This window comes from Dactylosporangium sucinum (genome assembly GCF_014647515.1).
GTDB classification, from domain to species: domain Bacteria; phylum Actinomycetota; class Actinomycetes; order Mycobacteriales; family Micromonosporaceae; genus Dactylosporangium; species Dactylosporangium sucinum.
The window spans coordinates 59087-116757 of the sequence record NZ_BMPI01000019.1 but is presented as its reverse complement, the minus strand read 5'-3'; the positions used below and the strand labels follow the sequence as shown (position 1 = coordinate 116757).

Annotated in this window: 50 protein-coding genes (2 of these 50 running past the window's edge); 33 read left to right on the top strand and 17 right to left on the bottom strand. The window is 73.0% G+C overall.

Annotation, left to right across the window (positions count from 1 at the left end; all coding sequences use genetic code 11):
• From nhaA to IEZ31_RS20835, 8 genes are all read right to left on the bottom strand, one after another.
• Window positions 1-1711: the 5' portion of a Na+/H+ antiporter NhaA gene (gene nhaA, locus IEZ31_RS20870; RefSeq protein ID WP_190251592.1), read on the bottom strand. It extends 146 nt beyond the left edge of the window; 1711 of the gene's 1857 nt are visible here — the first part of the coding sequence; the start codon lies at window positions 1709-1711; its stop codon lies beyond the left edge, outside the window.
• Window positions 1708-2478, bottom strand: coding sequence for an SDR family oxidoreductase (locus IEZ31_RS20865; RefSeq protein WP_190251591.1), 771 nt, complete (start codon window positions 2476-2478; stop codon window positions 1708-1710). The genes nhaA and IEZ31_RS20865 overlap by 4 nt, the downstream gene beginning before the upstream one ends.
• Window positions 2475-3305 (bottom strand): SDR family NAD(P)-dependent oxidoreductase, encoded by an 831-nt coding sequence (locus IEZ31_RS20860; protein ID WP_229835655.1) that lies wholly within the window; start codon window positions 3303-3305, stop codon window positions 2475-2477. The genes IEZ31_RS20865 and IEZ31_RS20860 overlap by 4 nt, the downstream gene beginning before the upstream one ends.
• 268 nt (window positions 3306-3573) lie before the next feature.
• Window positions 3574-4608, bottom strand: a complete 1035-nt coding sequence (locus IEZ31_RS20855) for a 2-hydroxyacid dehydrogenase (protein ID WP_229835641.1) — start codon at window positions 4606-4608, stop codon at window positions 3574-3576.
• Complete coding sequence (locus IEZ31_RS20850) at window positions 4605-6020, bottom strand: FGGY family carbohydrate kinase (RefSeq protein WP_190251589.1); 1416 nt, start codon at window positions 6018-6020, stop codon at window positions 4605-4607. The genes IEZ31_RS20855 and IEZ31_RS20850 overlap by 4 nt, the downstream gene beginning before the upstream one ends.
• Entirely contained in the window at window positions 6007-6786 is a 780-nt protein-coding gene (locus IEZ31_RS20845; RefSeq protein WP_229835639.1) for a DeoR/GlpR family DNA-binding transcription regulator, read from the bottom strand. The genes IEZ31_RS20850 and IEZ31_RS20845 overlap by 14 nt, the downstream gene beginning before the upstream one ends.
• Window positions 6783-7400, bottom strand: coding sequence for a histidine phosphatase family protein (locus IEZ31_RS20840; RefSeq protein WP_190251587.1), 618 nt, complete (start codon window positions 7398-7400; stop codon window positions 6783-6785). Before IEZ31_RS20840 ends, IEZ31_RS20845 begins: the two co-directional genes overlap by 4 nt.
• Window positions 7397-8893 (bottom strand): FGGY-family carbohydrate kinase, encoded by a 1497-nt coding sequence (locus tag IEZ31_RS20835; protein WP_190251586.1) that lies wholly within the window; start codon window positions 8891-8893, stop codon window positions 7397-7399. Before IEZ31_RS20835 ends, IEZ31_RS20840 begins: the two co-directional genes overlap by 4 nt.
• Before the next feature lie 234 nt (window positions 8894-9127).
• On the opposite strand from IEZ31_RS20835, the gene IEZ31_RS20830 reads away from it, so the two are divergent.
• From IEZ31_RS20830 to IEZ31_RS20790, 9 genes are all read left to right on the top strand, one after another.
• Complete coding sequence (locus tag IEZ31_RS20830) at window positions 9128-10135, top strand: inorganic phosphate transporter (protein ID WP_190251585.1); 1008 nt, start codon at window positions 9128-9130, stop codon at window positions 10133-10135.
• Window positions 10102-10761, top strand: a complete 660-nt coding sequence (locus tag IEZ31_RS20825) for a DUF47 domain-containing protein (protein WP_190251584.1) — start codon at window positions 10102-10104, stop codon at window positions 10759-10761. Before IEZ31_RS20830 ends, IEZ31_RS20825 begins: the two co-directional genes overlap by 34 nt.
• Window positions 10762-10987: 226 nt before the next feature.
• Complete coding sequence (locus IEZ31_RS20820) at window positions 10988-12328, top strand: ABC transporter substrate-binding protein (RefSeq protein WP_190251583.1); 1341 nt, start codon at window positions 10988-10990, stop codon at window positions 12326-12328.
• Between the two features lie 11 nt (window positions 12329-12339).
• Window positions 12340-13026 carry a glycerophosphodiester phosphodiesterase gene (locus IEZ31_RS20815; protein ID WP_190251582.1) on the top strand — a complete coding sequence of 229 codons (687 nt, stop codon included), beginning with the start codon at window positions 12340-12342 and terminating at the stop codon, window positions 13024-13026.
• The gene (locus IEZ31_RS20810; protein ID WP_190251581.1) at window positions 13026-13820 is read left to right on the top strand and encodes an inositol monophosphatase family protein; all 795 of its coding nucleotides are present in this window, start codon (window positions 13026-13028) and stop codon (window positions 13818-13820) included. The genes IEZ31_RS20815 and IEZ31_RS20810 overlap by 1 nt, the downstream gene beginning before the upstream one ends.
• Window positions 13817-14782 carry a carbohydrate ABC transporter permease gene (locus tag IEZ31_RS20805; RefSeq protein ID WP_190251580.1) on the top strand — a complete coding sequence of 322 codons (966 nt, stop codon included), beginning with the start codon at window positions 13817-13819 and terminating at the stop codon, window positions 14780-14782. Before IEZ31_RS20810 ends, IEZ31_RS20805 begins: the two co-directional genes overlap by 4 nt.
• Window positions 14779-15624: a carbohydrate ABC transporter permease gene (locus IEZ31_RS20800; RefSeq protein WP_229835630.1), complete on the top strand. Its 846-nt coding sequence runs from the start codon at window positions 14779-14781 to the stop codon at window positions 15622-15624. Before IEZ31_RS20805 ends, IEZ31_RS20800 begins: the two co-directional genes overlap by 4 nt.
• On the top strand, window positions 15621-17174 hold the full coding sequence (locus tag IEZ31_RS20795; protein WP_190251579.1) for a metallophosphoesterase family protein: 1554 nt from the start codon (window positions 15621-15623) through the stop codon (window positions 17172-17174). Before IEZ31_RS20800 ends, IEZ31_RS20795 begins: the two co-directional genes overlap by 4 nt.
• A 14-nt stretch (window positions 17175-17188) precedes the next feature.
• Window positions 17189-19816: a phospholipase D-like domain-containing protein gene (locus tag IEZ31_RS20790; protein WP_190251578.1), complete on the top strand. Its 2628-nt coding sequence runs from the start codon at window positions 17189-17191 to the stop codon at window positions 19814-19816.
• Window positions 19817-19895: 79 nt separating this feature from the next.
• Here the strand turns inward: IEZ31_RS20790 and IEZ31_RS20785 are convergent, their stop codons facing one another.
• From IEZ31_RS20785 to IEZ31_RS20760, 6 genes are all read right to left on the bottom strand, one after another.
• The gene (locus tag IEZ31_RS20785) at window positions 19896-20672 is read right to left on the bottom strand and encodes an SDR family oxidoreductase (protein ID WP_190251577.1); all 777 of its coding nucleotides are present in this window, start codon (window positions 20670-20672) and stop codon (window positions 19896-19898) included.
• A complete protein-coding gene (locus IEZ31_RS20780) occupies window positions 20669-21664 on the bottom strand; it encodes a PLP-dependent lyase/thiolase (protein WP_190251576.1) in 996 nt (331 codons plus the stop codon). Before IEZ31_RS20780 ends, IEZ31_RS20785 begins: the two co-directional genes overlap by 4 nt.
• Entirely contained in the window at window positions 21664-23109 is a 1446-nt protein-coding gene (locus tag IEZ31_RS20775) for a M81 family metallopeptidase (protein WP_190251575.1), read from the bottom strand. Before IEZ31_RS20775 ends, IEZ31_RS20780 begins: the two co-directional genes overlap by 1 nt.
• Window positions 23106-24413 (bottom strand): aspartate aminotransferase family protein, encoded by a 1308-nt coding sequence (locus IEZ31_RS20770; RefSeq protein ID WP_190251574.1) that lies wholly within the window; start codon window positions 24411-24413, stop codon window positions 23106-23108. The genes IEZ31_RS20775 and IEZ31_RS20770 overlap by 4 nt, the downstream gene beginning before the upstream one ends.
• Window positions 24410-24808, bottom strand: coding sequence for a RidA family protein (locus tag IEZ31_RS20765; RefSeq protein ID WP_190251573.1), 399 nt, complete (start codon window positions 24806-24808; stop codon window positions 24410-24412). The genes IEZ31_RS20770 and IEZ31_RS20765 overlap by 4 nt, the downstream gene beginning before the upstream one ends.
• Window positions 24809-24945: 137 nt before the next feature.
• Complete coding sequence (locus tag IEZ31_RS20760) at window positions 24946-25734, bottom strand: IclR family transcriptional regulator (protein WP_190251572.1); 789 nt, start codon at window positions 25732-25734, stop codon at window positions 24946-24948.
• Window positions 25735-25937: 203 nt separating this feature from the next.
• Between IEZ31_RS20760 and IEZ31_RS20755 the strand changes: the two genes are divergently transcribed.
• The 15 genes from IEZ31_RS20755 (at window position 25938) to IEZ31_RS20685 (ending at window position 41036) form a co-directional block, all read left to right on the top strand.
• Entirely contained in the window at window positions 25938-26834 is an 897-nt protein-coding gene (locus IEZ31_RS20755) for a dihydrodipicolinate synthase family protein (protein WP_190251571.1), read from the top strand.
• Window positions 26831-27613 carry an MBL fold metallo-hydrolase gene (locus IEZ31_RS20750; RefSeq protein ID WP_190251570.1) on the top strand — a complete coding sequence of 261 codons (783 nt, stop codon included), beginning with the start codon at window positions 26831-26833 and terminating at the stop codon, window positions 27611-27613. Before IEZ31_RS20755 ends, IEZ31_RS20750 begins: the two co-directional genes overlap by 4 nt.
• Before the next feature lie 80 nt (window positions 27614-27693).
• The gene (locus IEZ31_RS20745; protein WP_190251569.1) at window positions 27694-28473 is read left to right on the top strand and encodes an SDR family NAD(P)-dependent oxidoreductase; all 780 of its coding nucleotides are present in this window, start codon (window positions 27694-27696) and stop codon (window positions 28471-28473) included.
• A gap of 25 nt (window positions 28474-28498) precedes the next feature.
• A complete protein-coding gene (locus IEZ31_RS20740) occupies window positions 28499-29476 on the top strand; it encodes a Gfo/Idh/MocA family protein (RefSeq protein ID WP_190251568.1) in 978 nt (325 codons plus the stop codon).
• A gap of 126 nt (window positions 29477-29602) precedes the next feature.
• Window positions 29603-30766 carry a sialidase family protein gene (locus tag IEZ31_RS20735; RefSeq protein ID WP_190251567.1) on the top strand — a complete coding sequence of 388 codons (1164 nt, stop codon included), beginning with the start codon at window positions 29603-29605 and terminating at the stop codon, window positions 30764-30766.
• Between the two features lie 72 nt (window positions 30767-30838).
• On the top strand, window positions 30839-32437 hold the full coding sequence (locus tag IEZ31_RS20730; protein WP_190251566.1) for an ABC transporter substrate-binding protein: 1599 nt from the start codon (window positions 30839-30841) through the stop codon (window positions 32435-32437).
• Window positions 32438-32518: 81 nt separating this feature from the next.
• Window positions 32519-33475: an ABC transporter permease gene (locus IEZ31_RS20725; RefSeq protein WP_190251565.1), complete on the top strand. Its 957-nt coding sequence runs from the start codon at window positions 32519-32521 to the stop codon at window positions 33473-33475.
• Window positions 33476-33486: 11 nt separating this feature from the next.
• Entirely contained in the window at window positions 33487-34392 is a 906-nt protein-coding gene (locus tag IEZ31_RS20720; protein WP_190251564.1) for an ABC transporter permease, read from the top strand.
• Window positions 34389-35384, top strand: coding sequence for an ABC transporter ATP-binding protein (locus tag IEZ31_RS20715; protein ID WP_190251563.1), 996 nt, complete (start codon window positions 34389-34391; stop codon window positions 35382-35384). Before IEZ31_RS20720 ends, IEZ31_RS20715 begins: the two co-directional genes overlap by 4 nt.
• The gene (locus tag IEZ31_RS20710; protein WP_190251562.1) at window positions 35381-36379 is read left to right on the top strand and encodes an ABC transporter ATP-binding protein; all 999 of its coding nucleotides are present in this window, start codon (window positions 35381-35383) and stop codon (window positions 36377-36379) included. The genes IEZ31_RS20715 and IEZ31_RS20710 overlap by 4 nt, the downstream gene beginning before the upstream one ends.
• Window positions 36380-36461: 82 nt before the next feature.
• Window positions 36462-37442: a succinylglutamate desuccinylase/aspartoacylase family protein gene (locus IEZ31_RS20705; RefSeq protein ID WP_190251561.1), complete on the top strand. Its 981-nt coding sequence runs from the start codon at window positions 36462-36464 to the stop codon at window positions 37440-37442.
• The gene (locus tag IEZ31_RS20700; protein ID WP_190251560.1) at window positions 37439-38431 is read left to right on the top strand and encodes a Gfo/Idh/MocA family protein; all 993 of its coding nucleotides are present in this window, start codon (window positions 37439-37441) and stop codon (window positions 38429-38431) included. The genes IEZ31_RS20705 and IEZ31_RS20700 overlap by 4 nt, the downstream gene beginning before the upstream one ends.
• Entirely contained in the window at window positions 38424-38957 is a 534-nt protein-coding gene (locus IEZ31_RS20695; RefSeq protein WP_190251559.1) for a Gfo/Idh/MocA family oxidoreductase, read from the top strand. The genes IEZ31_RS20700 and IEZ31_RS20695 overlap by 8 nt, the downstream gene beginning before the upstream one ends.
• Window positions 38920-39996 (top strand): alpha-hydroxy acid oxidase, encoded by a 1077-nt coding sequence (locus tag IEZ31_RS20690; RefSeq protein ID WP_190251558.1) that lies wholly within the window; start codon window positions 38920-38922, stop codon window positions 39994-39996. The genes IEZ31_RS20695 and IEZ31_RS20690 overlap by 38 nt, the downstream gene beginning before the upstream one ends.
• Complete coding sequence (locus IEZ31_RS20685) at window positions 39993-41036, top strand: Gfo/Idh/MocA family protein (protein ID WP_190251557.1); 1044 nt, start codon at window positions 39993-39995, stop codon at window positions 41034-41036. The genes IEZ31_RS20690 and IEZ31_RS20685 overlap by 4 nt, the downstream gene beginning before the upstream one ends.
• Here the strand turns inward: IEZ31_RS20685 and IEZ31_RS20680 are convergent.
• On the bottom strand, window positions 40985-41962 hold the full coding sequence (locus IEZ31_RS20680; protein WP_190251556.1) for an acetylxylan esterase: 978 nt from the start codon (window positions 41960-41962) through the stop codon (window positions 40985-40987). The genes IEZ31_RS20685 and IEZ31_RS20680 overlap by 52 nt on opposite strands.
• A gap of 519 nt (window positions 41963-42481) precedes the next feature.
• On the opposite strand from IEZ31_RS20680, the gene gdhA reads away from it, so the two are divergent.
• Window positions 42482-43828 (top strand): NADP-specific glutamate dehydrogenase, encoded by a 1347-nt coding sequence (gene gdhA, locus IEZ31_RS20675; RefSeq protein WP_190251555.1) that lies wholly within the window; start codon window positions 42482-42484, stop codon window positions 43826-43828.
• 53 nt (window positions 43829-43881) lie between these two features.
• On the opposite strand, the gene IEZ31_RS20670 is transcribed toward gdhA, so the two are convergent.
• Complete coding sequence (locus IEZ31_RS20670) at window positions 43882-46572, bottom strand: sugar-binding protein (protein ID WP_190251554.1); 2691 nt, start codon at window positions 46570-46572, stop codon at window positions 43882-43884.
• Window positions 46573-47049: 477 nt separating this feature from the next.
• Here IEZ31_RS20670 and IEZ31_RS20665 point away from each other — a divergent pair, with 477 nt between their 5' ends.
• From IEZ31_RS20665 to IEZ31_RS20630, 8 genes are all read left to right on the top strand, one after another.
• The gene (locus tag IEZ31_RS20665; RefSeq protein ID WP_190251553.1) at window positions 47050-48213 is read left to right on the top strand and encodes an ROK family protein; all 1164 of its coding nucleotides are present in this window, start codon (window positions 47050-47052) and stop codon (window positions 48211-48213) included.
• 27 nt (window positions 48214-48240) lie between these two features.
• Window positions 48241-49299: an extracellular solute-binding protein gene (locus IEZ31_RS20660; RefSeq protein ID WP_190251552.1), complete on the top strand. Its 1059-nt coding sequence runs from the start codon at window positions 48241-48243 to the stop codon at window positions 49297-49299.
• A gap of 101 nt (window positions 49300-49400) precedes the next feature.
• Window positions 49401-50483 (top strand): ABC transporter ATP-binding protein, encoded by a 1083-nt coding sequence (locus IEZ31_RS20655; RefSeq protein ID WP_190251551.1) that lies wholly within the window; start codon window positions 49401-49403, stop codon window positions 50481-50483.
• Window positions 50480-52231, top strand: coding sequence for an ABC transporter permease (locus tag IEZ31_RS20650; protein WP_190251550.1), 1752 nt, complete (start codon window positions 50480-50482; stop codon window positions 52229-52231). Before IEZ31_RS20655 ends, IEZ31_RS20650 begins: the two co-directional genes overlap by 4 nt.
• Window positions 52219-53049, top strand: a complete 831-nt coding sequence (locus tag IEZ31_RS20645) for a creatininase family protein (protein ID WP_190251549.1) — start codon at window positions 52219-52221, stop codon at window positions 53047-53049. The genes IEZ31_RS20650 and IEZ31_RS20645 overlap by 13 nt, the downstream gene beginning before the upstream one ends.
• A complete protein-coding gene (locus IEZ31_RS20640; RefSeq protein WP_190251548.1) occupies window positions 53046-54509 on the top strand; it encodes an argininosuccinate lyase in 1464 nt (487 codons plus the stop codon). The genes IEZ31_RS20645 and IEZ31_RS20640 overlap by 4 nt, the downstream gene beginning before the upstream one ends.
• On the top strand, window positions 54506-55396 hold the full coding sequence (locus tag IEZ31_RS20635; protein ID WP_229835628.1) for an ROK family protein: 891 nt from the start codon (window positions 54506-54508) through the stop codon (window positions 55394-55396). The genes IEZ31_RS20640 and IEZ31_RS20635 overlap by 4 nt, the downstream gene beginning before the upstream one ends.
• A gap of 163 nt (window positions 55397-55559) precedes the next feature.
• Window positions 55560-56501, top strand: coding sequence for a quinone oxidoreductase family protein (locus IEZ31_RS20630; protein WP_190251547.1), 942 nt, complete (start codon window positions 55560-55562; stop codon window positions 56499-56501).
• Window positions 56502-56539: 38 nt separating this feature from the next.
• Here IEZ31_RS20630 and IEZ31_RS20625 read toward each other — a convergent pair whose 3' ends face one another.
• On the bottom strand, window positions 56540-57671 hold the 3' portion of the coding sequence (locus tag IEZ31_RS20625; protein WP_190251546.1) for a hypothetical protein. 62 nt of this gene lie beyond the right edge of the window; only the last 1132 of its 1194 coding nucleotides appear in the window; its start codon lies off the right edge, out of view; its stop codon occupies window positions 56540-56542.

Genomic DNA, 57671 nt, shown 5'->3' with positions numbered 1-57671 from the left:
CGTCGGCGAGGTCCTCGTCGACCCGCTGGACACCGGTCGCGTCGCTCCAGTCGCGTTCGAATCGCCGCAGGTTCAACCCGGCGCCTGCGGCCGCTCGACGGATCTGCCGCTCGTCTTCGATCGGCGCCTCGCGGATGAGCTCGTCGCGCATCTCCCAGAATCGTCCCTGCAGCGCCGCGGCCTCGTTGGCGATGGCAGCGGAGCGACCGAGTGGCTGATCGAGCGGGAGATGGCGGAACGTGTACACGACTTCGCCGCCGAAGCGGCCCTCCATTTCGCGGCGCATCTCTCCCGCGGCGGGCGAGTACGGCGTGGCGTAGTTGCCGTACTCGACCACCGTCACCGCGGCGCTCGCCGGGTCTCCCAGCACGGGGTCGCGAGACGGGTCGAGCGTCCGCACGAGGCGGTCCCGATGCGGCGATCGCCGCCGCTCACGTGCGCTCATGACGGCGAAGGCGACGGCACCGAGAGCAGCGGCGAGCACGGTGGCCGCGATCACGCCGATCTGTCCGCGGCTGACGTCGACCGCATCGTCGAACGCCAGGTCCGTGACGAAGAGCGAGATGGTGAAGCCCATCCCGGCGAGCATGCTCACGCCGACGACGTGGGACATGCGTACCGCCGGTCCGAGCGCGCCGGGCCGGACCCGGGTGACGATCCAGGTCGACACCGAGATGGCGACGATCTTGCCGACGACCAGACCGGCGATGATGCCCCACGTGAGCCGTGAGGTGAACGCGTCGGCCAGCGACTCCCGGGTGACCGTCACGCCGGCGTTGGCCAGGGCGAAGATCGGCAGGACGAGCCAGGTGATGTACGGCGCCAGGGCACGGTGGGCGCGCTCGTTGATCGAGACGGCTCGCGCGAGCGAGTCCCCGGCCGTGCGGGCGTACCCGGCGGTCGGCGACATCTGGAAGGCGCGAACGTGGTCCTGAGCTCTGCGCAGGGCGTCGAACCGCGTGGGGAAGATCGGCAGCAGTACCGCGATCGCGACGCCGGCCAGGGTGGCGTGCACGCCCGAGAGGAAGAAGCCCGCCCAGACGACGATCGAGGGCAGGAGGTACAGCGCCCCACGCCACACCCCGAGGAAGCGCATCACTGCGATCACCGCGAGACCGCCCACGGCGATGAGCAGCGGCAGCGGGCTGAAGCGGTCGGTGTAGGCGAATGCGATGACCCCGAGGGCCCCGACGTCGTCGGCGACGGCGAGCGTGACGAGAAAGATTCGCAGCTGGGCAGGCATCCCTCGGCCGATGAGCGCGAGCATTCCCAGCACGAAGGCCGTGTCCGTGGAGACCACGATCCCCCAACCGCCGACCGCGTCGGTGCCCCAGGTGGCCCGGACGTAGATCAGTGCCGGGACGACGAGGCCGGCGACGGCCGCGATGACCGGGACGCTCGCCCGGCGCCAGTCACGCAGCTCACCGAGCTCGAGCTCGCGGCGGACCTCGAGCGTGACGTGAGCGAAGAAGACGGCCATGACCGCGTCGTTGACCCAGTGCCGCAGGTCGAGCTCGAACCTGGAGCCCGCGAGATCGAGCCCGAGCGGGAGATGCCAGACCGACTCGTAGCCGTCGCCCGGAAGATTCGCCCAGATGAGCGCGACGACGGTGCCGGCGATCAGGACGACGGCCCCGCGCAGGGCCTCTGGGCTGCGCAGCAGACGGGCGATGGGACCGCGACGAGCGGTACCCCTGGCCATGCTCGTCATGCCGTTTCGGTGGGCAGGAGGAGGACCTCGGCGAGGTTCACGCCGCGGGGCAGCGCCGCCGCGAGCGTGACCACCGCGGCGATCGTGTCCGGCTGCACCGCGGAGGCGGCCCGGGCGCGCCGCAGGTCATGCCCGGGCGCTGCCGCGTTGCGACGCTCGCCGGACTGGTCGACCGCGAACGCGGGCTCGATGATGTGGACCCGCATGCCCCGCGGCCCGTACTCGTGGCGAAGAGCGCGTGCGAGCTGCTTGATGGCCGCCGAAAGCGCGTTGAACACCGCGAAACGAGGGGCGCGGACGTCGGTGCTGACGGCCCCGATCAGCACGATGTCGGCCGGCGACCCGCTGTCCGCGCGCTGCAGGAGCGGCTCGGCGAACGTCTGGGACGCGTGCAGCAGCCCGCGAAGGTTCACGTCGATCATGTCGGCCCAATCCGCCGGGATGCCGTCGCCGAAGGCGGAGCCGGTGATCACGCCCGAGGACACGACCAGCAGGTCGACGTGGCCGAAGCGCGTGATCGCGGCCTCCCGGGCGTCGTCGACCTCGAGCTGGGAGGTGACGTCCGCGACCGTGGACAGCACCCGATCGCCCCCGCCGAGTTCGCGTTGGAGGGCGGCGAGGCGGTTCGCGTCCCGGCCGACCAGGACGATGCTCGCGTCGGCCCGGACCAGCTCGTGGCAGATGGCTCGGCCGATCCATCCGGTCGCGCCGAAGACGACTGCGACCCGCCGGCCGAGGACGCCTGCGGTCGCGCTGTGCTCGCTCATCGTCCGCGTCCCGCGGCCGCGAAGGGCAGCAGCCGCTCCCAGTAGAGGGCGGTGAGCCGCTCCCGGTTCGAGGGATCGGTGACGTCCGTGCTCGGCAGCACGACGCGGTCGTCTTCGAGGTAGGCGCCGGACGGGACGTCGGCGACCGCGGCATGGAGGACCCGGGCTGCGCCCCGCGTGGGAGGACCGCCGATCCTGCCCATCATCGCCGCGCTGAGCGGCGTGTCGTTGAGCCCGGGGCAGAGGGCGACGACCCTGACCGGCAGCGACCGGAGTTCGTCCGCGAGCAACGACGACCAGGTCACCATCGCAAGCTTGGCCCGCGCGTACGCCGCCACCGGCGAGTAGCCGTGCGCCAGGTCGATGTCGTCGAAGTGGAACCGCTCGACGCGGTGCGCGGACGAGCCCACGTTCACGATTCGTGCGCCCTCAGCCAGCGACGGAAGGAGCAGCCGAGTCAGCAGCGCCGGCGCGAGCGCGTTGACCTGCAGCGTCCGCTCGAACCCATCCGTGGTGACGATCCGCTGCGGCGCGCCGGGAACGCCGGCATTGTTGATCAACAGATCGATCGCCGGCACGAGCGACGCGATCGAGCGGGCGGCCCCGACGACGTCGCAGAGGTGGGTGAAGTCGGCGCCGACGTAGCGGACGTCGGCGGGGCCGGACCCGCGGATCTGCGTGAGCACCTGCCGTGGCGCTTCCGGCTCGGGTCCGAGCACGACGAGCGTCTCGGAGATCGCCGCCAGCCGGCGGGCTGTCGCTTCGCCGATGCCGCTCGTAGCTCCGGTGAGCACCACCGTGCCGAACCGCTCCCTGGGGGCCTTCACGGCGCGGACACCCGGTGCCGGTGGGTCCGGGGCGCGGTCATGGTGGCGTGATGGACAGGCATCGCGGTACATCTCCTGTGTCGTGGCGGCCGGCTCGATGGCCGTGTACCGCCACTGTCCGCGCCGCGCGGCCGCGGTACATCAGTCATCCGACTCCGCCGGCGGAACCTTCCGCGCGACGGTAGCGACACCTACTCTGCCGACATGCTCAGGACACTGTTGCGCACCACGTCGCCATGATCGGCACGGCCCGGCGCGTGGGAGCTGATCAGCGGCCGCCCGGCTCCAGCGCGGCAACCGGGCGTACCGGCTGCGCCGCGGTTCCGGCGAGCCACGTCGCGAGCGCGTCGGCGGCCTGCTCCGCCGCCCGGCGGGCGGTTTGCACGGTCGCGCCGGCGAGGTGCGGGGTCAGCACCGTGCCGGGTGCCGTCCGCAGCGGTGAGTCCGCCGGCAGCGGTTCGACGTCGAACACGTCGAAGGCGGCGGCCCGCAGCCGTCCCGATGCGAGGGCCTCAGCCACGGCCGGGTAGTCGAGCAGGCCACCACGGGCGGAGTTGACCAGCACCGCGCCCGGCGGCAGCTGGGCCAGCTCCTTGGCGCCGATCATGCCGCGGGTCTCGGCGGTCAGCCGGGCGTGCAGGCTGAGCACCTGGCTGCGGGACAGCAGCTCGTCCAGCGGGACCGCATCGGCGCCGTCGAGGGTGGCGGGGTCGGCGTACGGGTCGTGCACGAGCACGGTCGCGTCGAACGCGCGCAGGATGCGGGCCACCCGCCGGCCGATGGCGCCGTAGCCGACGAGCCCTGCGGTGGTGCCGCCGAGCTCGGAGCCGACGGCGTCGAGCGCGTAGAGGTCGGAGCGCCACTGGCCGGCGAGCACCGACGCGTGGGTGGCCGGGATCATGCGCAGCGCCGCGAGCATGAGTGCGACGGTGTGTTCAGCGGCGGCCACCGCGTTGCGCCCCGGTGTGCTGCGGACCTCGATGCCGCGGGCCTCGGCGGCGGCGAGGTTCACGTTGACCGGTCCGCCGCGGGTGACCACGATCAGTTTCAGTGCCGGGGCGGCGGCCAGCACCCGTTCGGTGAGCGGCGCCATCTGGGTGATCACCACGTCGACCCCGGAGAGCAGGTCGATGAGCTCGTCCTCGATGTCCGACGCCTCGTCGACCTCGTTCACCGGGCCGAACGGCGTGTGCGGCCACGGTCCGGTGTGGGTGACGATGTCGAGGCCGGTGAGCCGGCGGAGGGCGTCGACCACGAGCGAGGGGGTGACGAAGTGGTCGCCGGCGACGAGTACGCGGGTCACGGGGTGGTCCTCCAGGTCGAGCGGGCGTTGGCAACAGCGAGCAGGTAGTCGGCGTAGCGGTCGTCGTAGGACCGGCGCGGGGTGAACACGGCGGTCGGCGGTGGCGGCGGCAGCTCCGCATCGCCGACGGTGCGCAGCGCCGCCTGAGCCGCGCCGCGGGCACCGACCTCCTCCCCGAGCAGCACCCGCACGGGCCGGTCGAGAACGTCGGCGAAGATCTGTGCCCAGGCGCCGCTGCGCATGCCGCCACCGCAGGCGAACAGTTCGCCGTCGAGGCCGGCGGCGGTGAGGCAGTGCCGTGCGCTGTACGCGATCGCCTCACAGGTGGCGACCACGAGGTCGGCGGCCGTGACGCCGGTGTGCAGTCCGTCGATGCGGGCCCGGGCCGCGGGCGCCACGAACGGCGCCCGTTCGCCCGCCTCGGCGAAGAACGGCAGCACCGACAGGCCGGTGGAGTCGCCGCCGGCCAGCAGCGCCGGCAGGTCGTCGGGTGTGCCCCCGGTCAGGTTCAGCACCCAGTCCAGGCCGGCCGTGCCGACCATCGCCGGGAGCGCTCGCAGCCATCGTCCCGGTTCCCAGGTCGTGAGCGTCAGCCCGGCGGGCTCGCCGGTGCCGACCCGGTCGGCGAGCACCTGGCAGGCCAGGGTCGTGCCGACGATCAGCAGGCCGTCGCCGACCTTCGCGACGCCGGCGCCGAGCGCGGCGGCCGGCAGGTCGTACGGCGCCGCGACCACCGGTGTGCCGGCCGGTATCCCGCCGATGGCGGTGCGCAACCCCTCGACCGGGGCGGCCAGGACCGGCGGGAGCAGGTCCCGGCGGTGAGCCAGGCCCAGTGTGGCCAGCAGTGCGGGGTCGTAGTCGCGGGTGCCGGGGTCGAGGAACGGCACCGAGGACACGTCGGTCGCGCGCAGCCCGGTCAGCCGTTGCACGACGACGTCCTTGCAGTACGCCGCGGTGGCCGCCCGGTCGAGCGTGGCCGGCTCGTTGCGGTCGAGCCAGGCCAGTAGCGGCCCGGCGCTGCCTGCGAACGGCAGGTTGCCGGTGCGGTCGAACACCTGCAGCAGCGCGCCGCCTGCCGTCCATTCGGCGACGACGTCGGCGGCGCGCGCGTCGAGCCAGGAGATGGCGGCCCGGACAGGGTGCCCGGCGTCGTCCACCGCCCAGAGCCCGTCGCCCTGCCCGGTGATCCCGACCGCCGCGACCGGCCCGGGTTCGAGCTCGTCGAGAACGGCCACGACCGAGGCGGTGACCGCCGCGGCGTCCTGCTCGTACCGGCCCGGGCCCGCCCGGTGCAGCACCGTGGGGCGGGCGGCGCGGCGCAGCGCGGTGCCGTCCGGCGCGAACACGACCGCCTTGGTGACGGTGGTGCCGACGTCGACACCGACCGCGTGGGCTGCCTCAGACCGCTTCATACTTGACGCCGTTCTCGCGCATCTCCAGCAGCGCCTCGGGCGGCGCCTGCTTGTCGGTGATGACCAGGTCGATGTCGGACAGCGGGGCGAGGCGGTGCAGGGAGGCCCGGCCGAGCTTGGTGTGGTCCACCATGAGCACCGACCGCTGGGCGGCACGGATCATGGCCCGCTTGACCAGGACGATCTCCTGTTCCTGGTGGTACGCGTAGTTGCCGGAGACGGCGGAGGTGGAGGCGAAGAGCAGATCGACGCGCAGCGCCTCGATCGCGTCGATGCACGGCACGCCGAGGAAGGAGTCGTGCGTCGGGTAGTACTCCCCGCCGAGGGCCAGCAGCCGGATGCCCCGCATGGTGCTGAGCAGCTTGATGGTCTCCAGGAAGTTGGTCATCACGGTCAGCGGCGCCGCGTCCTCCAGGAGCCGGGCGAGTTCCAGGGTGGTGGTCGAGTCGTCCAGCATGACGGCCATGCCGGGCTCGATCAGCTCTCGGGCTCGCTGCGCGATCGCGAGCTTCTCGGCCTTCGCGGCGCGCAGCCGGAAGGACACGTTGCTCTCGAACACGCTCGACGGCTGGGCGCTCACCCCGCCGCGGAACTTGCGGACGACGCCCTGCCGCTCCAGCTCGTCGAGATCGCGGTGGATGGTCATCAGGCTGACATGGAACAGTTCGGCCAGCTCGTTGGCCGACACGGAACCGTGCTGCAGGACGTGCTCGACGATCTCCGCCTGCCGCTGGGCCGGCCGGCTGCGCTCCGTTGCGTCGGTCATGGCTGCCATCCTTCAGACACCGGCACGTTGTACGCCAGCAGGGCCATCGGCACGCCGTCCCCGGCCAGCCGGAGCGTGGTCACCGCGGTCGGGTCGAGCGCCGGCAGCCGGTGGCGGTACTGCGCGAGCGGCAGGCCCAGCGCCGCGCACACGACCAGGCGGATGATCGTGCTGTGGGCCACCACCAGAGCGCTGCCCTCCGGTACGCGCGCGTGCAGCGCGGCCAGCCCGGCGTGGAAGCGGTCGACGGCGCGGGCCGGGTGCTCCCCGCCGGGGAAGTGATGCGTGACGGGGTCGCGGACGAACGGCTCGGCGACGGCCGGGTCGAGGTCGGCGAGCGTGTGCCCCTCCGCGATGCCGAAGTCCAGCTCCCGCAGCCGGGGGTCGGCGGCCGGGGCGAGCCCGGTCGCCGCCGCCACGGCGGCCGCGGTGTCCACGGCCCGCCGCAGGTCCGAGCTGGCGAGGGCGGCGAACCCGCGGCCGGCGGCCCAGCGGGCGAGCGCCTCCGCCTGCCGCACGCCGACGTCGTCGAGCGCGATGTCGCTGCGCCCGGTGTACCGGTTCGGCGTGTGCCAGGCCGTACGGCCGTGCCGGGCCAGCGTCACGGTGTTCATGCCGCACCGCCGGAGGCGCCGACGAGCGGGACGTCCTTCGCGTAGCCGGCGAGCCCGGCGTCGATCCAGTCGCGCTCGACGAGAGCGTCGAGGAAGCGGGCGTAGGCATCGGCGAACCGTCCGGTCGCGCCGGGCCGGGGCGTGACGACGGTTCCGGGACGGATCATGCGGCCGGCCGCCGAGACGAGCGGGCCTTCGCCCGCGGCGGCGAGGACGGCCATGCCGAAGGCGGGCTCGGCGCTGGCCGGCAGGATCAGTTCGTGGCCGAGGATGTCGGCGCGCAACTGGCACCAGTACCGGCTGCGGGTGGCGCCCCCGGTGACGTAGTACGGCCCATCGACCCGTGCGCCGAGACGGCGCAGGTGTGCGTACGCGAGCTTCTCGACATAGGCGACGGCCTGCAGCACGGCCGCGTACCGGTCGTCGTCGTCGACGAGGTCGCCCGCCTCGAACGCCTCGGCGTCGGGCCGGACGAACGGGAACCGCTCGCCGCGGCCGGCGAGCGGGTAGACGATGCCGCCGGCCGGTTCGAACCGCGCCGCGGCCGCGTCGCGGCGGGCGCGGTCGGCGGCGGGGAAGCGCCGGTCGAGCAGTGCGGCCCCGACGCTCGACGCGCCGCCCGGCAGCCAGCCCTGATCGGGGTGGCGGTGCGAGTACACGGCGCCGGCCGGATCCTCGAGCCGATCCGCTGTGACGCCCTTGAGGACGAGCGTGGTGCCGAGCACGGCGTTCCACGAGCCGGGGACCAGCGCGCCGGCCGCGATCTGGGCGGCGCAGCCGTCGGTCATCCCGGCTCGCACGGGCGTGCCGGCGGCGAAGCCGGTGTGCGCGGCACCGTCGGCGTCGAGGTGGCCGAGGAGCGTTCCTGGCCGTACCACATCGGGAAGCACGCCGGCGGGCACCGCTGACGCCGCCGGCCAGGCGAGCGCGGCCGGGTCGTAGCCGGTCTTCAGCGCGTGGCTCCAATCGGTCGCGACCCGGTGCCCGACCAGCCGCGCGGCGAGGAAGTCAGGGCAGTGTTCGAGCCGGACCCGGCCGGCGGCGAGGCCCGCGCGAACCGGTGCGCTGCCGTGCTCGGCCAGCCAGGCGAGCTTCGCGAGCGGCCAGGAGGGCTGCCCGGGGCCGGCCCAGCCGTCCGCGGCGCGGGCGTCGTCGTACATCAGCGCCGGCGTCAGCGCCTCCGCCGGTGCGTCCGCCCCGGCCAGCAGGAACGTCCCGGACGTGCCGCAGATCGCCATCCCCCGCACGAGCCCCGCCGGCCGGGGGAGGACCCGTCCGGCGTCGGCGAGCGCCGCCCTGCCGGCATGGCCGAGGACCTGCCACCACTGCTCGGGATCCTGCTCGTGGCGGGTGCCGGACCGGTGGCTGTCCAGCCGGCCGGCGCCGCGCCCCACCACGGCTCCGTGGTCGTCCACCAGCAGGACTCGGAGGCTTTGTGTGCCGACGTCGACGCCGGCCCACAGGCCCGAGGTAGAAGTGTGCTCGATTCCCATGCGCTGTCGCAGCTTCCCGTCGTGCGAAGTGAGCGTTCGGTTGATGTTAAGATAACAGCCACTTATCGTATCGGCTAGATCCAGGCGGCCGAGTCGACGTTTTAGCAGCTCAGACCAATCCGGCCGCCGGTGCGGCCGCGGCGGGACTGGCCGGCTGCCCTCGCAGTGCTGCGAGATCTTCACATCAGCGGTTCACTACGGGCGCGCTTCAAGGCGCCGGAACGGATGGTGCGGGTGTCGACCGCTACGGCTGTCGCGCTCGGCGTCGCCGCGCTGTTCGCGGTGTTCACGGGCTTCAATGACGCGGGCGTCCTGGTCGGGATCGGCGTCGGGGCGTCGGGGCTGCGCCCGCCCGGCGCGCTCGCGCTGCTCACCACCGCCGTGCTCGCCGCGCCACTGCTGGTCGGCACCGCGGTGGCCACGACCCTCGACGGGCGGCTGGTGCCCTCGGTGGCACCGGGACCGGCGTCCAGGGCGCAGATCCTGGCGGGGATCGGCGCTGCCGTCGCGGTGACCGTCCTGCTGGCGGCTCGTCGCCTGCCCACCAGCCTCACGCTGGCGCTCATCGGCGGCATCGCGGGTGCCGGCACCGGCGGCGGTCTCGTCGGCGGCGGTGGTGACGCCGTCGACTGGGCGGTGGTGGGTGCGGTGCTCGCCGCGGCGGCCGCGGCGCCGCTGGTCGGTGCGCTGGTCGCCCTGGGTGCCGCGCGGGTCGTCGCCGCGCTGCCACCGGCGCGGGCCGGGCGCCGCGGCGGGGCCGCGAGCCGCCTGCGCCGGCTGCACCTGGGCGGATTCGCCGCGGCCTGCGTCGCGTACGGCGCGAACGACGGCCAGAAGATGCTCGCGGTCTACGCGGTGCTGCTCGGTGGCGCGCCGGACCGCTACGCCCGGTCGCCGGCCGCGCTGGCGCTGATCGCGGCCTGTTTCATGGCGGGCGGCCTGCTCGGGGTGCGCCGCCTGGGCGGCGCCGGCGGCGGGCTGGTCGCGGCCCGGCAGGACGGAGTGGTGGTGACCGAGCTGTCGAGTGCCGGTGTGGTGCTCGGCACGGCCGCCGTCGGCGCGCCGGTGAGCATGACCCAGTCGATGTCCGGCGCGCTGGTCGGCGCCGGACTCTCTCGAGGAGCGAGGAGAGTGCGATGGCGGAAGGTCCTGCGACTGAGCCAGGCGTGGCTGCTGACCCTGCCGGCGGCGTTCGTCGGTGGGGGCGCGTGCGCGGCGGTGGCGGTGTCGCTGGTGTCCTGAGCGGGCTGGCCCGGCTGGGCCGGGACCTGGCCGGCGCCAACGACCGGTCGCTGGTCGGCCTTGTCGCCGAGCAGGTGCGCTGCGCCGAGCGCGGCGTCGAGGTGGCCCGCCGGGTCACGGCGGGCATCGTGGAACCGGCCCGGGCCCGGCACCTCATCGGCGTGGTGGAGCACGACGGCGACGCGCACCGGGCGGCCCTGATCGGCCGGCTGCGGCGCACGGTGACCTCCCCGATCGACCGGGAGGACCTGTTCCGGCTCTCCCGCGGTGTCGACGACGTGCTCGACGCGACGCGCGACTTCGTGCGGGAGTTCGACCTGTTCGGCGCGGCGCCCGACCCGCTGTACGGACCGGTGCTGGACCGTCTGGCCGGCGGGCTCGCCCGGCTCGACGCCGCGGTGGGCCTGTTGCCCGACGCGCCCAGGCGGGCGGCCGAGGCCGCGGCCGAGGCGAAGAAGCCCGGCGTCCGCCCGGCCTACCAGCACGCGGTCGCGGCGCTCATGCCGGGCACCGGCGCGGCGGCCCTGGTGCCGGTGCTCCTGCTCGGCCGGCTCGATGTCGCCGGACAGCGTCTCGCCGCGGCTGCGGACGCTCTTGCCGACGGCGTCATGAAACGATTCCAGTAGCGTGCCGAGTGAAGTTCTCACGGTGATAACGCTTCCGGTTCCGGGTGGTACGTGCCTGCCTCGTCCGGTTCGGCGTGCCACGTCAGCTCGGAAGAAGCGGTCCGATCGAGGGTAGTCGTGATGATGGTCTTGTGAAAACAACACGGCTGATGTTAAATCGCTCCAACGCCGCTGACACCCCGGTCTGCGAAGCTCACCGCAGCGCCGCGGCGCATCAGGAGGAGACATGTTACGGAGACGCTTTCTTGCGGCCGCTGCGGTCGCGACGCTGCTCGCGGGGCTCACGGCCTGCGGCGACGACGCGGGTGACGACAGCGGCGGCGAGCAGACGGTGACGTTCTGGCACTCGATGGCCGGTGCCAACGGCGAGGCCGTCAACCACCTCGTCGAGGAGTTCAACAAGGCCCACGCCGGCAAGATCAAGGTCGAGGCGACGTTCCAGGGCAAGTACAACGACTCGCTCACCAAGCTCAAGGCGTCGGTGCAGTCGCGGCAGACGCCGAACCTGGTGCAGGTCTTCGAGATCGGCACCCAGCTCATGGTCGACACCAAGGCGACGGTCGCCTTCGCCGACCTCGCCGGGCCGGCCGGGATCGACACCGCCACCGTCGAACCGGGCATCGCCAAGTACTACACGGTCGGCGGCAAGCTGCAGGCCCTGCCCTTCAACGCCTCGGCGCCGATGCTGTTCTACAACAAGACCGCGTTCAAGGACGCCGGCCTCGACCCGGAGAAGCCGCCGACCACGATGGGTGAGCTGGCCGAGGCGGCCCGCAAGCTGACGGTCAGCGCCGGAGGCAAGACCACCCGCTACGGCGCGGTGGCGTCGATCGACGGCTGGCTCGTCGAGCAGATGCTCGCCGCGGGCGGCGTGCAGTACTGCAACCAGGACAACGGTCGCTCCGGCCGCACCACCGCCGTCAACTGGGACACCCCTGAGCTGCGCGGGATCGTGAACACCTGGGCGGGCCTGGTGAAGGACGGCAGCCTGCTCAACGTCGGGCGCAACAACACCGACGCGTCCGCGGCGTTCCAGGCCGGGCGTGCGGCGATCCTGCCGTTCACGTCGGCCAACCTGCGCGACATCATGAAGGGCTCGAAGTTCGAGGTCGGGGTCGCCAACTACGTCAGGCCGGACAACACCACCGCGAGCGGCGTGTTCAACGGCGGGGCGGCGGTCTGGACGATGGCCGGGCACCCGAAGGCGCAACAGGCCGCCGCGGCGGAGTTCCTCAAGTACCTCGCGTCGGCCGACGCGCAGGGCTACTGGGCCGCGCAGACCGGCTACATCCCGGTCGTCACGGCGGCAGCGGACAGCAAGGCGTTCCAGGAAACCGTCGCGACCTACCCGGACTTCGCCAAGCCCGGCGCCGAGTTGCGCACCGCCGCCACGACGGCGGCCAGCAGCGGCTGCCTCATGGGGGTCATGCCGCAGGCCCGCGACAAGATGAACGACATCGTCGAGTCGGTGATCCTCGGCAAGACCAGCGCCGACCAGGCCATCACCGCCGGGCAGACCGCCATAGCGGAGGCCATCGCCACCTACAACAAATCCGTCGGACAGTAAGGGGCGCAGCAGTGCCGATCCTCGTCGGACACCGCGGCGCGCCCCTGCGCCGCATGGAGAACACCGTCCCGTCGCTGCTGCTCGCGGCGGAGCAAGGCGCTGACGCGGTCGAGTTCGACGTCCGCGGTAGCGCCGACGGCCACCCGATCCTGCTGCACGACCGCACGCTCCAGCGGTTCTGGAACGACCCGCGGACGCCCGCAGAGGCGAGCCTCGCCGAGATCCGGGCGCTGCGGACCGAGGTGACCGGCGAGCGGATCCCCACCCTCGCCGAGGTCGCCGACGCGGTTGCGGTCCGGCTCGTCGTGGACAACAAGGATCCCGAGCTCGTACCGGCGGTGGCCGCCGAACTGCGCGCCGCGGGCGCGATCGAGCGGTCGTGCTTCATCGGCGAGCCCGCGGTGCTCACCGTCGTCCGTGCGCACCAGCCCGACGCCGAGATCGTGCTCTCCTGGGTCGGCCCGGAGCTGCCGCCGGCGAGCCTGCTCGACACGGTCCGGCCGCAGGCGCTCAACCTGCGTTGGGACAGCCTGTCCGAGGAGTCGGTCGCGCGGGCGGCCGACCTCGGGCTGCGCATGTGGACCTACTGCATCGACGACGCGCAGCAGGCGGCACGGGCACTCGCCTGGGGGGTCGACGGCTTCATCTCCAACGACCTGCCCGCCGTGACGCCGGTCCTCGCCGGGGCGGGCGCCTGATGGCCGCGGGTGCGGACGAGCTGAAGGAGCTGCACGAGTTCGCCATCGAGCTCGCCGGAGCCGCGGTCCGGACGATCGCGGCGAGCCGGCCCGACCCGGCGACCGCCGGGACCAAGGCCGACGCCGCCGATTGGGTGACGCCGTTCGACCGCGAGGTCGAGCGGCTCACCCGCGACGGGATCGCCCACAGGTTCCCGTCTCACCGGGTCGTGGGGGAGGAGTACGGCGGCGGCGCCGGCGACGGGTTCACCTGGTACGTCGACCCGATCGACGGCACCACCAACTTCGTCCACGGGCTGCCCTGGTCGTCGTACAGCCTGGCCGGCTTCGACGAGGGCGGCGTGGCCGTCGGCGTGGTCGCCGACCCGGCCCGCGGCGAGATCCTCAGCGCCGTCCGCGGTGGTGGCGCCTTCGCCGACGGCCTTCCGGTCACCTGCCGGCCGGCGGGCTCGCTCGCCGGCGAGGTGCTGCTGACCGAGTGGTCGAAGAACCGTCCCTGGCCCGGCATGTTCGCGGTGCTGACCGAGGTGTCCGACCGGTTCGCCGCGACCCGCATCATGGGCTCCTGCGCCCTGGCCCTGGCCGCCGTCGGGGCGGGGCGGGCCGCCGGCGCGCTGATTCCCGGCCGGTACAACCTGTGGGACGTCGCCGCCGGAGCGTTGATCGCCAGGGAGGGCGGCGCACTCGTGTACGGGCGCAACGGTGTCGACGACGGCGTGCCGGAGGACGGCATCCTCGCCGCCGCACCGGGCGTCGCGGGCGAGGTCTGGCAACTGTGGCGGGCGGCGGCATGACGGCCGCGCACCCCACCACGACAGCGCCGGCGCCGGCGGCGGTGCCCCCGGCGCCCGTCCCCGCGGCCCGGCGCCGGTCGCGGTACCGGCCGGCCGAGATCGCGGTGGCCCTGGCGTTCCTCGTCCCGTCCACCGTCATCTTCGTACTGTTCGTGTTCTACCCGCTGCTGCGCACCGTCTGGCTGAGCGTGCACGGCAGCGACATCTTCGGCAACGCCACGGATTTCGTGGGGCTGGACCGCTACCAGGACTTCTTCGGCGACCCGCAGCTGCGCAAGGTCCTGCTCGTCACGGTCCTGTTCGCGCTGTGCACGGTGCTGCCCACCCTCGTGCTGGGCCTCGGGCTGGCGCTGGCGCTGCAGTCCAAGGTCCGCGGCATCGGCTTCTTCCGGACGCTGATGGCCACGCCGTTCGCCTTCTCCGCCGCATCGGCGGCCGTCGTGTTCGACGTCTTCTACAGCCCCAGCATCGGCGTCTTCAACGGCATCCTGAGCACGCTGGGAGTGTCCGGCGTCGAGTGGCTCACCGACCCGGCCACGGCGTTGCCCAGCCTGGCGCTGGTCAGCGTGTGGCGTGACCTCGGCTACGCGGTCCTGGTCTTCTCGGCCGGTCTGCAGGCGATTCCGGAGGAGTACCTGGAGGCCGCCCGTCTCGACGGCGCCGGTCGCTGGCGGGTGCTGCGCGGGATCGTCCTGCCGCTGCTCACCCCGACGATCTTCTTCATGCTCGTGGTGTCGACGATCGGTTCGCTGCAGACCTTCGGCGAGATCAACATCCTGACCGGCGGCGGCCCGGACGGTGCCACCACCACCCTGGTCTACGGGCTGTACAAGTCGGCGTTCGCGTTCGGCGCGTCGGACTACGGCCTCGCCTCGGTGCAGGGTGTCGTCCTGCTGCTCCTGGTCACCGCCATCACCACGATCCAGTTCCGGGTCCTGCAGCGGAAGGTGTTCTACTCATGAGCGGTCCGGAGCGCAGCGGAGGCCGCATGAGCCGGTTGCGCAGCGCGGGCACGATCGCGGGACTGGTCGTCCTCGTCGCGATCGTGATCTTCCCGCTGTACTACGCGGTCGCCGGGTCGCTGATGAGCCGCGACGATCTGACCCGCTTCCCGCCCGCGCTGTTCCCGACCAGCATCCACATGAGCAGCTTCAGCGGGGTCCTCAACGCGGTGCCGCTGGCCCGCCAGTACGGCAACAGCATCCTGGTCTCCCTGGTCGTCGTGCTCGGCGTGCTGGTCACCTCGGTGCTGTCCGGCTACGTGTTCGCGTTCCTGCACTTCCCGTTCAAGCGGCTCGCGTTCGGCATGTTCCTGGCCACGATGATGGTGCCGGCGGAGTCGATGATCATCCCGAACTACCTCACGATGGCCGACTGGGGTCTGGTCAACACGTTCCCGGCGCTGTTCCTGCCGTTCCTCGCGGCCGGCTTCGGCACGTTCCTCATGCGGCAGTTCTTCCTCAGCTTCCCGAAGGAGGTCTACGAGGCGGCGAAGGTCGAGGGCTGCGGACACCTGCGGTTCCTGTGGCGGATCCTGGTCCCCCTGTCCCGGCCCGCGATCGGCACCCTGGCCATCCACTCCTTCATCAGCAGCTACAACCACTACTTCTGGCCGCTGCTGGTCACGAGCACGCCGAAGATGCAGACCCTGCAGATCGGCCTGGCCCAGCTCAACTCGGTCGAGGAGCGGGCACCCGACGTCATCTTCGCCGGCGTCGTGCTCGCCATCATCCCGATGCTGGTGATGATCTACGTGTTCCAGCGGCACATCGTGCGCGGCCTGACGGCGGGAGCGGTCCGATGACGCCGATGCCGGCGAGGCCCGCACCGACCCTCGTGCCCGGCGAGGTCGCCGGCGTCGGCAGCCACGGCCTGTACCACCGGCTGCGCCGGGTACCGGGCGAGGCCCACACCGTGCGCACCGACTTCGTCCCCGGTCCGGCCCCGTCCGGCGGCGAGACCGTGATCGCCACCCTCGCCCACCTGACGGACCTGCACGTCGTCGATCCCGGGTCGCCGGCCCGGCTGGACTTCGCCATGCGGACCGGCGCCGGCACCCCCAGCTGGGCCGGGCTCGTCGACTGGGTGTTCCGGCCCCAGGAGGCGCTTGCCCCGCACGCGGCCGCGGCGATGGTCCGCACGCTCGCCGCCCTCGACGTCGACGCGTGCGTGGTCACCGGCGACAACATCGACAACGCGCAGGCGAACGAGCTCGCCGCCTATCTGGCACTGCTCGACGGCGGCAAGGTCGAGGTCAGCCCGTTCGGCTACCAGGGTCCCCAGCGGCTGGACTGGGACGACCCGTGGTACTGGCGTCCCGACCCGGGCGACGACCGCTACAAGCGCCTGTGGGGGTTCCCGACCCACCCCGGCCTGCTGGAGGCCGCCGCGGCGCCGTTCACCGCCGTGGGCCTCGGCCACCCGTGGCTCGCCTGCCTCGGCAACCACGACCTGCTGATCGGTGGCACCACGGCGGCCCGGCCGGACCTCGCGGCCATCGCCACCGGGCCGCGCAAGCCGGTCGGCCTGCCGACCGGACCGGACCTGCCCGACGCCCTGGGCACGTTCCTCACCGACCCGGCGGCGCTCTTCACCGGACCCTCCCGGGCGGTGCCGGCCCTCGCCGGCCGGACCTTCATCACCCCGGCCGACTTCGTGAACGCCCACCGGCACCCGCACGCCCGTCCTGCCGGGCACGGGTTCACGGCGGCCAACCTTCGCGACGGTACCGCCCACTACGCCTACGACCCCGTGCCCGGTGTGCGGATCGTCGTGCTCAACACCGACAACCCGCACGGGCACTGGGACGGCAGCATGGACCGGGCCCAGCTCGACTGGCTCGCCGAGCAGCTCGCCGCCGACGGTCCGGACGACCCGCTCATCGTGCTCGCCTCGCACCACGCGACGAGCTCGCTGCGCAACGCCTACGGTGTCTGCCCGGACCAGCCGGGGGAGCGGGCGTACGCCGGCGAGATCCTCCGCCTCGCGCTCGGCTGCCGCAATGTGGTGCTCTGGCTCAACGGCCACCACCACGCCAACCGGGTCGTCGCGCACCACCGCGGCGACGGCGGTGGGCTGTTCGAGGTGACCACCGCGGCGATCGCCGACTGGCCGGTGCAGGCGAGGGTGCTGCGGATCGCCCGCGAACGCTCCGGTGGCATCTGCGTCACCAGCACCCTCGTCGACCACGACGCGCCCACGGTGCCGGACGCGGGGCAGGACACCACCGACCGCCTCGCCGCGCTGCACCGCGAGCTCGCCTACAACGACGCCGTCCGAGCCGGTCGCACCGGCGCGGCCGGCGGCGCGCCGGACCGCAACGTCCGGCTCCGACTCCCCGCACCTGTCCGCTGAAGGGAGCACCGCCAATGCGCCGTCCCGTTCTGGCGCTCGCGCTGGCGATCGGCATCGTTCTCGGCACGGCGGCACCAGCCGCCGCCGCGACCGTGACCGTCACCAGCGGCTCCATCAAGGTCATGTTCCTGCGCCCGAACCTCGACCCGGTTCCCGACTCCGACTACGCCACCCCCGACCCAAGCAAGACCGGACCGCAGTTCACGCAGTACCAGACCACCGGCCTGCGCGACGAGATCGACACGCTGGTCCAGGCCAGCGTGGCCGGGTCGACGCTCTACGCCTCGCTGTACACCTTCACCGACCAGGCCATCACCGACCACCTGCTCGCCGCGCACGCGCGTGGGGTCAAGGTACGCCTGATCGTCGAGGCCTGCACCGACGGCGACCCCGCCGTGTGCAACCAGTCCGCCCAGGTCAACGCGCTGGTCTCCGGCCTGCCGGCGTGGTCGTCCGGCGCCACCGGCTCGTGGGTGAAGCGGTGCTTCGCGTCCTGCGCCGGCGGCGGCGTCGGCATCGACCACAACAAGTTCTGGGTCTTCAGCGCCCTGTCGGACGGGCGCACCGACGTCACCCTCGTCGGGTCGAACAACCCCACCAACCCGCAGCAGCAGATGTTCCAGAACCTCGTGGAGGTCTCCGGCAACGCCGCACTCGCCACGGCCTACCGCGACTACGTGAACCGGAAGCTCGCCGTGACCGGCAGCAGCAAGGTCTACGAGACCGGACACGTCGACGCGGGGCCGTTCCGCCTGTGGTTCTCGCCCCGCAACTCCCCCAGTACCGCCGAGGACGCCGAGATCAGCAGCTCCTTCAACCCGCAGAGCACCCGCCACGACATCTTCGCCGCCGCCATCGACGACCTGCAGTGCTCCACGACCGGCACCGACGACGTGATCCGGCTCGCGATGTGGTCGTTCCGGGAGGCCCGGCCCGAGGTCATCGACGCGCTCGGTGACAAGCTCGACGCCGGTTGCACCGTCGAGGTCGCCACCGGTGAACACGAGGACGCGATGGACGAGCTGGCCGCGCGTGGCATCGGCGTCTACGCGATGGACCCGGGCGGCTGCCGGCAGTCGTTCTTCGCGGTCGGCTCCGCGGTCAACGCCGAGTGCTCCGACGGCAGCATCCACTCCAAGTACGTGCTGGTGCAGGGCGTGTCACGCAAGGACAACCAGACGCACCGGTACGTCTACACCGGCTCGCACAACCTGACCAACGGCGCGCTGAAGAAGAACGACGAGACGTTCATGCGCATCGACGACGCCACCGTCTACAACGGATACGTCGCCGACTTCGCCGCCATCACGGAAGCGGCCGTGAAGATCGCGCCGTCGCGGTACCCCGCCGCGACCTTCGCCACGGCGAACCAGGTCGCCACCGGCGACCAGTACGAGCCGGCGGTCGCCGCACACCGCGACGCGACCGGACACCACGTCAGCGTGGTCGCCTTCAGCTCCGGCTCGCTGACCGGCACCGGCAACGAGATCCGGCTGGGGCGCTTCGTCGACGGGGTGCGCCAGTCGGACGTCGTCGTCCGCACCGGCGGCAGCACCAACTGGAACTACCGCACACCCGACGTCGGCCTGGCCGGCAACGGCGACGCGGTGGTCGTGTGGGCCGACGACAGCAACGGCAACGGCGGCTACGAGATCCGCTCCCGCCGGGTCCACCCGGACGGGACGATGACCTCGATCGTCAACGTCAACTCCCAGGCCGACGGCGACCAGAGCGAACCATCGGTCGCGGTCCTGCCCGACGGCCGGTTCGGCGTCGCCTGGCAGGACACCGCTACAGCCGGGGCCAGCTCCATCCGCTATGCCTCGTTCAGCGCGACCGACACCCGGCTGTCGCCGGTGAGCGGCGGCTACGACGTGCCGGTGCAGGCGGTGGCCGGCGGGACCTACCGCAAGCCGGACCTCGCGATCAACGACTCCGGCACCGCCGCGGTCGCCTGGGAGGACGACGAGGACGGCAACGGCGGATACAGCATCAGGGCGAAGACCGGTACGGTCGCCGGATCGTTCGGGACCGTCGTCGCCGTGCACACCGGCGCGCTCTCCGACGGCCAGCAGCTCGAGCCGGCGGTCGCGATCGGCGCGTCCGGGACCTGGTACGTCGCATGGACCGACGACTACACGGGCCGGACCGGCGCCGACGGCAACCCGCAGTCGCTGATCTACGTGCGTGGCTTCACCGGCACGACCGCCGCGTTCGCCGCCCGAACCGTCAGCGGGCCGATCTACCGGTGGACGACCGATGCGGCCGGCGCGTACGGCGTGACGGCCCAGACGGCTTACCAGTCCGACCGGGTCGGTCGCCAGTCGCATCCGGACATCGCCGTGGACGGCGCCGGCAACGCCGTGGTGACCTGGCACGAGACGGGGCAGGCGACCGGGCTCACCAGTGCCGGCAGCGGCACCGAAGTGTGGGCCCGCGGCATCGGCCCGGCGGGTGCGACGAGCAACCTGTTCCCGGAGTACCGGCTGAGCGTGTTCACCGCCAACCGGCAGGACGACCCGGCGATCGGCGCCGACCAGGACGGCTACCTGACCGTCGTCTACGTCGACGACTGGGACGGCAACGGCGGCACCCAGCTGAAGATCCGCTACGGCCTGCGCAACTGCGCGCAGACCTGCTGATCCTGGCGGTGGCGAGGAGGACGGCACCGACCTCCTCGCCACCGCCGCAACTGAGCAGCGGCCGGCGCGCCGTCCCTCGTCAGTGGGCGGTGAAGCCGCCGTCGACGGGGAGGGTCACGCCCGTGATGTACGCGCCCGCGTCGGAGACCAGCAGCAGCAGCGCGCCCGTCACGTCGGACTCGGTGGCCAGGCGGCCCAGGGGTGTGCGGGCGCAGTAGCGCTCGACGAACGACGCCGGCTGGGTGCCGTCGGCCAGGCCGCCCGGGGCCAGGCAGTTGACCCGGATGCCGTGCGGGCCCAGCTGGACGGCCAGGTGGCGGGTCAGGCCGATCATGCCCGCCTTGTCGTACGCGTAGAACAGCGGCATCGTCATGGCGGTCCCGGTGTACAGGCCGAAGTCGGGGCCCGTGATGCCGTAGATCGAGCCGATGTTCAGGATCGCGCCGCCGGTGCCGCGCTCGATCATCGCCGCCGCGACCGCCTGCGTCACCAGGAACAGGCCGCGGGAGTTGGCCGCCGACGTCGCGTCCCAGTCGGCCGCCGACGTCGTGAACAGGTCGCCGCCCTGGCGGTGCACGGCGTTGTTGACCAGGATGTCGACGCCGGATCCCAGGCGGTCGGGCAGCCCCGCGATCGACGCGGGATCCGACAGGTCCAGCGCGACGCCCGACGCCGCGAGCCCGGACGCGCGCAGGGCCGAGGCCGCGGCCTCGGCGCGGGCGGGGGAGCGGGACGTGATGACGACGTGGGCGCCCGCCTCGGCGAGGGTGCGGGCGATCGGCGTGCCGTACAGGCCGGTGCCGCCGGTGACGACCGCCGTCCGGCCGGTGAGCGAGAACGCCTCGAAGACGGTCATGTGAGCAGCTCCGCGAGGCCGGCGGTCCACCGTGGCGGCGGTCCGGGTTCGGTCAGGGCGTGCAGGGCGCCGGCGTCCTTCCACCCGGCGCCGGTGGCGATGAGCACGGCCCGCGACCCGGCCGGCAACCGGCCGGACGAGGCGTCGGCGAGCAGCCCGGCGAGGGCGGTGGCCCCGGCCGGCTCGACGAAGATGCCGGCGTGCACCATCCGGGCGTGCGCGGCGGCGACCTCCGCGTCGGTGACCTCCGTGAGATGACCGCCGGACCCGGCGACGGCCGCCGGAACGTCGTCGTCGAACAACGTGGCCACCTGCAGGCCGGAGATGCCGGTGGTGCTCGGCGAGGTCAGGACGCCCGGCCCGCCGGCGAGCGCGTCGCGGACGGTCGGACAGCCGCTGGGCTGGACGGCCACGAGCCGGGGCACGCCGCCGCCGAGGTCGCGGTACCCGCGCCACAGCGACGCATAGAGCCCGCCCCCGCCGACGGGCGCGTACACGTGGGTGGGCGAGGCCTGCGCGGCCAGCTCGTACGCTATCGTCCGAGCCCCCGCCATGATCTCCGGCGCGTACCGGCCCCCGGTCAGGAACGCCAGGTACCCCTGCCGCGCGGCGACGTCACGCACCTCGGACGCCAGGGCGAGCGTCGTCTGCGGGTCGTGTCCGAGGCCGTCGACGAGATAGACCTCCGCCCCGGCCGCGCGGATCTGCACCAGCTTCTCCGGCGGCGTGGTGGCCAGGGCGAGCAGGACCACCCGGACCCCGGCCCGAGCCCCGTAGGCGGCGACGGCCGCACCGCCGTTGCCCGAGGACGTGCCGACGATGCCGCGCAGCGACCGCTCCCGGACCAGCGAAACGGCCACCGCCGCCACCCGGTCCTTGAACGACCCGGTCGGGTTGAGATGCTCGCACTTGACGTGCACGCTGATGCCGGAGAGGCCGAGGACGTCGGTGACGTCCAGCAGCGGCGTGTCACCCTCACCAAGGCTCACCATCAGGCCACCACCCGCGCCGGGGTGGTGGATCGCGGCAGCGACGCGACGTCGACCGGGCACACCCCGGGCGTGGCCACCTCGATGGCGAGGGCCACGTCGGGAAACGCCGACCGCCAGGCGACCGCGCCCTTGGCGACGATGACGGCCACCGAGGCGGGGTCGATGCCGACGGACGTCAGGTGCTCCCGATGAAACGGCGGGGTCGCGCGCTCGGTGACGACGACCCGCACGCCCCGCTGCCGCAGCACCGCGGTCGTGCCCATGCTGAACGACTGCCCGGTCATCCACGACCCCGCGGTCGTGTAACCGCCGTCGGTCACGGCGAGGATCTCGGCTTCCATTTCCACGGGTGTACCGTGCCGGGCGTCCGCCTTCCCCCCGACCGCGGCGACCATGCTCGCCCCGGCGCCGAGCGACGCCGCCCGCCGGGCGATCTCGGCGTCGGCGATCACGACGACGGCGTCCGGCGCGTCGGCGGCGATCAGCGCCGCCAGCAGCGCGGTCCCGTCGCCCGGGCTCCCGCCCCCGATGTTGTCGGCGACGTCGGCGAGCACGACCGGCCGGACAGCGGCGGCCAGGGCCTCCCGCACCGCGGCGTCCACGCCGGGCCGGTGCAGAGCAAATTGCGCCGCGTGTACCTCGATGTCGCCGGCGATCTCGTTGGCGACCCGGCGGGCGGCATCGGCCTGATCCGCCCCGGCGACGACGAGCACACCGATGCCGGCCCGATCGACGTCGCTGTATGCGAAGCCGGGCGTGAGCGAGACCCGGGCCAGCCCGGCCCGGGCGGTCCGCTCCCGCGCCCGCGCGATCAGCCCCCGCATCGGCTCGGCATCGGTGGACTGCGCGAGGGGACAGGTCAGCAGCGGCACCTTGGCCAGCACGGTGGTCAGCGGACGCCCGCCGATCGCCTCCGCCAGCAGGGTCGCCGCCTCGTGCCCGCGCTCGAACATGTCGACGTGCGGATAGGTGTCGTAGGCGAGCACGATGTCGCAGGCGCCCACGAACGCCGGCGACGGGTTGGCGTGCAGGTCGAGCACCGCCGCGATCGGGACGCCGCCGACGACCTCGCGGATCCGCCGCAGCAGCACGGCCTCGACGTCCGGCGTCCCGGCCGCGACCATCGCCCCGTGCAGGTTGAGCAGCACCCCGTCGAACGCGGCGGCGGCCGCCAGCGCCGCGGTGAGGCGGTCGAGCAGGGTGGCCAGGGTCTCGGCGGGAGCGGGGCCGGACGGCCAGGCGCCGGCCGAGAAGACCGGCACCGCGTCGATCCCCGGCGTGGCCAGGAAGCCACTGATGACCGACCGGTCGCCGTCGTGGTGGCGGCGGACGTCGTCGCCGGCGACGAGCTCGAACGCCTCGAACGCGGCGAGGTCGGCCGGGTTGGGCCCGTACGTGTTCGTCTCGTGCCACAGCCCCAGCACCGCGACCCGGGGCAGCGTCATGGCCGCGACTCCGCGACGTGGGCGGCGAGGGCGCGGTCGAAGCGCTCCAGGGCGTCGGCGAGCTCGGCGGGGCCGTGGGCGGCCGAGACGTACCAGATCCCCCGCCCGGCGACCCAGATGCCGTGCGTGGTGAGGGTGCGGCTGAAGCGGGTGTACCGCGCCAGGTCCAGCGACTGCAGCGAGGCGTGGTCGACCACGTCGGTCGGCGGGGCGCCCTCGGCGCGGAACGAGACGTGGAACGCGGCCGGCAGCCCCTGGACGTGCAGCGGCACGCCGTGGCGCTCGCCGATGCCGCGCAGGCCGGTCATGAGCGCGGTGCCGTGCTCCTCGACGGAGACGTACGGCGGGGTCTCCCGCAGCACGTCCATCGTCGCCGAGACCGCGGCGGCGGCCATGACGGAGGCATTGAAGGTGCCGGAGTGGTTGACCTTCCCGGTGCCGAACAGCTCCAGCAGCTCGCGGCGCCCGGCGATGGCCGCGACGGGCCAGCCTCCGGCGACGGCCTTGCCGTACAGGGCGAGGTCGGGGGTGACACCGAAGCGCTGGGCGGCGCCGCCGAAGGCGAGCCGGAAGCCGGTGACGACCTCGTCGAAGATGAGCACGGCGCCGTGGGCGGTGCACAGCTCGCGCAGGCGGGCCAGGAACCCGGGGCGCGGCGCGATCGCCCCGCTGTTGCACATCATCGGCTCGATGATGACCGCGGCGATCTCGCCCGGGTGCTCCTCGAAGCACCGCTGGACGGCCTCGGCGTCGTTGAACGGGGCGACGACCCAGTCGGCGAGGTACTGCGGCGGCTGCCCGGCGGAGCCGGGGCGGTGCCCGTCCGGGCCGTGGGCCATGAGGACGGTGTCGAGCCAGCCGTGGTACTGCCCGGCGAACCCGATCATCTTCCGGCGCCCGGTCGCGGCGCGGGCCAGGCGCAGCGCGGCATGCACGGCCTCGGTGCCGGAGACGCCGAGGCGGGCCATGTCGGCCCAGCCGACCGCGGCGAGCAGCTTCTCGACCGCCTCGACCTCCAGGGCGTGCTGCGCGCCGAAGACCATTCCGCGCCCGACGGCGGTGGTGACCGCGCCGTTGACCTGCGGGTGGGCGTGGCCGAGGAACGCGGGGCCCTGGCCGAGCAGGTAGTCGACGTACTCGTTGCCGTCGACGTCCCAAAGGCGCGGGCCACTGCCGCGCTCGAAGAAGGTCCGGGCGGTGGCGAGCCGCACGTTGGAGCTCACGCCGCCGGGGAGCACCGCGGCGGCGCGGGCGGCGAGATCGGCGGCGCCAGTGCCGGGGCGGACGGCCTGGTCGGCGGTCATCGGGCGGCGTCCTCGCTCGCGGCGTCCTCGCTCGCTGGCGGGATCCACAGCACGGCATCGACCTCGATGTCGAAGCCGGGCAGCGCGACCGGGACGGTGGTGCGGGCCGGGTGCGGCGCGCTGAGGCGCCGCTGGCAGGCCTCGTTCCACTCGGCGAAGTGCGCCAGTGTGCTCAGGTAGCAGCCGATCCGGACGGCGTGGGCCAGCGAGGTGCCCGCCTCGGCGGCGAGGGCGGCGATGTTGTCGAAGACGGCCTCGGCCTGGTCGTGGAAGGTGGGGCCGGCCTGGCTGCCGTCGGGGCGGAACGGGCCCTGCCCGGAGACGAACAGCAGGTCGCCCACGCGCACGGCGGGGCTGTAGGGGCCGGCCGCCGGACCGATGGCGGGACTTGTCACGGGGGTTGGGTTCCGCACGAAGACCACCGTTTCACTAGCTGCAATTGATGTTCCGTTTCGACACCCTAAACGCCGCGGTGCGGGAGTCGTCAACCCCCGCGCGGCGATAAATGATCACAACGGAACCCGCGGTGCGGTCAGTGCGGCACGTCCCGGGCCGCGTCCATCAGCGGGCCCATGTGCTTCTTGAGCAGGTGCGCGACCCGCTGGGCGTCCTCCGAGGCGAACCGCGAGGCGGGTGCGGACAGGCTCAGCGCCGCCGGGACCGCGAGGCCGTCGACGGGCACGGCCACGCACCGCCCGTCGGGCTGGTTCTCGCAGTCGTCGATGCCCCAGCCCCGCTCCACGGTGAGCTTGACCTCGTCCAGGAACCCGTCCACGGTGGTGATGGTGTCGGCGGTGAACTCGGGCATCCCGGCCTGCTCGAGGATGGTGCGCAGCCGGCTCTCGGGGACCTGGCCGGCCATGACCTTGCCGGTCGCGGTCGAGTGCAGGCACGCCCGCTCGCCGCGGCTGGCGGCCAGCCGCACCCGCCGCTCGCTCTCGACCACCTCGACGTGCACGACCTCGATGCCGTCGAGCACGGCGAAGTTCATCGTCTCCTCGAACCGGTCGCGCAGCTTGACCAGGTGCGGCAGCACCGCGTCGCGCAGGGCCGCGTGGTAGTCGAAGCGCTGCGGCCGGAACGCCAGGCCCAGCCGGTAGGAGCCGTCCTCGGTGTCGCGCTCCACGTAGTTGCGGGCCTCCAGCGCCGAGAGGTACCGCAGCGTGGAACTCTTCGGCAGCGACACCGCCTCGGCGAGCGCGGCGAGCGACATCCCGGTCGCGGGCTGTTGCTGCAGGGCGTCCAGCACGTCGCACACCCGGTCCACGGCGCGGATGTTGTACCCCGCGCCGCCCTGACCTGCGGCGTCGTCTTCTTGCATCGTTCCTGGCCTCCGTTCGACGGTCCGCTGTCGCCGCGCTGCCCAGTGCGTACCAACCCTGTTACGAGGATTGACATGATCCACGCGGACGACTAGAAGGTATACCACGTGCTAGAACGAGAGTTTCATTTCTGTCTCTGCGAGCATACCGACTCGCGATCGACCGCGGGACGGCCCACTCAGCCGATCTAAGGGAGCCCGATGTGACAGAGGTCGTCCCACCGCTGATCACCCCCCTCACCGACCGGGGCACGGTCGACCGGCCGTCGCTGACGCGCCTCGTCCGGCACGTCGTGTCCGAAGGGGCCGGCGGAGTGCTGGTGCTGGGCTCCACCGGCGAAGGCGGGCACCTGCTCCCCGACGAGCAGGAGGCCGTCGTGGCCACCGCCGCCGCGGCCACCGACCGCGACGTCATGGCCGGCGTCGCGGCACTCAACACCCGCCAGGCCGCCCAGCTCGCCGCCCGGTTCGCCGCCGCCGGCGCGCGCAGCCTGCTGGTGCCACCGCCGTCGATGTTTCCACTCTCTCAGACGGAGCTCGCCCGGCACTTCGCGGCCGTCGCCGAGGCTGGCGGCGTGCCCACGATCGCCTACCACGTCCCGTCCCGCGTCCCGACCCCGGTCGGCGCCGCCCTGCTCGCCGAGCTCGTCGCCAAGGGCATCCTGGCCGGCGTCAAGGACAGCTCCGGCGACCTCGGCGGCCACCGCGCCGCCGTCCTGGCCACCGGGCGGTCGCCCGCGGTGCGCCTGCTGACCGGCTCCGAGACCTGCATCGACGCCGCCCTGCAGATCGGCTTCACCGGCGCCGTGCCCGGCCTGTCCAACGTCTTCACCGCGCTGCACCGGGCCCTGGCCGACGCGGCGGACGCCGGCGACTGGCCCGCGGCCCGGGACGTGCAGGACCGGCTGACCCGCCTGCACCGCATCTACGAGGGCCCGCACGGCGAGGGCTCCTTCACCGCCGGCGCGATCGGCGCGCTCAAGGCGGCCCTGGTCGAGCTCGGCGTGATCGAGACCGCGACGCTGAGCGAGCCGTTCACTCCGCTCGGCGAGGACGCCGTCCGCCACGTCCGGGACGTCCTGCGCGAGGACCGGCAGTGACCGGTCCCTGGCCGGACCCGGTCCGGCTCACGCCGCGGGTCACGCTGGTCGGCAGCGGCACGCTCGGCTTCGGGCTCACCGACCCGCACGACTCCCACGTGTACCTCGTCGACGGCGGCACCGACGCCGTGCTCGTCGACGCCGGCTGCGGCCTGGCCGCGGACCGGATCGCCGCGAACGTGCGGTCCTGCCTCGGCGCCCGCCAGGTGTCGCGGATCCTGCTCACCCACGCGCACGCCGACCACGCCGGCGGCGCCGCCGATCTCGCCCGGCTGCTCGGCGCGACCGTCATGGCGCTGCCACCGGCCGCGGCGATCGTCGCGGCCGGCGACGAGGACGCCTCGGGCCTGCGCATCGCGCGGCGGGCCGGGGTGTACCCGCCCGAGCTGCGTCCGGCGCCGGTGCCGGTGTGCCCGCTCGAAGCGGACGAACTGGCCGTCGGCGCGCTCACGCTCGGGATCCACCCGACGCCCGGCCACGCCGCCGGTCACTGCTGCTTCAGCCTCGCCGACGCCGACGCCGACGCCGACGCCGACGCCGGGTCGCGCGCTCTGTTCAGCGGCGACCTGGTGTTCGCCCGCGGCCGGGTCGCGGTCCTCGCCACGCCCGACACCGACCTGCGGGCGCTGGGCCAGAGCCTGCGGACCGTGGCGGCGCTGCGGCCGGACGTCCTGCTGCCCGGGCACGGTGCGCCGGTACTGCGGGAGGCCCACACGCACCTGCGGACCGCGGTCGAACACCTCGACCGGGGCGCGCTGCCCCCGGGCCTGTTGCCATGACCGGTCCGGAGCGAAGCGGAGGGGCCGGGCATCGTGGGCTCAGTTTGGAGGGCAGGCGGCCGGAGCGGAGCGGAGGTCGCATGACCGGTCCGGAGCGAAGCGGAGGGCGCCTGACCGCGCGCCCCCTGGCGGAGAAGGTCGCCGTGGTGACCGGCGGCGCGACCGGGATCGGGGCCGGGATCGTGCAGCGGCTCGCCGACGACGGCGCCGAGGTCGTCCTGTGCGCGTTGAGCGCCGCCGAGGGCGAGGCGGCCGCCGCCCGGCTGGCCGGGCCCGGGCGCACGATCGTCGCGGTCGCGGCGGATCTGGCCACCGCGGCCGGGTGCCGGGCGCTCGTCGACGCCGCTGTGCGCCACCGCGGCCGGGTCGACATCCTCGTGAACAACGCCGGCGTCACCGGGCCCGCGGCCGCGGCCCCGTTCGGCGAGTACGACGACGCGCGCCTCGACGCCGTCATCGACGTCAATCTCAAGGCGCCCTTCCGGCTGGCGCGCGACACGCTGCCGTACATGCCCCCCGGCTCGGTCATCGTCAACGTCACCAGCGTCGCCGCCTACGCCGCGCAGGCCGACGCCTCCGCGTACGTCGCGGCCAAGGCGGGGCTGGCCGGGCTGACCCGGGCCCTCGGCTTCGAGCTGGCCGGGCGCGGCGTCCGGGCCGTCCACGTCGCGCCCGGCGACATCCGGGTCCGCCCCGACGGCCCCGCGCCCGGCGACGGCCCCTTCGACCGGGCCACCCCGCTGGGCCGGCGGGGCGAGCCCGGCGACGTCGCCGCCGCCGTCGCCTGGCTGTGCACCCCCGAGGCGTCCTTCGTGACCGGAACGGGGCTGGTCGTCGACGGCGGATGGACGAGCTACTGAGGAGGACGGGACGATGCTGGTCGGCGTGAGCGGGCTCGGGTCCATCGGGCTGCAACACATCACCGCGTTCGCCCAGGTGCCGGGGGTCCGGCTGGTCGCGTTCGACCCCGACCCGGGGCGGCGGGCCGCGGCGGCCGCGCACCCGGCCGTCGACCGGACGACCGGCGAGTTCGGCGAACTGCTGGACGCAGGGCCGGGCGCGCTCGTGATCGCCGGCCCGGACCACGTCCACCCGGCGCAGCTGCGGGCCGCGGCCGACCGGCGCCTGCCGCTGCTGGTGGAGAAGCCGGTCGCGGCGACCCTGGACGAGGCGCGGACGGCGGCCGCCGGCGTCGCGGCGACGGGGACGCCGGCGCTGGTGGGATACGTGCTGCGGCACCGGCTCGTCGTGCAACGCACACGAGCGGCGCTGGCCGGCGGGGAGATCGGCGAGCCGGTGGCCGTGCACGTCATGCTGGGCGCCTACGGCACCATCGAGGCGGCCGTGTCCCGCTTCGCGACGAAGGAACCGGACCGCCTGTACCGCGACTACTCCCACGAGTGGGACTACCTGCGCTGGTGCTTCGGCCCGATCGCCAGGGCGTTCGCGGCGGCGCGGACCGTCACGTCCGTGCCGCACGTGGAGAGCCCCAACTGCGTCGACGGCCTGCTGGAGTTCGCCTCCGGCCTGCGCGCCACGTTCCACCTCGACTACCTGGAGCCGCTGGGCACCCGCACCGTGCAGGTCCTCGGCACCGGCGGCACGCTGCTGGCCGACTTCGGCCGCGGCACGCTCGAGGTCCGCGCCCGCGCGCAGGGCCGGGACCGGGCGGTCCGGCACGAGCTGCCCGAGCCGCCGGCCGGGGCGCTGGCCCGGCAGGCCGCGCACCTGGTCGCCGTTGCCCGCGGCGAGGCCGTGCCGCTGGTGACCCTCGATGACGGGGTCGCCGCGCTCGCCGCGGCCGAGGCCGTCCGCAGCGCCGCCACGGCCGAGGCCTGGCGGGACCTGCCACCCCTGTACTGAAACGGTTATGCCACCAGAGCCGCGGGGGGATATAGCAGTCCTCCGATCTTGACCGGGGCAGTTCCACGGTCTACATTCCCGAGAAATAGAACGCGCGATTCACTAGATGAAACGCTGGAGGTTCGGGTGACGCAGCACCGCACCGGCACGGACGCCGCCTTCGAGATCGCCGAAGCGGGCGTGGTCGTCGACGCCGTCCCCGCGATGTTCCCCGGGCTCACCCGCATCGGCGGCGAGCTCGTGACGTCGTTCTCCACCGTCCCGGACGGCTGGCCCGGCGGCACCGTCGGCGTGGTCCGCTCCGGCGACGAGGGCCGCACCTGGTCCGCGCCGCAGATCGTGGCGACCCCCGGCGAGGGGCAGGACGCGGTGCTCAACGCGGTCGCCCTCACCACGCTGCGCGACGGGACGCTGCTGCTGCCGTACAACGGCGTGAAGTGGACCCCCGGCCGGGGCGTCGGCGGCCGGGTCATCTCCGCCCACCTGCTGCGCTCCACCGACGGCGGCCGCACCTGGACCGGCGGCGAGCGCCTCGACCTCGACTTCTACAGCCCGGCCGTCTACGGCGAGATCGTCGAGCTGGCCGACGGCCGCCTGCTGTGGCCGGTCTGGGGCCAGCGCGCCAGCGGGGAGCGGTGGCGCTCGGCGGTGCTGGTCTCCACCGACGCCGGGCGGACGTGGACGGTCGGCCCGACGATCGCCTTCGACCCCGACGCCCGGCTCGCCGGGCCGTACGCGTCCCCGGAGGTCGACGGCCTGAGCGCCGACGGCAACCCGGATCCTTCGGTCACCAACGACCCCGCGTTCCGTCCGCACAGCCCGATCGACGGGTTCACCGAGACCACGGTGCTCGACCTTGAGGACGGGCACCTCCTGGCGGTCCTGCGACAGCAGGGCATCGGCGGCGACACGACGATGCGGCTCTTCCGCGCCGAGTCGGCCGACGCCGGGCAGACGTGGAGCCCCTACGAGCCAATGGGCTTCACCGGCATGTCCCCACTGCTGCACCGGGCGGAGGACGGCAGCCTGCTGCTCGCGACCCGCCGGTGCGCGCCCGAAGGCGGCCCCGACGCCCCCGGCGTCGAGATCCGCCGCAGCCACGACGGGGGCCGGTCGTTCTCCGGCCCGCTCCCGCTGGCCGACCCGCACGGGTACCGGTACACCGCCGAGTACCAGTGCGGCTACCCCGCCATGGCGAACCTGCCGGGCGGCGAAGTCCTGGTCACCTTCTACAGCTTCGCACCGCATCACGGGCGCTTCGTCGCGTGGAACAAGCTGCGGCTGCTCTAGCCGACCGCGCCGCCGTGACCTGTGAAAATCCTGTTCTTGTGGCTGATACTGACCCCTGGAAGGCTCATGATCATGCGACGACACACCCGGGCCTTACTCGCCGGCCTGGCCGTGCTCGCCCTGGCCCTCGCCGGCTGCTCCGGCGGCGACGGCAACGGCAGCACCGGCGGCAGCCGCGACGCGACCGTCCAGCTCTACCAGGCCCCGCGCGGCTTCAACCCGCTGCTGGCCTCGATCGGGCCGGACCACCTGATGGAGCAACTGCACTGGGACTCGCTCGTCTCGGCCGCCGCGGACAACACCTACGGCGCGCGGCTGGCCGAGAAGTGGGAGGTGAGCGAGGACGGCAAGACCTGGACGTTCCACCTCGTCAAGGGCGTCAAGTGGAGCGACGGGACGCCGTTCACCGCCCGTGACGTCGTGTTCACGTACAACCTCTACGCCAACGCGAAGAGCGGCAGCGGCTACGCCGGCAAGTTCGCCACCGTCAACGGCGCGGCGGCGTTCAAGTCCGGCGCCGCGACCAGCGTGGCCGGCTTCCAGGCGCCGGACGACAACACGTTCGTCATCAAGCTCGACCAGCCCAACGTCGCGTTCCTCGACGAGCTCGTCCAGCCGATCATGTTCATCCTGCCGGAGCACATCGTCGGCAAGTTCCCGGTCGAAGGGCTGACCGACAACCCGTTCTTCCGCAACCCGACGGTCGGCCTCGGCCCGTACGTCTTCTCCCGCTGGGTCACGGCGGACCAGGTCGAGTTCAAGGCCAATCCGCAGTACCGAAAGAAGCTCGGCCTGGACCGCGTCTTCGCGCAGTACCTCACCACCGACGCGGCGATGGCCCAGATGCAGACCGGCAAGCTCGACTACGCCCAGGTCGCGGCCCCGGACGCGAAGCGGATCGAGGGCCTCAAGGGCGTCACGGTGCAGCGCGCCGAAGGCCCGGGCATCTTCGCCCTGCACACCGCGCACGACTCCGGCAAGCTCGCCAACCCGCTGGTCCGCCAGGCGATCATGTACGCGATCGACCGTGACTCGCTGGTCAAGCAGGTCCTCAACGGCGAGGGCACGGTCGTCGACACGCTGGTGCACGGCCCGGCGTGGGCGGTGCCGAGCGGCCTGACCCACTACGGCTACGACCCGGCGAAGGCCAAGCAGCTGCTCGCCCAGGCCGGCTGGAACGCCGCGACCGAGGTGCGCATCGAGCTCACGCCCGGCCAGCGCGACCGCGACACGGCCGCCACCATCATCGCCGCACAGCTCAAGGAGGTCGGGATCAACGCCAAGGTGCAGAACTACCAGGCGGCGGACCTGTCCAAGGCGATCGGCAAGCGCGACTTCGACCTGCTCATCTCGTCCTACGGGCTGTTCACCATCGATCCGGCGTCGATGAACGCCCGGCTGTCGTGCGCCGCGGTCGGCGGCACCAACATCTCCGCCTACTGCAACAAGCAGCTCGACGAGCTGCTGACGAAGGGCATCGCGACCCGGGACCAGAGCCAGCGGCAGCAGATCTACGCCGATGCCCAGAAGATCGTCAACGAGCAGATGCCGATCCTCGTGATGTACGTGCCGAACACGATCGCGGCGACCAGCGACCGGCTCAAGGGCTTCAAGCTCAACCCGTCGGTGGTGGACGCGTTCTGGAACGCCGCGGACTGGTCGGTGAGCTGACCCGGTCCCTGACGCACAACGGTGCCGCCGCGCCGGAACTCGCGCGGCGGCACCGGCCCCGTCCGCAAGGAGAGTGAGTAGTTGATCGCCTTCATCATCCGGCGCCTGCTGGTGTCCACGGTGGTGCTGATCGGCATCAGCGTGCTGCTGTTCGTCCTGCTGCAGCTCATGCCGGGCGATCCGGCCGAGATGATGATCGATCCGATGTCGTTCTCCGGCGACCGGGACGCGGCCATCGCGCTGCGGCGCCATCAGCTCGGCCTGGACTCGTCGCCGCCGGTGCAGTACGCCCACTGGGTCGCCGAGCTGCTGCACGGCAACCTCGGTTTCTCCTTCAGCAGCGGCCAGCCGGTCACCGAGGTAATGGCGGAGCGGCTCGGCCCGACGGTCTCCCTCATGGGCACCGCGCTGCTGATCTCGCTGCTCGTCGGCATCCCGATGGGCGTCGTGGCGGCCCTGCGGCGCAACAGCGCCGTCGACTACGGCACCACCGTGGTGAGCCTGCTGGCCATCTCGGTGCCGAGCTTCTTCGCCGCGCTGCTGGGCATCTACGTCTTCGGCCTCAAGCTGCAGTGGTTCCCCACCAGCGGGATGAACTCGATCGGCGGCGGCGGGTTCGTCGACTCCCTGCACCATCTGGTGCTGCCGGCGTCGATCCTCGGCTTCGCGCTCGCCGGGCCCTACGTGCGCTATGCCCGGGCCGGCATGCTGGAGGTCCTGGGTCAGGACTACCTGACCACGGCCCGGTCCAAGGGGCTGTCCCGGCGCCGGGTGATCGGCCGGCACGCGCTGCACAACGCGCTGATCCCGCTCGTCACGGTGGTGGCCATCCAGATCCCGACGCTGTTCGCCGGCGCCGTGGTGGTGGAGCAGATCTTCGCCTGGCCGGGCATGGGCCGCATGGCGCTGGACGCCGTCCTGGCCCGCGACTATCCGGTGCTGCTGGGGTTCGTGATGGCGGTCGCGATCCTCGTGCTGCTGTGCAACCTGCTCGCCGACCTGGCGTACGCGCTCATCGACCCCCGGATTCGGCTGTAGGAGGCTCGCAGATGACTGCCACGGACATCCCGCCGGCGCTCACGGCCGCCGCGCCCGCGGCCGGGGGCGCCGCCTCCCCGGGGCGGCTCGCCGCCCGCCGGTTCTTCCGGCACCGCCTCGCCGTGGCCGGGCTGGTCATGCTCGGCCTGTTCGCCCTCGCCGCGGTCGTCCTGCCCTGGTTCCTCGGCACCGACCCCAACCAGGTCGTGCCGACCGCGATCCGCCAGGCGCCCGGCGACGGCCACCCGCTCGGCACCGACTCCGCCGGCCGCGACGTGCTCGCCCGGCTGCTCGTCGGCGGCCGGATCTCGCTGCTCGTCGGGCTCAGCTCGGCGCTGGTCGCGACGGTCATCGGGCTCACGCTCGGCGCGGTCGCCGGCTACTTCGGCCGCTGGGTCGACGGCATCCTCAGCCGCTTCGCCGACGTCGTGCTGGCCTTTCCCAGCCTGATCGTCATCATCGTGGTGGCCGCGTTCGTCGGCCCGAGCCTGCCGACGCTCATCCTGTCCATCGGCCTGTTCGGCTGGCCGACGCCGTTCCGGATCGTGCGCGGCCTCACCCTGTCGCTGCGCGAACAGGACGCGCTCGTGGCGGTGGCCGGGCTCGGCGCCGGACCGGCCCGCATCCTGCGCCGGCACGTCGTGCCCGTGGTGATCGCGCCGCTGACCGTCGTGGCCACCCTTGCCGTGGCCCAGGCGATCCTGCTGGAGGCCACCGTGTCCTTCCTCGGCCTCGGCGTGCCGCCCCCGACCGCGAGCTGGGGCAACATGCTCAACGACGCCCAGTCGCTGACCATCCTCGAGACGATGCCGTGGCTGTGGCTGCCGCCGGGCATCGCGATCGCCCTGACCGTGCTCGCCGTCAACTTCGTCGGCGACGGGCTGCGCGACGCCGCCGATCCCCGGAGGGGCCGATGACTGGGCAGCCGCTGCTGCGGGTGGCCGACCTGGTCACCGAGTTCCGCGTCCACGGCGGCGTGGTGCGCGCCGTCAACGGGGTCAGCTTCGACATCCACGCCGGCGAGACGGTCGGCATCGTCGGCGAGTCCGGCTCCGGCAAGAGCGTCACGGTCATGTCCGCGCTCGGCCTGCTGCCCTCGGCCGGCCGGGTGGTCGCCGGGCACGCCCACTTCGCCGGCCGCGACCTCGTCGCGATGCGCGAGCGGGAGCTGCAGAAGCTGCGCGGCAAGGAGATCGGCCTGGTCTTCCAGGACCCGATGACCGCGCTCAACCCGGTGATGACCGTCGGCTCCCAGGTCAGCGAGGGGCTGCGCCAGCACAACCCGGGCATGGGGCGGCGGGCGGCGGCCGAGCACGCGGTCGAGCTGCTCGCCGAGGTCGGCATCCCCGACCCGAAGCACCGGGCGAAGCAGTACCCGCACGAGTTCTCCGGCGGGATGCGGCAGCGGGCGATGATCGCCATCGCGATGGCCAACCGGCCCCGGCTCATCATCGCCGACGAGCCGACCACCGCCCTGGACGTCACGATCCAGGCGCAGATCCTCGACCTGCTCCGGCGCGTGCAGCAGGAGACGGGAGCCGCCCTCATGATGATCACCCACGATCTCGGGGTCATCGCGGAGATGACGCAGCGGGTCATCGTGATGTACGCCGGCCGCGTCGTGGAGACCGCCGGCGTCGACGCCGCCTTCCACGACAGCCGCCACCCGTACACCCGGGCGCTGCTGCAGAGCCTGCCCAAGCTGTACCACCGGGTCGGGGAGCTGCCGGCGATCGGCGGGCAGCCGCCGAACCCGCAGCGGCTGCCGGACGGGTGCGCCTTCCGGCCCCGCTGCGCCCGCAGCCACGGCCGCGAGGCCTGCCTCACCCGCCCGGAGCTCGTCGAGACGGGCCCCGAGCACCGGGCCGCGTGCCATTTCCACGACGAGGCCGTGGAGGTGGACGCGTGAGCGGCCCCCTGCTTTCCGTGGACGGCCTGGTGAAGCACTTCCCGATCCGCGGCGGGGTGCTCCAGCGCCGGCGCGGCACCGTGCACGCGGTCAACGGCGTCTCGTTCGCCGTCGAGGCCGGGCAGACCCTGGCCCTGGTCGGCGAGTCCGGCTGCGGCAAGTCGACCGTCGGCCGCACGATCATGCGCTTCCACGCCCCGACCGCCGGGCGGGTCACGTTCGACGGGCGGGACCTGGGGTCGCTGCCGACCGGGGCGCTGCGGGCCGTGCGGCGCGACCTGCAGTACGTGTTCCAGGACCCGTACGCGTCGCTGCCGGCCCGGATGCCGGTGGGCGAGATCGTCGCGGAGCCGCTGGCCATCCACGGCATCGGCGACCGCGGCCGGCGCCGGGACCGCGTGCGGGAACTCTTCGACCTTGTCGGGCTGCCGGCCGAGGCGATCACGCGGTATCCCCACGAGTTCTCCGGCGGCCAGCGCCAGCGCGTCGGCATCGCCCGCGCGCTCGCCCTGGAGCCGAAGCTGCTCATCCTCGACGAGCCGGTCTCCGCGCTCGACGTGTCCATCCAGGCCCAGGTCGTCAACCTGCTGGCCCGGCTGCAGCGGGAGCTCGGCGTCGCGTACCTGTTCATCGCCCACGATCTCGCGGTGGTGCGCCACCTCGCGCACCGCATCGCGGTGATGTACCTCGGCCACATCGTCGAGTACGGCGACGCCGACACGGTCTTCACCCACCCCGCCCACCCGTACACGCAGGCGCTGCTGTCCGCCGTGCCGGTCCCGGACCCGCGGCTGCGTGACCCGGGCCGGCGCCGGCTGCTCACCGGCGACGTGCCCAACCCGGCCGACCCGCCGAGCGGCTGCCCGTTCCGCACCCGCTGCTGGAAGGCCGAGGACCGCTGCGCGTCGCAGCGCCCGGCCCTGGAGATCCGCACCCCGTCCGGGGCGTCCTCGGCGTGCCACTTCGCCGAGGAGGAAGCCGTGGTGACCCCGTGACCGGCTCCGGAGCGAGGCGGAGGAGGCCGGTCACCGTGGGCTCAGCTGACAAGTCGTGCGGCCGGAGCGAGGCGGAGGGCGCATGACCGGAGCATGGAGCAGCGAGCGGCTGACCGCCGGCGACGGCGGTCCGGGCGTCACCGTCCACGAGCTGGACAGCGGCCGCGACGGGCCGTCCGTGCTGGTGCTCGGCGGCGTGCACGGCAACGAGGTCGGCGGGATCGTCGGCGCCGGACGGCTCACCACCGGGCCGCTGGACCTGCGGGCCGGGCGGCTGCGGGTGGTGCCGGTGACGCACGAGGCGGCGTTCGAGGCCGACAGCCGCACCGGGCCCGGTGACGGCGGCAACCTGGCCCGGTCGTTCCCCGGCGACCCGGCCGGCACCCCGACGCAGCGGCTCGCCGCGCTCGTCGGCGACCGGCTCATCCGCGGCAGCGACGTGCTCGTCGACCTGCACACCTCGACCCCGGCGACCGACATGCCGTTCTTCGCCGGCGGCCTCGACGACGGCGGACCGGCCGCGACGACGGGCGTCGCGCTCGCCGTCGCGTTCGGCGCCGGCATCGTCTGGACGCACGGCAGCCTCGGCCCCGGCCGGACCCTGACCCTGGCGCGAGAGCTCGGCATCCCGGCGATCTACGTCGAGTCGCCCGGCGGCGGCGTGCTGGACCGCGCCCGGCTGGACGGCTACACCGGCGGCGTGCGCAACGTCCTCGCGCACCTCGGCATGCTCGCCGCCGAGGCCCCGCCCGCCCGGCCGGGCCTGTGGCTGCACGGCGACGGCGACACCGACAGCTTCACCGTGACCCCGGCCGCGGGCCTGTTCCTGCCCGAGGTCGCGCTCCTCGACCGCGTCGAGCGCGGCCAGCGGGTCGGCAGCGTGCTCGACCCGCGCGGCCGCGAGCTCGCCGTCGTCGCCGCACCCGAGGCCGGGCACGTCGCCACGCTGCAGCGCTCCGCGGTCGTCGCCGCGGGCACGCCGGTCGTCGGCGTCGCCCCGGCCCGCCCGCCGGTGCTCGGCCGGCCGTCCGACGCCGTCTACGCCCGGGCGGTGGCCGGATGATCGGGGTCGCCGTCCTCGGCTCCGGCGCGATCGCCGCCGACCACGTGGCCGCCCTGGCCCGGGTCGGCGGCGTCGAGGTCACCCACGTCGTCGGCACCGACCTCGCCCGGGCCCGGCGGATCGCCGCCCTCACACCCGGCTGCCGGGCCGGCACCGACCTCGGCGACGCGCTCGCCGACCCGGCGGTCACCGGCGTCATCGTCTGCGGCCGCACCGGCGACCACCCGGCCCGGACCCTGGCCGCCATCGCCGCCGGCAAGCACGTCGTCATCGAGAAGCCCCCGGCGCGCCGCCTCGCCGACTTCGACGACGTCGTCGCCGCGGCCCGCACGGCCGGCGTGCGGGTGATGGTCGGGCAGACGACCCGGTTCCAGCCCGCCGTGCGCACCCTGGCCGCCGCGGCCGCCGCCGGCGAGGTCGGCACCCCGCGCCTGCTGCACCTGGCCTGGTACGTCGGCCACGTCTGGCCCGGCGGCTGGAACAGCTGGCAGCTCGACCCGGCCGCGTCCGGCGGGCACCTCGTCCACAACGGCATGCACCCGCTCGACCTCGCCATCGCCCTGCTCGGCGACCGGCCGGAGCGGGTCTTCACCCGCGGCTGGTGCACCCATGCGCCCGGCATGCCGACGCCGGACAGCTTCCACGTCACGGTCCGCTTCGCCGGCGGCGCCGTGGCCCTCGCCGAGCTGTCGTACGGCCTGCGCCGCCCCGGCGACATGCTGCGCCGCATGACGCTCGCCGGCGAGACCGGCACGCTCGCCCACCACACCGCCGCCGACGCCACCCTCGGCGGCACGCCCGTCACCGTCCCGCCCGCCTCGATCGCCGACGCCCTCTACCACCAGGCCGTCCACACCGCGGACGTCTTCGCCGGCCGGGCCGTGCCGCTCATCACCCTCGAGCAGTCCCGGGCCGCGCTCGCCACCGCCCTGGCCGCCCAGCGCTCCCTGGAGGCCGGCGCCCCGATGGAGGTGACCCTGGATGCCTGACCACGCCGACGTGACGCCCGCCCTCGCCCCGCCCGTCCGCCGCGCCCGCGCGTGGGTCGACGCGGGCCACCTGGGCCTCCCGCGCAGCGTGAACATCGAGTGCCTGAACGGCACCCTCGGCGACGCCGTCGACCTGGCCCGCGCCCTCACCGGCTGCGAGCCGATCGAGGTGTACGCCGAGGGCACCCCCACCGCCCTCGTCGCCTCGCTGCTGATGACCCACGGCGTCGTCGCCTCCCTCGTGGTGGCCGACGCGCCGGGCCTGACCTCGATCACGGCCCGCCTGATCGGTTCCCACGCCCACACCGAGATCGACCTCGCCGCCCCGGTCGTCCGCCGCCACGGCCCGGACGGCGTGCGCCTGCTGCCCGTCGAGGCCGCGCCCACCGGCGGCTCCCGGGGCCACACCCCGCACGACGCGGCGATCGCCGCCGCCCACCAGTCGATCGCGACCGGGCAGCCGGTCGCCGTGCCGCAGGAGGCACCCGATGACGGACACGGTCAACCACCTGGTCAACCTCGATGACTACGAGACCCGCGCCCGGGAGTTGCTCGACCCGGCCGCCTACGACTACATCGCCGGCGGCGCCGACGCCGAGGTGAGCCTGGGCCTGCCGCGCCGGGCGCTCGACGCGATCCGGCTCCGCCCGCGCGTCATGACCGACATCACGACCTGCGACCTGTCCACGACGGTGCTCGGCCACCCGGTGCCGGCCCCGATCCTCGTCGCGCCCTCCGGCGACCACGGCATCGCGCACCCCGCCGGGGAGCTGGCCACCGCCCGCGGCGCCGCGGATACCGGCACCGTCATGGTGGTCAGCTCCGGCTCGACGTACCCCCTCGAGGACATCGCCGCCGCAGCCGCGGGGCCGCGCTGGATGCACCTGCCCCTGCTGCGCGACCGCGACCTCGCCGTGGAGCTGCTGCGGCGGGCGGAGCGCTCGGGGTACAGCGCCATCTGCCTCACCGTCGATCACAAGGTGATGGCGAAGCGGGAGCGCAACATCCGCAACCGCTGGTCGACCCCGCCGTCGCCGAACTTCCCGGCCGCCGCCGTCCCGCGCGCCGAGTGGGACGTCACCGGCGCCGCGATACGCAAACGCTTCGACGGTCTGCTGGACCGCTCCGCGACCTGGCCCTACGTGTCCTGGCTGGCGGAGCGCACGTCGCTGCCGGTGGTGGCCAAGGGCGTCCTCGCCGGCGCGGACGCGGCCCTGGCGGTCGCCTCCGGTGCCGCCGCCGTCATCGTCTCCGACCACGGCGGCCGGCAGCTGGACACCGCCGTGCCGCCGATCGAGGCGCTGCCGGAGGTGGTCGCCGCCGTCGGGGACCGCGCCGAGGTCTACGTCGACGGCGGGTTCCGCCGCGGCACGGACGTGCTCAAGGCGCTGGCGCTGGGCGCGCGGGCGGTGCTGATCGGCCGGCCCGTCCTGTGGGGACTGGCCGTGGACGGTGCGGCGGGGGTCAGCGCGGTACTGCTGATGCTGCGCGACGAACTGGAGACCGCAATGGCCATGTGCGGCGCGGCCGGCGTCGCCGGCGTCACGAAGGAGCTGGTGCGATGAGTATCGGGGTGGGGGTCGTCGGGTCCGGGTTCATGGGGCGCACCTGGTCGGCGGTGGCCGCGACCTGCCTGCCGGGCGCCCGGCTGGCCGGGGTCGCGGGCGGGACGCGGGCGCCGGAGGTGGCGGCGGAGTTCGGGTGCCGGCTGTTTCCCGGGGTACCGCAGCTGCTGGAGGATCCCGCGGTCGACGTCGTGGTCGTGGCCAGCCCGCCGGCCGCGCACCGCGACCAGGTCGTCACCGCCGCCCGCGCGGGCAAGCACGTGCTGGTCGAGAAACCGATGGCGCAGGACCCGGGGGAGTGCGCCGAGATGGTGGCGGCCTGCGAGGAGGCCGGCGTGCGGCTGGCGGTCGTGTCGCAGCAGCGGTTCCGGCACGTGCCCGCCACCGCCCGGCGGCTGATCGAGGAGGGCGCGATCGGGCGCGTGACGATGCTGCGGGCGATCGGCCCCGAGGTCGGCTTCTGGGATACCGCGAAGACCCGCGATGCGTGGAAGCTCGACCCGGCGCAGCAGACCGCCTACGCCTCCTGGGGCGCGCACGCCTGTGACCTGCTGCGCTGGCTCAGCGGCGCCGAGGCGGAGGTGGTGTTCGCGTTGTTCGGGGAGTTCTCGGCCGAGCCGCCGCCGATGCGCAGCGCGATGGTGACCTACGGGCTGACCGGCGGCGCGATGGCCCAGGTGTGGATGAGCTACGACATCCCGGCCCCGGGCCTGGGCGGCGGACTGCAGTTCCTCGTCGTCGGCGCGACGGGGATGATCGAGTTCGACGCGTACGGCACGCTGCGCCTGGCCCGCGACGGCGCATGGACCACGGTGACCCGCCAGCCGGACTTCGACGCGACGAACCCGCGCGACCCGGTGCGGCTCGGCGCGTACGCCGCGCAGCTCGGCGACCTGCTCGAGGCGGTCGCGCAGGGCCGTCCGCCGGCGGTGACCGGTTCGGACGGCCTGCTGACGACGCGGATGCTGCACGGCGCCGAGCGGTCCGCTCAGCGCGGCGCGAGCGTCTCGTTGAGGAACCTCAGCGTGTCGGACTCCTGAAAGACCTCGCCGCCCTCGTGCCCGTTGTACGGCCACACGCAGATGTCCTTCGGCCCCGCGTAGTGGTTGTACGCGGCGAACACCGTCGAGGGCGGGCAGACGTCGTCCATGAGCCCGACCCCGAACTGGCCGGGCGCCGTGGCCCGCGCGGCGAAGTTGACGCCGTCGAAGTAGCTCAGCGTCCGGAAGACCCGCTCGACGTCGGTGCGGCGGGCCTTGAGGTACTGGGCGATCTCCGCGTACGGCGTCTTGTCGGTGATCTCGGTGGCCCGCCGGTAGTGGCACAGGAACGGCACGTCGGCGACGATGGCGGCGACGTCGGGGACGAGTGCGCCGGCGGCCAGCGCGAGCCCGCCGCCCTGGCTGCGCCCGTAGACGGCGACCCGCTGCGCGTCGACGCCGGGGTGGGCCCGGACGGCCTCGACGGCACGGGCGGCGTCGGTCATGATGCGCCGGTAGTAGTACCGCTCGGGGTCGTCGATGCCACGGGTCATGAAGCCGGGGTACTGCCCGGTCTGCGGCGCCGGCTCGGGGTCGGGCGTGACGCCGGGCCGCCACGCCGAGCCCTGCCCGCGGCTGTCCATGACGAGGTGGGCGAAGCCGGCCGCGCTCATGAACAGCCGCTGGTGGGCGAGGCTGCGCCCGCTGCCGTAGCCGACGTACTCGACGACGGCTGGGACGGGCCCGTCGACGCGGCGGGGCATGAGCAGCCACGCCGCGACCCGCTCCCCGTTCCACCCGGCGAAGCGCACGTCGAACACGTCGACGGTCCGCAGCCCCGAGTCGGCGGCGACGAACTCGGCGGCGATGTCGTGCCGCCGCGCCTCGGCGAGCGTCCGCGCCCAGAACTCGTCGAAGTCCGATGGTTCGACGCGGTCGGGCCGGTACTCGCGCAGCTCGCTCAGCGGCATGTCGAACATGACCATGGGCAGACCTCGTTTCACTAGCTGAAACGTTCTTTCCATTTCCGTCTGCGATCTTGCCGCCCGCCCGGACGGCGCGTCAAGGGGCGCCGGGCGTCGCGCCGGCCGGCTGCGGTACGCGGCACCGGCGCGACGCGAGCGCCCGGAGGCCTACGCGTTCACCCGCATGAGGCGCGCTTCGTCCGGATCGCGTTCTGGCGGAACGCCGAGCGTCACTCATGCGCGGACCGTCGCGGCCGTGCTGTCCGGCGCTTGCCAGGTGGCGGATCGCGCGCCACCACCGGGCCGAGGCGCCGTCGACCGGGCGTCCGATGCCGTCGGAGTCGCCATCACCACGCCGCGGGAAGTCGCGCCGTCGCCGCCGCGATGCGATCATGATACGGACGACGTGACGCCCGCAACGTCACTCGACCCCACGAACAGCTGGCGCCGCCTCACACAGCCTGATCACGCTCCACAACGGTGTGGATGTCTCGGTACTCGGCATGGCGATGCCCGGATGACCACGCCGGAAGGATGGCCATGTCCACACGGGAGAAACTTGACTCGATCTTCACCACGGTGATGCGCCGCAACCCGGGTGAGAACGAGTTCCACCAGGCGGTCCGGGAGGTGCTCGACAGCGTTGCTCCCGCTCTGGACAAACACCCTGAATACGCCCAGGCGAAGATCATCGAGCGGATCTGCGAGCCGGAGCGGCAGATCATCTTCCGGGTGCCGTGGGAGGACGACCGGGGCGAGGTCCACATCAACCGCGGTTTCCGGGTGGAGTTCAACTCCGCGTTGGGCCCGTACAAGGGAGGCCTGCGGTTCCACCCGTCCGTCTACCTCGGGATCGTGAAGTTCCTCGGGTTTGAGCAGCTGTTCAAGAACGCCCTGACCGGCATGCCGATCGGGGGTGGCAAGGGCGGGTCGGACTTCGACCCGAAGGGCCGCTCCGATCGGGAGGTGATGCGGTTCTGCCAGTCGTTCATGACCGAGCTGTACCGCCACATCGGCGAGTACACCGACGTGCCGGCTGGTGACATCGGCGTCGGCGGCCGGGAGATCGGCTACCTGTTCGGGCAGTACAAGCGCATCACGAACCGGTACGAGTCCGGGGTGCTCACCGGCAAGGGTCTCGTCTACGGCGGTGCCCAGGTGCGACGCGAGGCGACCGGCTACGGCGCGGTGTTCTTCGCCGAGGAGATGCTGCGCGCCGCCGGGGACAGCATCGACGGCAAGCAGGTGGTGGTGTCCGGCTCCGGCAACGTGGCGATCTACGCGATCGAGAAGGTCCACGAGCTCGGCGGCGTCGCGGTCGCATGCTCCGACTCCTCCGGATACGTGCGCGATGACCGGGGCATCGACGTGGCGGTCCTCAAAGAGGTCAAGGAGGTGCGGCGGGAACGCATCGCCGAGTACGTCCGCCATCGCCCGCATGCGACCTTCACGCCTGGAGGAAGGGTGTGGCGGGAGGTGCCGTGCGCGGTCGCCATCCCGTGCGCCACGCAGAACGAGATCGACGCCGAGGACGCGGTCGCGCTGATCGCCGGGGGATGCACCGTCGTGGTGGAGGGAGCCAACATGCCGACGACGCCCGCGGCGGTGCGCCTGTTCGCCGAGGCCGGTGTGCGCTTCGCGCCGGGAAAGGCCGCCAATGCGGGCGGGGTCGCAGCCAGCGCGCTGGAGATGCAGCAGAACGCCAGCCGCGACTCGTGGACGTTCGACTACTCCGAGCAGCGGCTACGAGGCATTATGCGTGACATCCATGCCCGTTGCCATGCCACCGCGGAGGAGTACGGCATGCCCGGCAACTACGTCGCCGGCGCCAACATCGACGGTTTCCGGCTGGTTGCCGAGGCGATGCTCGCCCAGGGCCTGATCTGAGGTTCGACGAAGGGAGGGGCCGGCGTGTGCCGGCCCCTCCCTCCGCGGTGTCGTCAGCTCAGCCGCTGGGCGGTGCCCGTGGTGGCGTCGCCGGACTGGTACGAGACCAGCAGCGTGGTGCCGGCCGGCAGTGCGCCGGCCGTCGGCAGCCACACGTCCTGCGAACCGCTGCGACCGAACTCGACCGTGGCCTGCGCCAGGATCGCGTTGCCGTCCCAGACGAACACCCGGGCGGTGCCCGCCTGGCGGGTCTTGAGCTCGACCTCGACGCCGGTCTGCTTCTTGGTCACGTCCTTGATCTGGATCGTGCCGTCAGACAGCGCCGTCCAGCCGCCGGGGGCGACCTTGTCCGAGCTCGACTGCAGGATCGTCTGCGGCGAGTTCACGCTCATCGCAGCCGTGTCCGGGATGATCGGCGCCTTGGGCGACGACGGCTGGGTCTGGTAGCCCTCGAGCTTGGCGACGCCCCAGCGCCACGGGTCGGCCCGGACACCGCTCCAGGTGGACCAGCCGACGCGGGTCTGCGCCGCCAGGTCCTGCGTGTCGGAGTCGTTCACGAGGATGTTCATGCCCATCTTCGACGCGTCCACGTTGTCGGGCAGGACGCTGAACGGCACCTTCACCTCGATCCGGTAGCCGGTGTAGGGGTTGCTGGTGACGACGGACGCGACCTGCATGCCGGGCGCGGTCTCCGGGCCCGGGCCCTGGTGGTTGTCCCGCTCCCGGGCGTAGCACGGCGGGTTGCCGTTGGCCGGGTCCTTCGTGATCGGGAACAGCGCCACGTTGAACACCGTGGAGGTGTTCGGCGAGCCGCCGCGCGGGTCGATGCCGAACTCGATGTTGTCGTTACGCCGGGGGCGCTTGCAGTCGTTCGGCGGCAGCACCGTGCCGAGCACGTCGTCGGTGATCTCGAACAGCGCGTAGATCGCGTCGTCGGTGTAGGTCAGCCGGGCCTTGCCGGAGATGTCCGCCGCCGTGGCCGCGCTGCCCTCCCACCGGGTGGAGATGTCGATGACCTGGCCGCCGTACTCACCCGGGCTCGCCGTGCCGTCGACGACCGGAGCCGTCGCCGCCTTGGGGATGGACGTGACCGGCACGATGTTGAGGACACCGGGCTCGACCGCGCTGCCGCCGGCGAAGCTGGTCTCGATCTGCACCGCGTAGCGCCCGTCGTTGGGCGCCCGGTTGGCGGTCGGCAGCGACGCGTCGGTGTTGGTCACCGTGAACGTGACCGAGCCGCGCGCGCCCGGCTGCAGGGCGCTGTAGCTCTGCTGCGCCTCGGCCACGGCGAAGCCGGCGGGCACGTTGAGCTTGACCGTGCCGGACTGCACCTGCTTGCTGTGGTTGGTGAGGTCGACCCGGATCGGCCGGGTGCCGCCGCTCGGGATGCTCAGCATCGACTCGATCAGCGCGTCGAGCGACTGGACCTTGTTGCGCTGCGTCCACTCGCGGAAGTCACCCACCTCCGGCAGCGGCTCGAGCGTGCCGCGGACCGGGGCGGTGGCCTGCACCAGCGTGGTGTTGCTGCCGGTGCCGTCCTTCTTGCTCGTCATGGTCGCCTTGAGCAGGAACCGCTCACCGGCGACCAGGTTGGCCGGCGGGGTGACGGTGAACGTGGCGACGGACTCCTTGTTGTTCGGCGTGACGGTGCCGATGTCGCCCTTGCCCGTGACGGTCCAGCCCGCCGGGGCCTCCAGGGCGACCTTCGCGCCCGGGATCGCCTGGGTGGCCCGCACGTGGGTCTTGACCTCGAAGGGCTGGCCGGCCAGCACCTCCCACTGCTCGGAGCGGACGTGCAGCTCGGTGCCGAGCGGCAGCCCGCCCTGGGCACGGATGCTGGTGCCCTGCAGCGCGGCGGTGCCGCCGACGTTCGGGTTCGGGTACGGTGTCCGGCTGTCGATCATCGTGATCCGGTTGCAGCCGATGCTCGCCGGGTTGGTCTGCGCGTCGGCCGTGTCGGCCCAGCCCTGGGAGGCGTACTCGCGCCGGGCCAGTACGGCGACCTGGTTCCACCGGGTGCCGCCGTTACGGGCCGACTCGTAGCCCTGCCAGGTGCCGAAGATGACGTTGGTCGACTGGGCCGGCGTGAAGGTGGTCTCGCAGGCCTGGCCGTTCGAGCTGGTGCCGCTGCCGCCGCCCTGGAAGAGGCGGGCGGGCCGGAACGGCTGGAGCCCTTCCTTCGTGATCTGCTCGGGGAAGGCGTTGGGGTCCGCCGCCGCGTAGAACGCCTCGACGGCGAGCATCGCCGCTTCCTGGTGGTTGCCGTGGTTGCCCTGGGTCGCCGACGGGTTCATCGTGACGATGACCTCCGGCTTGGTGGTCCGGATGGTCCGCACGATGCGCGACAGCGCGCGCTCGTAGCCCCAGATCTGCTCCGACAGCGGTGCGCTCGCGGTGTAGTAGAAGTCGAGCGCGTCGAGGTTGTAGACGTTCATGACGCCGGCCCGGCCCACGGCCCGGCGCTCCTCGGCCTCACGCAGGATGCCGAGCGCGGGCCCCTCCTCGAGGCCGACCGCGTTGCCGCCGCCCTCGCCCCGGGTCATCGTGATGACCCCGGCGTTGATGTTGTGGTACTCGTTCCAGTAGCCGAACATGCCGAGCTGCCCGGCCTCGTCGTCCGGGTGCGCACCGATGAACATGATGTCCAGGTCGATCGGTGCGGTCGGCTTGGCTTGTACCGGGCTTGCCAGGCCCAGCAGTAACAGACCGCACGTGGCGGTCACGGCTTTGGCGCGCCATCTCATAGGGGCATACCTCTTCGTGTGGTGGATACGGGCGTACTCCTGGGACCGCTGGCGACTTGCCGGGGTTAATTCGGACTGAAAAATTAGTGCGTGACCGCGGCGGCGGCCCGCACGTACGGTGATCGTCCACAGTGGATGATCACAGGGTGTAACAACGCCCGGCGAACCCGTCAGCACTGGTGGGGCGTTGTGGCGTAACGCTAGGGACCGCCTGAAAGGGCTGTCAACACCTCACGCGGGCATTTTCTTCGCTCTAGAAAGAATCGATCCTCAGAGCGTCCGTCCGCGGCGCCGATGCGACCATGTATGTCCATATTTGTTTTCGTGATCTGTCCACATTACTGTCCCTTTATGCCGGTGCTCAGCCTTCTGGCCCTGGCAGGCTCGCCAGGGCTTGCGGAGCCACGGCGACCCTTCGAGATCGTTCCGTGACTTGACCCCAGATTTTCTTCGCACTAGTAAGAAAGGGTGATCGCCGTGGAAAGAGCACCGACCAGCCCGGTCAGCCGGGAGCGGTCGCGTGAGATCAAGCGCCAGTCGGTGATCTCGGCTGCCCGGGAGGCACGCGTGCTGTCCCGGGTCGATCTGGCCGAGCTCACCGGACTACCTGCGGCGACCCTCACGGCCCTCGTGCGCGACCTGATCGCCGAGGGATACCTGATCGAGCGCGGTCCGGGCGCCAACACGACCGGGCGGCCGCGGGCGATGCTGGAGTTCAACCCGCGCGCCGAGCTGGTGGCCGCGGTATCGCTCGAGCCACCGCGCATCACCTGCGAGATCGCGGACAGCAACGGCACGGTGATCGCCCACCGCACGTCCCGCCTCGGCCGCGATGTCGTCGAGACGGTCTGCCAGTTCGTGGCGGAGCTGGTGGCCGAGAACCGGCCGTCGCTGTGCGGGGTCGCGATCGCCGTGCCCGGGGTGTCGACCGACGGCGCGGTCCGGCTGGCGCCTTCGGTCGGCCTCGTCGAGGCGCGGCCGATCGGCCAGTCGGTGCAGCAGGAGCTCGGCGTGCCGGTGGTCGTCGACAACGACGTCAACCTGATGGCGGCGGGGGAGCGGATGGCCGGCGCCGGGAAGGACGTCGACGATCTGTTGCTGCTGCACGTCGCCGACGGCATCGGCGCCGGCCTCATCCTCGACGGTCAGGTGCGGCGCGGGGCGAGCGGCGCGGCGGGGGAGATAGGTTTCCTCCCGCTCGATCCGGAAGCGGACCGCGCCTACAGCGGGGTCGGCCCCTTCGAGGCGCGTTGGTCGGCCAACGCGATCGCGGAGCGGGTCGTCGCACTCCATCCCGGCCGGCGCCCCGAGGCGCCGGTCAGCGAGCTGATCGAGCTCGCGGCCACCTCCGCCGCGGCGCGCGCCTACCTCGACGAGGTGCTGGACGCGTGGGCCCGGCTCGTCATCTCCTGCGCCTGCGTCATCGACCCGGGCCGGGTGCTGCTCAGCGGCGCGGCGGCCCAGCTCGACGACGCGGCGCTGGCGCACATCCAGGACCTGGTCACCGCCAGGGTTCCCGCCCCCACCGAGGTGCGCCGGGCCGTGCTCGGTGACCAGGCGGTGCTGCACGGCGCGATCAGTTACGCATTGTCGGCCGCGGTGCGCCTACCCGGCCCATCCCCGACCAACACCCACCGATAACACCCCCTTTCGCAAGCGGAGGAAGTCATGAGACGTCGCGTTGCCCTCACCCTCGCGGTCGGCACGTTAGTGGCCGGCCTGACCGGATGCGGTAGCGGGGACGACGATGCCGCTTCGCCGGGCTCCACGGCGAAGCCGGCCGAGAAGATCGTCGTCTACAGCGCCCGGGACAAGAAGGTCACCGACTTCGTCGTCGACCAGTTCATCGCCAAGCACCCCGAGTACAAGGGCAAGGTCGAGGTGCTCAACATGGGCGCCCAGGAGGTGCTCGAGCGGACCCGCGCCGAGAAGGCCAACCCGCAGGGCTCGGTCTGGTGGGGCGGCACGCAGCAGGGCCTGTCGGCCGGTGCCACCGAGGGCCTCCTCGAGGCGTGGCAGCCGTCCTTCGCGGCGCAGATGGACGCGCGGTACAAGGACGCGCAGGGCCGCTGGTTCGGCGAGATCCTGCTGCCCGAGGTCATCATGTACAACAACAAGGCGATCCCGGCCGACCAGGCGCCGAAGGACTGGGACGACCTCATCGACCCGAAGTGGAAAGACAAGATCATCATTCGGGACGTGGCCGCGTCGGGCACCATGCGGTCCATCTACTCCTCGATGATCCAGCGCCTGTCGAAGGACGGCAGCAACCCGCAGCCCGGCTACGACTGGCTGCGCAAGCTCGACGCCAACACCGTCGACTACGCCGCCAACCCGACCGACCTGTACGTCAAGATGTCCCGCGAGCAGGGCGTGCTCAGCGCCTGGAACCTGCAGGACATCCTGCTGCAGTCCGAGCAGTCGAAGATGCCGTTCGGGTACGTGATGCCGGCCTCCGGCGCGCCGGTGCTCGTCGACGGCGTGGCCGCGATCAAGGGCGGCAACACCGAGGGCGCCAAGGCGTTCATCGAGTTCCTGTTCGACAGCGGGCTGCGGGCCAACCTGGCCAAGGACTTCTTCCAGATCCCGGCCGTGCCCATCTCCGAGCAGCCGAAGTGGCTGGCCGACCTCAACCTCAAGCCGATGGACGTCGACTGGGACGTCATCGCCAAGAACGAGACCCAGTGGATCACCCACTGGAACGCCGAGATCAAGAACAAGGGCTGACCACCCACGGGGCCGGGCCGTCGCACCGCGACGGCCCGGCCCACCGGATGCTCCGTGCCGGCTGACCGTCCAGGCACCGATGGCAGTGCAGAGAGGGAAAGATGATCGACGTCGAGTTGGAGTCGGTGAGCAAACGCTTCGCCAGATCGGCTGAGGCCGCCGCGGTCGACGACGTGACCCTCACCATCGGCGCGGGGGAGTTCTTCACGCTCCTCGGGCCGAGCGGGTGCGGCAAGACGACCACGCTCCGCATGGTGGCCGGGTTCTACTTCCCCACCGTGGGGCACATCCGCTTCGGCGGGCAGGACGTCACCCGGCTCGCTCCCAACAAGCGCGACACCGGCATGGTGTTCCAGAACTACGCGCTCTTCCCGCACATGACCGTGGCGCAGAACGTCGCCTACGGGCTCAAGGTGCGCAAGGTGTCCCGCGCCGACACGAGCCGGCGGGTGGCGGAGGCGCTGGCCCAGGTGCACCTCGACGGCTACGGTGCGCGACGCATCGACGAGCTCTCCGGCGGCCAGCAGCAGCGCGTCGCGCTGGCCCGCGCGCTGGTGATCCGCCCGCGCATGCTCCTGCTCGACGAGCCGCTGTCCAACCTGGACGCGAAGCTGCGGGAGGAGACCCGCACCGAGATCCGGCGCATCCAGCGCGAGGCCGGCACCACGTCCATCTACGTGACCCACGACCAGGCCGAGGCGATGGCCATGTCGGACCGCATCGCCGTGATGCAGGCCGGCCGGGTGCAGCAGATCGGCACGCCGCGCGAGGTGTACCACCAGCCGGCCAACGCGTTCGTCGCGCGCTTCATCGGCCGCAGCAACGTGCTGTCGCTGCCGGTCACCACCGCCGACGCCACGCGGGTCGAGGTGGCGCTGCCCGGCGGCGGTCACGTCGCGGCCGGCGCACCGGACGGGCACGGGCTGCGCGCCGGCGACACCGCACTGGTCTCCGCCCGGCCCGAGCACATCGCGCTGGCCGGACCTGACGACCCCGACGTGATCCGCGGACGCGTGACCGCACTCGAGTTCACCGGCATGGCCACGCACCTGACGGTCGACATCGGCACCGAGGATGGCGGCGAGGTGACCGTCGCGGCCGTCGACGTGCCCGACCGCGTCGACGTCGGCGACCGGGTCGGCCTGCGGCTGTCCGCCGACCGGCTGTGGGTGGTCCGGCCGTGACCACGGCATCGTCCACGGTGCCGTCCCGCCGGGCGGTGCTGGCCCGGCGGCTGGCCGGTGGCGCCAGCTCGGCCTGGTTCCCGTACCTGTTGGTGGCACCCCTCGCCCTGATCCTCTGGGGCTACGTCGTGCAGCCGATGCTCGCCACGTTCGTGGAGAGCGTCAGCGAGGACGGCGTCAGCAACTACACGCAGTTCTTCACCTCGTCCGGCGTCGCGCGGACCTCGCTGTTCACGTCGCTGATCATCTCGGCGGCCAGCGTGCTGCTGTGCGGCATCGTCGGCGTCGCGATGGCGTTCCTGCTCAAGCGGTTCTCGTTCGCCGGCCGCCGCCTCATCGAGGCGTTCATCCTGGTGCCCGCCGCGCTGCCACCGCTGATCGGTGCGATCTCGTTCCAGCTGCTGTACAGCGAGATCGGCATCCTGCCGCGGGGCCTGCAGCACCTGTTCGGCACCGACAAGCCGGTGCTCCCGTTCGACGGCATCGCCGGGGTGCTCGTCGTGCACACGTTCACCATGTACCCCTTCTTCTACCTGGCGGCATCCGCCGCCCTGGCCGGGCTGGACCCGTCGGTCGAGGAGGCCGCGTACAACCTCGGCGCCGGACGCGTCCGGGTGTGGCGCACGGTGCTGCTGCCGATGCTGACCCCCGCGCTGGTGTCCGCGTCGCTGCTGGTCTTCATGACGTCGCTGGCGTCCTACACGGCGCCGCTGCTGTTCGGCGTCGACCAGACCATGACGATGCAGATCTACATCAGCCGCACCAACGGCGACCTGCCGATGGCGTCGACGTACGCCTCGGCGCTCGGCCTGGTGTCGATCGCCTTCCTGCTGCTGATGCGCTGGTACGAGGGGCGGCGCAGCTACCTGTCGCAGTCCAAGGGCATCTCCGCGCGCCGCCGGGAGATCGCCAACCCGATCGGGCGCTGGCTCGCGCCGGTGGCCTCGGTGCTGGCGACGATCGTGCTGCTGGCCCCGGTCGCGACGATCGCGCTGGTGGCGTTCTCCGAGGACGGGTCCTGGACGACGGAGATCATCCCGTCCGCCTACACCATCGAGAACTTCGTCACGATCGTGTCCGAGCCCAGAGCGTTCCAGCCGATCCTGAACTCGCTGCAGATGAGCCTGCTCGCCACCGCCGGGTGCGTCGCGATCGGCGTCCTGATCGCCTACGCGGTGCGCCGGCTGCGGTTCGTCGGCCGGAGCCTGCTCGACGTTGGCGTCATGATCGCATGGGCGCTGCCCGGCACCGTCGTGGCGATCAACCTGATCTCGGCCTTCAGCACCGGCAACGCGTTCAGCCTCGGGCAGGCGCTGATCGGCACGTTCTGGATCCTGCCGCTGGCGTACTTCGTGCGGTTCCTGCCGCTGGTGTTCCGGGCCAGCTCCGCGTCCTTGGCGCTGATCGACCCGTCGCTGGAGGAGGCCGCGCGCAACCTCGGCGCGTCGTGGTGGCGGGCCTTCCTCAGCGTCACGGTGCGGCTCATGCTGCCGGGCGTCATCGTCGGCGCGCTGCTGGCGTTCGTGCACGGCGTGGGCGAGTTCGTCGCCTCGGTGCTCATCTACACCTCCTCGACCGTCCCGATCTCGGTGGCCATCAACAACCGGATGTACTCCTTCGAGATCGGCACGGCCGCCGCGTACGGCATGCTGCAGGTCCTGCTGATCTTCGTGGTGATGTGGTTCTCGGGGCGGCTGGAGAACGGCGGCCGGGGCGCGTCACGACAGGCGGAGCAATGGACGACCTGATCGAGGCCTGGCAGGCGGACGGCGGGCTGCTCCCGGTGAGCCGGCTGCCCGGGCACGAACTGGCGCGCGTCGCCGCGGCGGCCGACTTCGCGGTCCTGCCCGTCGGCGCGGTCGAGTGGCACGGCCCGCACCTGCCGTTCGGCACCGACCTGATCCTGGCCGAGGGGTTCGCGCGCGAGGTGGAGGGCGCCGGGCTGCGGGCCGTGTCGTTCCCGGCCGTCCCGTACGCGGCGTGCCCGGGACAGACGCGGCCGTGGCCAGGAACCGTCGCCGTGCGGCCCGAGGTCGCCGTCGGATACCTGTGCGACGTGCTCGACGGCATCGTCGCCGCGGGCTTCCCGCGGGTGCTCGTGGTCAACGGGCACGACGCCAACATGTCCACGGTGAGGGCGGCGATGGAGTGGGTGTCCGGCCGGCAGCGGGCGAGCCTGATGCTGGTCAACTGGTTCCAGCTCGTCGATGCCCGCGAGACGACCGAGCTGTTCGGCGAGCTGCCCTCCCGCGGCCACGGCGGCGCCTACGAGACGTCGGCGGTGCTCGGTTTCGACGCGGAGGCGGTGCACCTGGGCGTCGCACCCGACCTGCCGCCCCGGCCGAAGCTGCCGACAACCTATCCGTATGTCCTGGTCGAGTCGCGACCCGAGCCGTGGCAGGGCTGGTCCGGCCACGTCTCACTGGCCACCGAGACGGTCGGCCGGCGGGTGCGCGAGCTGGCCGCCGCCCGGCTCGGTGAAGTCGCGCGGGCCTGGGTCGCAGCGCCGCTGCCCGGCCCGCCCGGCGCGGATCCGGCACCACAACCACACGAGGGGAACGCATGACGCACCCGACGTTGACCACCTACCAGCAGCACCACCTCCGCGTCGTGTTCGAACACCATGCCGCTCACCTCTACGGGCCGATGGTCAAGGCCAGCGAGGCGCACGTGGTGATGCTGGCCGAACAGAAGCTCGTGCCCGCCGAGGCGGCGGCGCAGATGCTGCGCGGGCTGGTCACGCTCCGGAAGGACCGGCCCGAGACGTTCGACTACGACGGCTCGGTCGAGGACGTGTACTACACGCTGGAGAAGCGGCTCGCCGAGGCATGCGGCATCCCGACCGGGCAGCTCAGCGTTCAGCTCGCCCGCAGCCGCAACGACCTGGACGCGGGCGTGTTCCGGATGGTGCTGCGCGACCAGCTGCTCGGCGTGCTCGCCGCGCTCGGCGACGCGGGCGCGGTGCTGCTGGACCGCGCCGACCGGTACGCCGACGTCGTCGTGGTCGGCTACACCCACCGCCGCCCCGCCCAGCCGACGAGCATCGGGCACGTGCTCGCCGGGTACGCCGAGGCGCTGGCGGGCCAGGCCGCCGCCTACGCCGGCCTGCTCGCCGAGATGAACCGGTCGCCGCTCGGCTCGTGCGCCTTCGCGGGCACGGACCTGGCGATCGACTCCCACCGCGTGGCCGCCCTGCTCGGCTTCGACGAGGTGGTGGTCAACTCGTACGAGGCGGTCGTCGGTGCCGACCACCTCATGCGGACGGCCGCGCTCAACGCGCAGGCGCTCGCGACCGGGGCGCGCGTGGCCCGCACCCTCATGGACTGGCTGACCTGGGAATGGGTGCGCACCCCCGAGGAGTTCACGCAGGGCAGCAGCATCATGCCGCAGAAGCGCAACCCGGTCGTGCTGGAGCACCTGGTCTCGATGGCGGGTGCGACGGCGGCCGACGCCGCGTCCGTGTACAACAACGTCGGTGCGGCGTGGTGGGAGGACTCCAACAACGCCACCACCGACGTGCAGGTGCGGCTGTGGGAGAGCAACGACCGCGCGTACCGGTTCTTCGCCCTGCTCGGCGGCCTGTTCGAGCGGCTGGAGCCGCTGCGGACGCCGAGCGGTGAGGCGATCGTCGCGACCGGCGCGACCACGACCGCCGCGGCCGACGCGCTGACCCGTCACGGCCTGCCGTTCCGGGCCGCCCACTCGGTCGTCGGCCACCTCGTCCGTTCCGGGCCGCCCGCGACCTGGACCGACGCCGACGTACGGGAGGCGGCCCGCACCATTGCCGGCGTCGACTCGCTCGATGACGCCGCCGTGCGCGACCTCCTCGCCGCCGCGTTGCGCCCCGAACTGGTCCTGCGCCGCGCCCAGCCGGACGGCCCGGGCGAGGCCGCCGTGCGGGCGCAGGTGACCCGGCTCCGCTCGTCCCTGGAAGCGACGCTGGCCGGGGTCGGCGAGCTGCGGCAACGGCTGCGTGACGCCGACGCGGAGCTCGCTACCGCGGTCGCGGAAAGGGCCGCACAGTGAACCTCGAGGCCCCCACCGACCGGCGGTTGTTGGGCATCGACTTCGGCGGCACGAAGATGGCGATCGGGATCGGCGACGCCGACGGACGCCTGCTCGTCTCGGAGCGACTGCCGACCCTCGCCGCCCGCGGCGCGCGGCAGGCGCTCGACCGCGCCCTCGACCTGGCGCAGAAGCTCGTCACCGACACCGGGGGCACCCTGCACGCGGTCGGGGTCGCCTCGCCGGGCGTGATCCGCGAGGACGGCATCGACCTCGCGCCGAACGTGCCGGGCTGGGAGAGCCTGCGCCTGGCCGAGGCCGTCCGCGATCACCTGGGCGTGTCCCGCGTGCAGGTCGCCAACGACCTCAACGCCGCCGCCCTCGCCGAACTGCACCGCGGAGCGCTGCGGGACGCCGACCCCGGCCTGGTGATCGGGCTGGGCACCGGTGTCGCCACGGCCGTCACGGTCAACGGTGCCGTCGTGCCCGGGTACCGCGGCGCGGCCGGTGAGATCGCGTACGCCGTCACCGGCCCCGACTGGCCGGCGTCGCCGGAACCGCTGCTCGAGGCCGACTTCTCCGGGCGGGCCCTGGACGAGCTGGCCGATCGGCTCGCTCTGCCCGGCGGCGCGGCCGGGCTCTGCGCGGCCGCGGCCCCGCCCGGTCCGGTCCGCGACGCGCTCGTCGCCCGGGTCGACGAGCTGGCCCGCCACGTCGTCACGTGCTGCCTGCTGCTCGACCCGCAGCGCATCGTGCTCGTCGGCGGTGTCGCCCGCGACGACCTGGTCCGCGAGCTGCTGCTCGACCGGCTCTCCCGCGCGCTGCCGTACCCGCCCGAGTTGGTGCTGTCCGACTTCGCGCAGGACGCCGCGCTGCTCGGCTCGCTCACGCTCGCGGCGCAGGCCTGACCGCTCCCGCGACCAGGACCGCCCCGGACCGTGCGGAACGGCCCGGGGCGGTCCCGCTGTCAGTCACCCGCATGAGCTGTTTGCCGGCCAGTCCCCGGCCGCAGCCTCGGTCTCACCCGTCGCTCCGCCTGCCGGTCGCCCGCGGCCGAACTACGGTGGGAGCATGAAGGCCGCGGTACTCGACGACGTGGGTGTCCCGCCGCGTTACGGGGACTTCGCCGAGCCCGAACCCGGCGAGGGTCAGGTCGTGGTGGACGTGGCAGCCGCCGGCGTGAACCAGCTGGACCTGGCCAAGGCCTCCGGCTCGTTCTACACCGGGCCGCCTCCGGTGCCATCCGTGGCCGGGTCCGACGGAGTCGGCCGGACGGCCCACGGCCGTCGCGTCTACTTCGACGCTCCGGTGGCGCCGTTCGGGTCCTGGGCCCAGCGAACGCTGGTACCCGAGACGGACCTGCTCGACGTGGCCGCCGGCGTCGACGACGCCACGGCGGCCGCGCTGGGCAACACCGGCCTGGCCGCCTGGCTCGCCCTGAGCTGGCGCGCCAGGCTCCAGCCGGGCGAATCGGTGCTCGTCCTCGGCGCGACCGGAGCGGTGGGATCCGTCGCGGTCCAAGCCGCCAAGGCGCTGGGCGCCTCCCACGTGATCGCCGCCGCGCGCGACCCGGAGCGCCTGAAGGTGGCACGGCAGCACGGCGCGGACGCCACCGTGGTCCTCGCCCCCGGCGCCGACCTGCCGGCCGCCTTCCGGCAGGCGGCCGGCGAGCACGGGATCGACGTCATCATCGACCCGCTGTGGGGCGAACCGGGCCTGGCGGCCATGCAGGCCGCCAGCCGCGGAGCACGGCTCGTCCAGATCGGCGCCTCCGCCGATCCCACGATCGACCTTCCCGCGACGCTGGTCCGCTCCGCCGAACTGGAGATCCTCGGGTTCGTGGTCTTCCGCGTCCCGCTGCAGGCACGGCGCGACGCATACCGGAGCCTCACCGAGCGCGCGGCCCGCGGCGAGATCGCCGTCGACGTGATCCGGTTGCCGCTGGCCGACGTCGCGAGCGCCTGGGAACAGGAGCAGCACGGCGCTCGCGCCAAGCTGGTCCTGGCACCGTAGCGCCTCCGGTAACCGCGCCTCGGACGAGCCCCATCCGCTCAGGACAGGAGGATGCGAACCTCGAACCGGCCGTCGTGCTTCGCGAGCTTCGGCGCCGGTCCCGGCTCGGCCGCCCAGGCGGCGCGGCTCGCGGCGCGGTCCTCCCGCGAGGTGAAGAACGCGCCCAGGTTCGGGATCGCCGGCACGAACATCGAGCCGAGGTTGGTCCGGTCCGGGTCCGGCACGACGTCGTCGTAGTACGCGACGCTGGTGCGGGCCGACACCGCGTAGTAGGTCAGAAAGCCCGAGCCGTCCGGCTCGCGCAGCAGGTTGTAGCTGAACCAGTCGGTGAACCGCCGCGCCATCGACAGGATGGTGCGGCTGCCGGTGCGCAGGTAGATCTCGGCGATCTCGGGAAGCATCACCTCGAAGTTGTAGTTGATGTCGCAGCCGAGCGGGTCGTAGAAGAAGCCGGCCGGGCTCTGGCCGTGTTCGGCGAAGTACTCGATGCGCTCCAGCAGCCGGCCCTGCAGGTTCGCGTCGGGCGTGAGCTGCAGCGCGACCGTGGATCCGGCGAGGCCGGCGGCCACCTGATTGGTCCACTCGATCGGTGTGCGCCAGATCCCGTTCTCCGGGTCGAGCAGCCACTGCATTCCGCGCCGCAGCGCCTGCTCGATCGCCGCCCGGCGCTGCGGCAGGGCGTCCGCGCGGCGCAGGTTCTCCAGCGTCTTGGCGAGATAGCCCAGGCCGAATCCGGTCGCCGCGAGCGAGTGCTCGGTGCGGCTGTACTCCGGCCACGCGCCGTCGGAGTGTTGCAGGCTCAGGTAGTGCTGCAGCGCGGCGTCGAGCCGGCGGGCCAGCGCGGCGTCCCCACGGTAGGGATTCCAGGGGCGATCGTTGGCGTGGAACCAGCTCAGGGTGAAGACGTGCTCCTGCACGCGGGCGTTGAACCAGGACGCCGGCTCACGCCACCAGCCGCCGCGCATGAAGCCGTACGTGGCGGGGTCGGTGCCCTCGATGTCGTTGACCATCGCCGGCAGGGTCGCCAGGTAGCTCGCGAACCGCTGTTCGACCGGGGCGAACAGGGTGCGGTCCGGTGCACCCGGCGGCAGCGGCGCGAGGAGGGGCAGGCCGTTCGCCACGACCTCGGCGGAGGCGCGGGAGGGCAGTGCGGCGAGGGCGGCGGCGCTG

Coding starts and splice junctions, on each gene's coding strand:
- IEZ31_RS20865 (WP_190251591.1), bottom strand. CDS start 2,478: ATGAGCGAGCACAGCGCGACCGCAGGCGTCCTCGGCCGGCGGGTCGCA.
- IEZ31_RS20850 (WP_190251589.1), bottom strand. CDS start 6,020: ATGAAGCGGTCTGAGGCAGCCCACGCGGTCGGTGTCGACGTCGGCACC.
- IEZ31_RS20845 (WP_229835639.1), bottom strand. CDS start 6,786: ATGACCGACGCAACGGAGCGCAGCCGGCCGGCCCAGCGGCAGGCGGAG.
- IEZ31_RS20840 (WP_190251587.1), bottom strand. CDS start 7,400: ATGAACACCGTGACGCTGGCCCGGCACGGCCGTACGGCCTGGCACACG.
- IEZ31_RS20835 (WP_190251586.1), bottom strand. CDS start 8,893: ATGGGAATCGAGCACACTTCTACCTCGGGCCTGTGGGCCGGCGTCGAC.
- IEZ31_RS20820 (WP_190251583.1), top strand. CDS start 10,988: ATGTTACGGAGACGCTTTCTTGCGGCCGCTGCGGTCGCGACGCTGCTC.
- IEZ31_RS20810 (WP_190251581.1), top strand. CDS start 13,026: ATGGCCGCGGGTGCGGACGAGCTGAAGGAGCTGCACGAGTTCGCCATC.
- IEZ31_RS20805 (WP_190251580.1), top strand. CDS start 13,817: ATGACGGCCGCGCACCCCACCACGACAGCGCCGGCGCCGGCGGCGGTG.
- IEZ31_RS20800 (WP_229835630.1), top strand. CDS start 14,779: ATGAGCGGTCCGGAGCGCAGCGGAGGCCGCATGAGCCGGTTGCGCAGC.
- IEZ31_RS20795 (WP_190251579.1), top strand. CDS start 15,621: ATGACGCCGATGCCGGCGAGGCCCGCACCGACCCTCGTGCCCGGCGAG.
- IEZ31_RS20790 (WP_190251578.1), top strand. CDS start 17,189: ATGCGCCGTCCCGTTCTGGCGCTCGCGCTGGCGATCGGCATCGTTCTC.
- IEZ31_RS20785 (WP_190251577.1), bottom strand. CDS start 20,672: ATGACCGTCTTCGAGGCGTTCTCGCTCACCGGCCGGACGGCGGTCGTC.
- IEZ31_RS20780 (WP_190251576.1), bottom strand. CDS start 21,664: ATGGTGAGCCTTGGTGAGGGTGACACGCCGCTGCTGGACGTCACCGAC.
- IEZ31_RS20775 (WP_190251575.1), bottom strand. CDS start 23,109: ATGACGCTGCCCCGGGTCGCGGTGCTGGGGCTGTGGCACGAGACGAAC.
- IEZ31_RS20770 (WP_190251574.1), bottom strand. CDS start 24,413: ATGACCGCCGACCAGGCCGTCCGCCCCGGCACTGGCGCCGCCGATCTC.
- IEZ31_RS20760 (WP_190251572.1), bottom strand. CDS start 25,734: ATGCAAGAAGACGACGCCGCAGGTCAGGGCGGCGCGGGGTACAACATC.
- IEZ31_RS20745 (WP_190251569.1), top strand. CDS start 27,694: ATGACCGGTCCGGAGCGAAGCGGAGGGCGCCTGACCGCGCGCCCCCTG.
- IEZ31_RS20730 (WP_190251566.1), top strand. CDS start 30,839: ATGCGACGACACACCCGGGCCTTACTCGCCGGCCTGGCCGTGCTCGCC.
- IEZ31_RS20720 (WP_190251564.1), top strand. CDS start 33,487: ATGACTGCCACGGACATCCCGCCGGCGCTCACGGCCGCCGCGCCCGCG.
- IEZ31_RS20715 (WP_190251563.1), top strand. CDS start 34,389: ATGACTGGGCAGCCGCTGCTGCGGGTGGCCGACCTGGTCACCGAGTTC.
- IEZ31_RS20705 (WP_190251561.1), top strand. CDS start 36,462: ATGACCGGAGCATGGAGCAGCGAGCGGCTGACCGCCGGCGACGGCGGT.
- IEZ31_RS20700 (WP_190251560.1), top strand. CDS start 37,439: ATGATCGGGGTCGCCGTCCTCGGCTCCGGCGCGATCGCCGCCGACCAC.
- IEZ31_RS20695 (WP_190251559.1), top strand. CDS start 38,424: ATGCCTGACCACGCCGACGTGACGCCCGCCCTCGCCCCGCCCGTCCGC.
- IEZ31_RS20690 (WP_190251558.1), top strand. CDS start 38,920: ATGACGGACACGGTCAACCACCTGGTCAACCTCGATGACTACGAGACC.
- IEZ31_RS20685 (WP_190251557.1), top strand. CDS start 39,993: ATGAGTATCGGGGTGGGGGTCGTCGGGTCCGGGTTCATGGGGCGCACC.
- IEZ31_RS20680 (WP_190251556.1), bottom strand. CDS start 41,962: ATGGTCATGTTCGACATGCCGCTGAGCGAGCTGCGCGAGTACCGGCCC.
- gdhA (WP_190251555.1), top strand. CDS start 42,482: ATGTCCACACGGGAGAAACTTGACTCGATCTTCACCACGGTGATGCGC.
- IEZ31_RS20670 (WP_190251554.1), bottom strand. CDS start 46,572: ATGAGATGGCGCGCCAAAGCCGTGACCGCCACGTGCGGTCTGTTACTG.
- IEZ31_RS20660 (WP_190251552.1), top strand. CDS start 48,241: ATGAGACGTCGCGTTGCCCTCACCCTCGCGGTCGGCACGTTAGTGGCC.
- IEZ31_RS20655 (WP_190251551.1), top strand. CDS start 49,401: ATGATCGACGTCGAGTTGGAGTCGGTGAGCAAACGCTTCGCCAGATCG.
- IEZ31_RS20645 (WP_190251549.1), top strand. CDS start 52,219: ATGGACGACCTGATCGAGGCCTGGCAGGCGGACGGCGGGCTGCTCCCG.
- IEZ31_RS20640 (WP_190251548.1), top strand. CDS start 53,046: ATGACGCACCCGACGTTGACCACCTACCAGCAGCACCACCTCCGCGTC.
- IEZ31_RS20630 (WP_190251547.1), top strand. CDS start 55,560: ATGAAGGCCGCGGTACTCGACGACGTGGGTGTCCCGCCGCGTTACGGG.